Origin of the sequence: Blautia sp. An81 (genome assembly GCF_002161285.1) — a bacterium.
Classification (GTDB): domain Bacteria; phylum Bacillota; class Clostridia; order Lachnospirales; family Lachnospiraceae; genus Blautia; species Blautia ornithocaccae.
Genome location: NZ_NFHH01000010.1, coordinates 57672 through 115099, shown reverse-complemented (window position 1 = coordinate 115099; position 57428 = coordinate 57672). Strand labels below are relative to the sequence as shown.

57 protein-coding genes, 1 pseudogene and 1 riboswitch (2 of these 59 cut by a window edge) are annotated in these 57428 nt (G+C 45.6%); of the genes and pseudogenes, 51 read left to right on the top strand and 7 right to left on the bottom strand.

The features are described 5' to 3' along the window. From B5G33_RS10645 to B5G33_RS10600, 10 genes are all read left to right on the top strand, one after another. Positions 1 to 695, top strand: the 3' portion of a protein-coding gene (locus tag B5G33_RS10645; RefSeq protein WP_087268368.1) for an energy-coupling factor ABC transporter ATP-binding protein. 154 nt of this gene lie to the left of the window's left edge; the window shows 695 of its 849 coding nt (coding positions 155-849); the start codon falls outside the window, past its left edge; the stop codon is at positions 693 to 695. Continuing rightward, entirely contained in the window at positions 695 to 1489 is a 795-nt protein-coding gene (locus B5G33_RS10640; protein ID WP_087417639.1) for an energy-coupling factor ABC transporter ATP-binding protein, read from the top strand. The genes B5G33_RS10645 and B5G33_RS10640 overlap by 1 nt, the downstream gene beginning before the upstream one ends. After that, positions 1486 to 2424 carry a nucleoside hydrolase gene (locus tag B5G33_RS10635; protein ID WP_087417638.1) on the top strand — a complete coding sequence of 313 codons (939 nt, stop codon included), beginning with the start codon at positions 1486 to 1488 and terminating at the stop codon, positions 2422 to 2424. The genes B5G33_RS10640 and B5G33_RS10635 overlap by 4 nt, the downstream gene beginning before the upstream one ends. Before the next feature lie 152 nt (positions 2425 to 2576). Further along, complete coding sequence (locus B5G33_RS10630; RefSeq protein ID WP_087417637.1) at positions 2577 to 2999, top strand: MFS transporter; 423 nt, start codon at positions 2577 to 2579, stop codon at positions 2997 to 2999. Continuing rightward, a complete protein-coding gene (locus B5G33_RS10625) occupies positions 2977 to 3645 on the top strand; it encodes an MFS transporter (RefSeq protein WP_087417636.1) in 669 nt (222 codons plus the stop codon). The genes B5G33_RS10630 and B5G33_RS10625 overlap by 23 nt, the downstream gene beginning before the upstream one ends. Positions 3646 to 3760: 115 nt before the next feature. Continuing rightward, a riboswitch (FMN riboswitch) is annotated at positions 3761 to 3875 on the top strand. Positions 3876 to 4097: 222 nt separating this feature from the next. After that, entirely contained in the window at positions 4098 to 5219 is a 1122-nt protein-coding gene (gene ribD, locus B5G33_RS10620) for a bifunctional diaminohydroxyphosphoribosylaminopyrimidine deaminase/5-amino-6-(5-phosphoribosylamino)uracil reductase RibD (RefSeq protein WP_087417657.1), read from the top strand. After that, complete coding sequence (locus B5G33_RS10615) at positions 5200 to 5862, top strand: riboflavin synthase (RefSeq protein WP_087417635.1); 663 nt, start codon at positions 5200 to 5202, stop codon at positions 5860 to 5862. Before ribD ends, B5G33_RS10615 begins: the two co-directional genes overlap by 20 nt. 14 nt (positions 5863 to 5876) lie before the next feature. Further along, on the top strand, positions 5877 to 7076 hold the full coding sequence (locus B5G33_RS10610) for a bifunctional 3,4-dihydroxy-2-butanone-4-phosphate synthase/GTP cyclohydrolase II (RefSeq protein ID WP_087417634.1): 1200 nt from the start codon (positions 5877 to 5879) through the stop codon (positions 7074 to 7076). A 40-nt stretch (positions 7077 to 7116) separates the two neighbouring features. Beyond that, positions 7117 to 7587, top strand: a complete 471-nt coding sequence (gene ribH / locus B5G33_RS10605) for a 6,7-dimethyl-8-ribityllumazine synthase (protein ID WP_087417633.1) — start codon at positions 7117 to 7119, stop codon at positions 7585 to 7587. 143 nt (positions 7588 to 7730) lie between these two features. Then, entirely contained in the window at positions 7731 to 7991 is a 261-nt protein-coding gene (locus B5G33_RS10600; RefSeq protein ID WP_087417632.1) for a hypothetical protein, read from the top strand. Here B5G33_RS10600 and B5G33_RS10595 read toward each other — a convergent pair. Beyond that, complete coding sequence (locus B5G33_RS10595) at positions 7981 to 8868, bottom strand: LysR family transcriptional regulator (RefSeq protein ID WP_158229602.1); 888 nt, start codon at positions 8866 to 8868, stop codon at positions 7981 to 7983. The two genes, B5G33_RS10600 and B5G33_RS10595, sit on opposite strands and share 11 nt — an antisense overlap. Before the next feature lie 169 nt (positions 8869 to 9037). Between B5G33_RS10595 and B5G33_RS10590 the strand changes: the two genes are divergently transcribed. The 10 genes and pseudogenes from B5G33_RS10590 to iolE all read left to right on the top strand — a co-directional run bounded on the left by B5G33_RS10590 (position 9038) and on the right by iolE (position 21997). After that, entirely contained in the window at positions 9038 to 10486 is a 1449-nt protein-coding gene (locus tag B5G33_RS10590) for an alanine/glycine:cation symporter family protein (RefSeq protein WP_087268346.1), read from the top strand. Positions 10487 to 10629: 143 nt separating this feature from the next. Beyond that, a pseudogene (locus B5G33_RS10585) lies at positions 10630 to 12024 on the top strand (ABC transporter ATP-binding protein); the annotation flags it as partial. 251 nt (positions 12025 to 12275) lie between these two features. After that, positions 12276 to 13301, top strand: coding sequence for a LacI family DNA-binding transcriptional regulator (locus B5G33_RS10580; RefSeq protein ID WP_087268338.1), 1026 nt, complete (start codon positions 12276 to 12278; stop codon positions 13299 to 13301). A 236-nt stretch (positions 13302 to 13537) separates the two neighbouring features. Further along, complete coding sequence (locus B5G33_RS10575; protein WP_087268335.1) at positions 13538 to 15049, top strand: CoA-acylating methylmalonate-semialdehyde dehydrogenase; 1512 nt, start codon at positions 13538 to 13540, stop codon at positions 15047 to 15049. Positions 15050 to 15093: 44 nt separating this feature from the next. After that, positions 15094 to 16128, top strand: a complete 1035-nt coding sequence (gene iolC, locus B5G33_RS10570; RefSeq protein WP_087268332.1) for a 5-dehydro-2-deoxygluconokinase — start codon at positions 15094 to 15096, stop codon at positions 16126 to 16128. 25 nt (positions 16129 to 16153) lie between these two features. Then, the gene (gene iolD / locus B5G33_RS10565) at positions 16154 to 18085 is read left to right on the top strand and encodes a 3D-(3,5/4)-trihydroxycyclohexane-1,2-dione acylhydrolase (decyclizing) (protein ID WP_087417630.1); all 1932 of its coding nucleotides are present in this window, start codon (positions 16154 to 16156) and stop codon (positions 18083 to 18085) included. A gap of 13 nt (positions 18086 to 18098) precedes the next feature. Then, positions 18099 to 18884, top strand: a complete 786-nt coding sequence (locus B5G33_RS10560; RefSeq protein WP_087417629.1) for a 5-deoxy-glucuronate isomerase — start codon at positions 18099 to 18101, stop codon at positions 18882 to 18884. 18 nt (positions 18885 to 18902) lie between these two features. Then, complete coding sequence (locus B5G33_RS10555) at positions 18903 to 20054, top strand: iron-containing alcohol dehydrogenase (RefSeq protein ID WP_087417628.1); 1152 nt, start codon at positions 18903 to 18905, stop codon at positions 20052 to 20054. Between the two features lie 14 nt (positions 20055 to 20068). Then, complete coding sequence (gene iolG, locus B5G33_RS10550; protein ID WP_087417627.1) at positions 20069 to 21085, top strand: inositol 2-dehydrogenase; 1017 nt, start codon at positions 20069 to 20071, stop codon at positions 21083 to 21085. A 12-nt stretch (positions 21086 to 21097) separates the two neighbouring features. Further along, positions 21098 to 21997, top strand: coding sequence for a myo-inosose-2 dehydratase (gene iolE / locus B5G33_RS10545; RefSeq protein WP_087417626.1), 900 nt, complete (start codon positions 21098 to 21100; stop codon positions 21995 to 21997). Positions 21998 to 22110: 113 nt separating this feature from the next. Here the strand turns inward: iolE and B5G33_RS22605 are convergent, their stop codons facing one another. Beyond that, a complete protein-coding gene (locus B5G33_RS22605; RefSeq protein ID WP_242974666.1) occupies positions 22111 to 22326 on the bottom strand; it encodes a helix-turn-helix domain-containing protein in 216 nt (71 codons plus the stop codon). Here B5G33_RS22605 and B5G33_RS22600 point away from each other — a divergent pair. Beyond that, the gene (locus tag B5G33_RS22600; protein WP_242974664.1) at positions 22279 to 22428 is read left to right on the top strand and encodes a GH32 C-terminal domain-containing protein; all 150 of its coding nucleotides are present in this window, start codon (positions 22279 to 22281) and stop codon (positions 22426 to 22428) included. The two genes, B5G33_RS22605 and B5G33_RS22600, sit on opposite strands and share 48 nt — an antisense overlap. Positions 22429 to 22513: 85 nt before the next feature. Here B5G33_RS22600 and B5G33_RS10535 read toward each other — a convergent pair whose 3' ends face one another. From B5G33_RS10535 to B5G33_RS10525, 3 genes are read right to left on the bottom strand one after another with little or no spacing between them, the layout of a single operon-like run. After that, the gene (locus tag B5G33_RS10535) at positions 22514 to 23152 is read right to left on the bottom strand and encodes an ABC-2 transporter permease (protein WP_087417625.1); all 639 of its coding nucleotides are present in this window, start codon (positions 23150 to 23152) and stop codon (positions 22514 to 22516) included. After that, positions 23133 to 24011, bottom strand: coding sequence for an ABC transporter ATP-binding protein (locus B5G33_RS10530; protein ID WP_087417624.1), 879 nt, complete (start codon positions 24009 to 24011; stop codon positions 23133 to 23135). The genes B5G33_RS10535 and B5G33_RS10530 overlap by 20 nt, the downstream gene beginning before the upstream one ends. Positions 24012 to 24015: 4 nt before the next feature. Beyond that, entirely contained in the window at positions 24016 to 24390 is a 375-nt protein-coding gene (locus B5G33_RS10525) for a GntR family transcriptional regulator (RefSeq protein WP_087417623.1), read from the bottom strand. Positions 24391 to 24543: 153 nt separating this feature from the next. Here B5G33_RS10525 and B5G33_RS10520 point away from each other — a divergent pair, with 153 nt between their 5' ends. From B5G33_RS10520 to B5G33_RS10510, 3 genes are all read left to right on the top strand, one after another. Further along, entirely contained in the window at positions 24544 to 25581 is a 1038-nt protein-coding gene (locus tag B5G33_RS10520) for an NUDIX domain-containing protein (RefSeq protein WP_242974648.1), read from the top strand. Continuing rightward, on the top strand, positions 25572 to 26600 hold the full coding sequence (locus tag B5G33_RS10515) for a LacI family DNA-binding transcriptional regulator (RefSeq protein ID WP_087417622.1): 1029 nt from the start codon (positions 25572 to 25574) through the stop codon (positions 26598 to 26600). The genes B5G33_RS10520 and B5G33_RS10515 overlap by 10 nt, the downstream gene beginning before the upstream one ends. A gap of 154 nt (positions 26601 to 26754) precedes the next feature. After that, a complete protein-coding gene (locus tag B5G33_RS10510) occupies positions 26755 to 27588 on the top strand; it encodes a sugar phosphate isomerase/epimerase family protein (protein ID WP_087417621.1) in 834 nt (277 codons plus the stop codon). 2 nt (positions 27589 to 27590) lie between these two features. Here B5G33_RS10510 and B5G33_RS10505 read toward each other — a convergent pair whose 3' ends face one another. Next, the gene (locus B5G33_RS10505; protein ID WP_087417620.1) at positions 27591 to 28544 is read right to left on the bottom strand and encodes a J domain-containing protein; all 954 of its coding nucleotides are present in this window, start codon (positions 28542 to 28544) and stop codon (positions 27591 to 27593) included. Positions 28545 to 28725: 181 nt separating this feature from the next. On the opposite strand from B5G33_RS10505, the gene B5G33_RS10500 reads away from it, so the two are divergent. From B5G33_RS10500 to B5G33_RS10395, 22 genes are all read left to right on the top strand, one after another. Further along, entirely contained in the window at positions 28726 to 30249 is a 1524-nt protein-coding gene (locus B5G33_RS10500; RefSeq protein WP_087417619.1) for a Y-family DNA polymerase, read from the top strand. Beyond that, on the top strand, positions 30246 to 30671 hold the full coding sequence (locus B5G33_RS10495; RefSeq protein ID WP_087417618.1) for a hypothetical protein: 426 nt from the start codon (positions 30246 to 30248) through the stop codon (positions 30669 to 30671). Before B5G33_RS10500 ends, B5G33_RS10495 begins: the two co-directional genes overlap by 4 nt. 138 nt (positions 30672 to 30809) lie before the next feature. Beyond that, on the top strand, positions 30810 to 31574 hold the full coding sequence (locus B5G33_RS22355; protein ID WP_330396679.1) for an ATP-binding cassette domain-containing protein: 765 nt from the start codon (positions 30810 to 30812) through the stop codon (positions 31572 to 31574). A gap of 9 nt (positions 31575 to 31583) precedes the next feature. Continuing rightward, positions 31584 to 31913, top strand: coding sequence for a winged helix-turn-helix domain-containing protein (locus tag B5G33_RS10485; protein ID WP_087417617.1), 330 nt, complete (start codon positions 31584 to 31586; stop codon positions 31911 to 31913). 104 nt (positions 31914 to 32017) lie between these two features. Continuing rightward, on the top strand, positions 32018 to 33496 hold the full coding sequence (xylB, locus tag B5G33_RS10480; protein WP_087417616.1) for a xylulokinase: 1479 nt from the start codon (positions 32018 to 32020) through the stop codon (positions 33494 to 33496). Between the two features lie 353 nt (positions 33497 to 33849). Continuing rightward, on the top strand, positions 33850 to 35352 hold the full coding sequence (locus tag B5G33_RS10475; RefSeq protein ID WP_087417615.1) for a HAMP domain-containing sensor histidine kinase: 1503 nt from the start codon (positions 33850 to 33852) through the stop codon (positions 35350 to 35352). 90 nt (positions 35353 to 35442) lie between these two features. Next, the gene (locus B5G33_RS10470) at positions 35443 to 35601 is read left to right on the top strand and encodes a hypothetical protein (RefSeq protein WP_330396678.1); all 159 of its coding nucleotides are present in this window, start codon (positions 35443 to 35445) and stop codon (positions 35599 to 35601) included. A 285-nt stretch (positions 35602 to 35886) separates the two neighbouring features. Then, entirely contained in the window at positions 35887 to 37038 is a 1152-nt protein-coding gene (locus B5G33_RS10465; protein ID WP_087417614.1) for an aldo/keto reductase, read from the top strand. Positions 37039 to 37137: 99 nt separating this feature from the next. After that, on the top strand, positions 37138 to 37791 hold the full coding sequence (locus B5G33_RS10460) for a response regulator transcription factor (RefSeq protein ID WP_087417613.1): 654 nt from the start codon (positions 37138 to 37140) through the stop codon (positions 37789 to 37791). After that, positions 37784 to 39337 carry a sensor histidine kinase gene (locus tag B5G33_RS10455; protein WP_087417612.1) on the top strand — a complete coding sequence of 518 codons (1554 nt, stop codon included), beginning with the start codon at positions 37784 to 37786 and terminating at the stop codon, positions 39335 to 39337. The genes B5G33_RS10460 and B5G33_RS10455 overlap by 8 nt, the downstream gene beginning before the upstream one ends. Next, on the top strand, positions 39316 to 39480 hold the full coding sequence (locus tag B5G33_RS21350) for a hypothetical protein (protein ID WP_158229601.1): 165 nt from the start codon (positions 39316 to 39318) through the stop codon (positions 39478 to 39480). The genes B5G33_RS10455 and B5G33_RS21350 overlap by 22 nt, the downstream gene beginning before the upstream one ends. Positions 39481 to 39625: 145 nt before the next feature. Continuing rightward, the gene (locus tag B5G33_RS10445) at positions 39626 to 40834 is read left to right on the top strand and encodes a hypothetical protein (protein WP_087417610.1); all 1209 of its coding nucleotides are present in this window, start codon (positions 39626 to 39628) and stop codon (positions 40832 to 40834) included. 32 nt (positions 40835 to 40866) lie between these two features. Continuing rightward, complete coding sequence (locus B5G33_RS10440; protein ID WP_087417609.1) at positions 40867 to 41550, top strand: ABC transporter ATP-binding protein; 684 nt, start codon at positions 40867 to 40869, stop codon at positions 41548 to 41550. Beyond that, positions 41547 to 43415, top strand: coding sequence for an ABC transporter permease (locus B5G33_RS10435; RefSeq protein ID WP_087417608.1), 1869 nt, complete (start codon positions 41547 to 41549; stop codon positions 43413 to 43415). Before B5G33_RS10440 ends, B5G33_RS10435 begins: the two co-directional genes overlap by 4 nt. 286 nt (positions 43416 to 43701) lie before the next feature. After that, positions 43702 to 45636: a beta-glucoside-specific PTS transporter subunit IIABC gene (locus B5G33_RS10430; RefSeq protein WP_087417653.1), complete on the top strand. Its 1935-nt coding sequence runs from the start codon at positions 43702 to 43704 to the stop codon at positions 45634 to 45636. A 4-nt stretch (positions 45637 to 45640) separates the two neighbouring features. Next, on the top strand, positions 45641 to 47080 hold the full coding sequence (locus B5G33_RS10425; protein WP_087417607.1) for a 6-phospho-beta-glucosidase: 1440 nt from the start codon (positions 45641 to 45643) through the stop codon (positions 47078 to 47080). Between the two features lie 82 nt (positions 47081 to 47162). Beyond that, entirely contained in the window at positions 47163 to 47516 is a 354-nt protein-coding gene (locus B5G33_RS10420; RefSeq protein ID WP_087417606.1) for a MerR family transcriptional regulator, read from the top strand. 331 nt (positions 47517 to 47847) lie between these two features. Beyond that, positions 47848 to 49809: an electron transport complex subunit RsxC gene (gene rsxC / locus B5G33_RS10415; RefSeq protein ID WP_087417605.1), complete on the top strand. Its 1962-nt coding sequence runs from the start codon at positions 47848 to 47850 to the stop codon at positions 49807 to 49809. A gap of 1 nt (position 49810) precedes the next feature. Then, positions 49811 to 50428, top strand: coding sequence for a methylenetetrahydrofolate reductase C-terminal domain-containing protein (locus B5G33_RS10410; protein WP_087417604.1), 618 nt, complete (start codon positions 49811 to 49813; stop codon positions 50426 to 50428). 41 nt (positions 50429 to 50469) lie between these two features. Further along, positions 50470 to 51348 carry a methylenetetrahydrofolate reductase gene (locus tag B5G33_RS10405; protein WP_087268274.1) on the top strand — a complete coding sequence of 293 codons (879 nt, stop codon included), beginning with the start codon at positions 50470 to 50472 and terminating at the stop codon, positions 51346 to 51348. 354 nt (positions 51349 to 51702) lie between these two features. Next, complete coding sequence (locus B5G33_RS10400; protein WP_087417603.1) at positions 51703 to 52125, top strand: hypothetical protein; 423 nt, start codon at positions 51703 to 51705, stop codon at positions 52123 to 52125. A 13-nt stretch (positions 52126 to 52138) separates the two neighbouring features. Further along, positions 52139 to 52498 carry a YccF domain-containing protein gene (locus tag B5G33_RS10395; RefSeq protein WP_087417602.1) on the top strand — a complete coding sequence of 120 codons (360 nt, stop codon included), beginning with the start codon at positions 52139 to 52141 and terminating at the stop codon, positions 52496 to 52498. A 78-nt stretch (positions 52499 to 52576) separates the two neighbouring features. Here B5G33_RS10395 and B5G33_RS10390 read toward each other — a convergent pair whose 3' ends face one another. Continuing rightward, the gene (locus tag B5G33_RS10390) at positions 52577 to 53512 is read right to left on the bottom strand and encodes a D-2-hydroxyacid dehydrogenase (RefSeq protein ID WP_087417601.1); all 936 of its coding nucleotides are present in this window, start codon (positions 53510 to 53512) and stop codon (positions 52577 to 52579) included. A gap of 226 nt (positions 53513 to 53738) precedes the next feature. Between B5G33_RS10390 and B5G33_RS10385 the strand changes: the two genes are divergently transcribed. The 5 genes from B5G33_RS10385 to B5G33_RS10370 all read left to right on the top strand — a co-directional run. Further along, the gene (locus B5G33_RS10385; protein ID WP_330396677.1) at positions 53739 to 54398 is read left to right on the top strand and encodes a histidinol-phosphatase HisJ family protein; all 660 of its coding nucleotides are present in this window, start codon (positions 53739 to 53741) and stop codon (positions 54396 to 54398) included. Continuing rightward, a complete protein-coding gene (locus B5G33_RS22350) occupies positions 54377 to 54565 on the top strand; it encodes a hypothetical protein (RefSeq protein WP_330396676.1) in 189 nt (62 codons plus the stop codon). Before B5G33_RS10385 ends, B5G33_RS22350 begins: the two co-directional genes overlap by 22 nt. A 183-nt stretch (positions 54566 to 54748) precedes the next feature. Next, complete coding sequence (locus B5G33_RS10380) at positions 54749 to 55432, top strand: response regulator transcription factor (protein WP_087417600.1); 684 nt, start codon at positions 54749 to 54751, stop codon at positions 55430 to 55432. Continuing rightward, positions 55420 to 56553: a HAMP domain-containing sensor histidine kinase gene (locus tag B5G33_RS10375; protein WP_087417599.1), complete on the top strand. Its 1134-nt coding sequence runs from the start codon at positions 55420 to 55422 to the stop codon at positions 56551 to 56553. The genes B5G33_RS10380 and B5G33_RS10375 overlap by 13 nt, the downstream gene beginning before the upstream one ends. A gap of 156 nt (positions 56554 to 56709) precedes the next feature. Beyond that, positions 56710 to 57428, top strand: the 5' portion of a protein-coding gene (locus B5G33_RS10370) for an ABC transporter ATP-binding protein (RefSeq protein WP_087417598.1). It continues 169 nt past the right edge of the window; only the first 719 of its 888 coding nucleotides appear in the window; the start codon lies at positions 56710 to 56712; its stop codon lies off the right edge, out of view.

The following is a 57428-nucleotide window of genomic DNA, read 5'->3' as shown; positions in this document are numbered from 1 at the left end:
GGGGCTTTATTCCTGAAATATACAGAGGAGAACTGGAAGGCGAAGTAGAAATAAAGGGGAAAAAGATCGAATCCTATGGTGACGGCGAACTGGCTTCTGTTGTGGGGTATTCTTTTCAGAATCCCTTTACACAGATATCGGGAGTAAAGGAAACCGTTTATGAAGAACTGGCCTATGGAATGGAGAACATAGGCGTTCCAAGGGATGAGATGATCGATAGAGTGGAGAAACTCATCCAAATCTTTCACCTGGAGAAGCTGAAAGATAAGAATCCTTTTCAGCTTTCAGGAGGACAGAAGCAAAGAGTGGCTCTGGCCTCAATGATCGCCCTGGATCCGGAGATCGTGATCTTAGATGAGCCTACCTCTCAGCTGGATCCTCAAAGTACAGAAGAGATTTTTGAAATTATACAGCTTTTGAAAGAGCAGGGCAAGACAATTATCCTGGTAGAACATAAGATTGATCTGATCGCAGAATACTGCGACCATATACTCTTGATAAGCGGCGGTGAGATCGGAATGATAGGAGAGACAGAAGAGGTCCTTACCGACCCTAAAGTCCTGACCTATGGAGGCCAGCTTCCTCAGGTAGTGCTGTATTTCCTGGAAAGAAGAAAGAAAACAGGAGAAAAAGGGAAGATTCCTCTCACTGTAGAACAGGCTTATAAGATATTGAAGAAGGGAGGCCGGAACTGATGGCATATCTGGAACTGAAGAATGTAAGCTATGTATATCCCAACGGATATACAGCGGTAGAAGACGTAAGCATGGCATTTAAGGAAGGGGAAGCGGTAGCGATCATTGGTCAGAACGGAGCTGGAAAAACTACAACTGTGAAGCTGATGAACGGCCTTCTGCGTCCGTCAAAGGGAGAAATCCTGTTGGAAGGAGAGTCAACAGAAAACAAGACCACTGCTTCCATTGCAAGAAAAGTAGGATATGTGTTTCAGAATCCTGATGACCAGATCTTCCAGGAATCCATTTACAAAGAAATCGCATATGGACTGGTAAAACAAAAAATGAGCCATGAAGAAGTAAAGAGAAGGGCTCTGGAGGCTGCCAGACTGTGCGGCCTTGAGGAAGACTTGGAGGAACATCCTTATAACCTTCCTTATTCCAAAAGAAAATTTATCACAATCGCAGCTATCGTGGCTATGGATCCCAAGGTGGTGATCCTGGACGAACCTACTGCAGGACAGGACCGGGCTTCTATACAGCTTCTGGGAGATATCGTCCATAAGCTGGCAGAAAAGAATAAAATTGTTATTACCATTACTCATGATATGGAGTTTGTAGTGAAGTATTTTAAGAGAGTCATCGTTATGGCAGAGAAAAAGGTAAGGAGAGACGGAGGCCCCAGAGAAATTTTCTGGGACGAGGAACTGCTCAGATTCAGCAGCTTAAAACAGCCATACCTGTGTCAGCTTGCAAATCTTCTGGGATACAGGGATATCCTGACCATCGACGAATTGCTGGAGGTGGATCTATGAAATATCTTTTGATCGACTGTGATCCTGGCCATGACGATGCTCTTGCCATCTTAACAGCCTGTGCCCATAAAGAAGAATTGAAAATTTTGGGAATTACTACCGTGGGAGGAAACCAGACCCTTGAGAAAGTGACGAAAAACGCAGGAAATATCCTGAATTTTATCCATGAGGAAATTCCTCTGGCCCCAGGCCAGGAAGGGCCTTTGGTGAAAACCCTGTCACCGGCCCCTGAGGCTCATGGGGATAGTGGTATGGACGGTCCATATTTTAAAAAGAAAGAATATCCTCTTGCCTCTGACAATGGGGTGACATTTCTGTATGAGAAGATCATGGAAAGCCCGGAAAAAGTGACGATTGCAGCTTTGGCTCCTCTTACGAATATTGCCCTGCTGCTGAAAACCTTTCCTCAGGTAAAGGAAAAGATTTCCTGTATCAGTATGATGGGAGGAGGAATCCACCACGGAAATCGTACAGCCCTGGCAGAGTTTAATATTTACGCAGACCCGGAAGCCGCACAGATCGTATTTGCCTCTGGACTGCCTGTTGTTATGGCAGGTCTGGATGTGACAGAAAAGGCTACTGTGTCTGTAGAACAGATAGAAAGTCTGAAGGAGAAAGGAAGAGTCAGCCGGCTTGCCTATGAATTGCTCAGTTTTTACCATGAAACAGGAAAACAATTTGGATTTACGGAAAGTCCCATTCATGATCTTTGTGCTGTTGCCTATCTTCTGGAACCGGACATGTTTTCCGGCACATATGAACATATCAATGTAATAACAGAAGAAGGCAGAGCCAGAGGACTGACCTATGCAGACAGACGTCTGACCTGCAGGGAAAAGAAAAACGTGCTGGTCCTTGATCAGGTTGACCGGCAGAGATTTGCAGAACTGCTGTTTGCAGCTCTGGAACAGCTGGACCATAAAGAGAGCTGTTAGGGGTGAAGAGGATGTAGAAAAAGGCTTTTAAGGTATTTGATTTACCCTAAAAGCCTTTTCTGATACAAACCTATTCCATACGCAGTACAGCCTTCATAGCTGTCCCGTTGTGAGAATCCTCGAAAGTCTTTGAGGAATGATATTCTGCAAACCTGATCTACTCCTCTATTTCCTCCTTCCTGCTGGTTTATTACGTAAGCGTTATCGGGGTAAACTCTCTGGCCGCCGGTTCCGTCATGGCAATAAGTAAGATTTTCGACGGAGTTTCAGACCTGATCATGGGAAGGATCGTGGACCGGACCCACAGCCGCTGGGGAAAGGCAAGACCCTGGATGCTGCGGATGTGTGTGCCTTTGGCTATATCTACAGTGCTGATGTTTTCTGTTCCCACCTCTTTAGAAGGCCGGGTGCAGATTGCTTATATCTTTCTTACTTATAACCTGGTTTCCACCATTTTCTATACAGCTTTAAATGTTCCCTATGCTTCCCTTCAGGGGCTTATGACTACAAACCAGTATGAACGGGGACTGTTTTGGGTAATTTCCGTATGCTATTGGCTACGGCAGGTACCATGACAGTAAATACCTTTGTTATGAAGATCTGTACCTTTTTCGGGAAGGGAGACCAGTACAGTCCCAGAGGCTGAACCCTTACTTATATCCTTATCGCAGCAGTCTTTGTGATCCTGAACCTGATTACTTTTTCTGCTGTAAAGAACGTGTGACAGAAGTGAAAAATGAATCAGGAGAGAAGGAAAAACAGCCTTCCGTCCTGGCTTGTCTCAAAAGCCTGGTAGTCAACCGGTACTGGATGATTATGGTGGTCTTCCTGTTCTGCCTTTACTTTATGATGTCTACATTTTTTGGCAGCAACTACTATTTTGCTCAGTATGTCCTGGGAGATGAGGCAGCCTTTGCTTCTATATCCAATGCTCTGTCTATAGCACAGATTGCCATTATGTTTGTTACGCCTTTCATCATGAAGAAAATCGGAAAGCGGTATACCGCCCTTATCGGTATGGCCTTAGGGGCTGTGGACTTCCTGATCACCAGCCTGGCTGGAAACAATGTTATGCTGGTGATCGCCAGCAATGCTTTAAAAGGAGCGGCTTTCGGATGTTCCGGCGCAGTGATGTACGGCCTGCTTCAAGATTCCATTACCTACAGTTCCTGGCTTACAGGGGTTCAGGCTATCGGCATGGGAAATGCAGCCTCTTCCTAAATATTACGGAAATGCAGTGGCGGACCTGGAAAAAGGTCTGTATAAAAACAGTTCCAGAAAGGAAAAAGAGCAAAGATAAAAATTGACAAGGGCCATCTATAGGTATATAATATAAAAAATTCTTCAGGGCAGGGTGCAAGTCCCTACCGGTGGTAAAGCCCACGAGCCGCAAGGCATGATTCGGTGAAACTCCGAAGCCGACAGTATAGTCTGGATGAAAGAAGATTTGGCGTTTGAGATTGTATATTTATATACCATAAAAGGTCAGGCTCTGAAATGGATTTCCATTTCAGAGCTTTTTGTATTTTACAATACATTGAGAAGAAGCAAATTCTTCTTCATATGCCTTTTGTCAAGTGTTTAAAAGTCCTGAAAATTTTTATCAGGGCTTTTTCTTTTGCGAAAATTTCCTGTGGAAAAGCCCGATACAGAGAAATGAGGTGATAAGAAACATGTACACGGCACAGGAAGACGAAAAATTTATGAGAAGAGCGCTGGAACTGGCCAAAAAAGGAGAAGGCTGGGTCTCGCCCAATCCTATGGTGGGAGCTGTCATTGTAAAAGACGGCCGGATCATCGGGGAAGGGTGGCATGAAAAATACGGCGGACTTCATGCAGAGCGGAATGCTCTGGCCCGCTGCAGCCAGCCGCCAAAGGATGGGGTCATGTATGTGACCCTGGAGCCCTGCTGTCATTATGGGAAGCAGCCTCCCTGCACAGAGGCCATCCTGGAGGCAGGTATCCGGAAAGTAGTGGTGGGAGCAGGAGACCCCAATCCTCTGGTAGCAGGCAAGGGACTGGAAATCCTCCGGCAGCATGGTGTAGAGGTACAGGAACATGTATTGGAAGAAGAATGCAGGGAGATCAATCAGGTGTTTTTCCACTACATCTGTACAGGTACCCCTTATGTAGTGATGAAGTATGCCATGACCATGGACGGCAAGATCGCCGCCTATACCGGAGCCTCCAAATGGATCACAGGAGAGGCTGCCAGAACCCATGTCCAGAGTCTCCGGCACAAATATCGGGGGATCATGGCCGGAGTGGGAACTGTGCTGGCTGACGATCCTCTTCTCACCTGCCGTATGGATGGGGGAAGAGATCCTGTGCGGATCATCTGTGACACTCATCTTTCCACACCTCTGGATTCCCGGATCCTGGAGACTGCCAGAGAGGTGCCCACGATCCTGGCCATAGGACAGAAGGTAGAAAGGGAAAGACAGATCCCTTATGAGGAGAGGGGATGTACTCTGCTGGAAATCCCGGAGAAAGAGGGAAAGATTGACCTGTCTGTTCTTATGAAAGAGCTGGGGAAAAGGCAGATTGACAGTATCCTCCTGGAAGGAGGAGGGGAGCTGAACTGGTCTGCTATTCAGGCAGGAATCGTCCGGAAAGTCATGACCTATATTGCTCCTAAGCTCATAGGGGGAAAAGAGGCAAAAGGGCCTGTAGGAGGACAGGGATATCCGGATCCTCAGGAAAGCCTGTTCCTGAAACCTGGGAAAATAAGCCGCCTGGGGGATGATTATCTGATCGAAAGCGAGGTGGATGGGAATGTTCACAGGAATTGTTGAAGAAACGGGAGTTATCCGGGGAATCCGGAAAAACCGGGAGTCTGCAGTGGTGTCTGTAAAAGCCGGTAAAGTTCTGGAGGATCTGAAGATCGGGGACAGCGTGGCGGTAAACGGGGTGTGTCTAACAGTGGTGGAATTTTTCCCCGGAGGCTTTGGAGCGGATGTGATGCATGAGACTCTGGACCGGTCCACTCTGGGCAGTCTGAAACCGGGCAACCGGGTAAACCTGGAGAGAGCCATGGCTGCAGATGGCCGCTTTGGCGGACATATTGTAGCGGGGCATGTGGACGGACGAGGCACTGTCCGGAAGATTGAGAGAGATGATAATGCCCTTTGGTATACTATCGGTGCAGGGAGAGAAATTCTTCGCTATGTGGTGGAGAAAGGTTCCATTGCCATAGACGGGATCAGTCTGACTGTAGCGAAAGTCTCAGAGGAGAGTTTTCAGGTTTCTGTGATACCCCACACAGCCCGGGAAACGGTCTTGCAGGACCGGAAGCCGGGAGATGAAGTGAACCTGGAAACGGATGTGATCGGAAAATATGTGGAAAGATTCCTGGCATTTCCCGCCGAGACTGATAAGAAGAAAAATATGGCCGGAGAAGGCATTACTATGGAAATACTGAGAAAATACGGATTTTAAGGAGAGTGAGAACAATGCCGTCATTTCAGACTATAGAAGAAGGGCTGGAGGCCCTGAAAAAAGGTGGATTGGTGCTGGTCACAGATGATCCGGACAGAGAGAATGAAGGAGATCTGATTTGCGCCGCTCAGTATGCCACTACAGAGAATGTGAATTTTATGGCTACCTACGGCAAAGGGCTGATCTGTATGCCTATGACCGAGGAATATGTGAAAAAGCTTCAGATTCCTCAAATGGTGTCTCAGAATACAGACAATCACGAGACGGCCTTTACTGTATCCATTGATCATGTGAGCACCACCACAGGGATTTCTGCTGCAGAACGGTCTGTAACTGCCATGAAGTGTGTGGAAGAGGGCACAAAGCCGGAAGATTTTCGACGTCCCGGCCACATGTTTCCCCTGCTGGCTAAGAAAAATGGAGTCCTGGAGAGGAACGGCCATACAGAGGCTACAGTAGACCTTCTCCGCCTGGCGGGACTGAAAACCTGCGGGCTGTGCTGTGAGATCATGAGAGAAGACGGAACCATGATGCGGACTTCAGAGCTGGCCCAGATGGCAGAAAAGTGGAGGATCCCATTTCTTACCATAAAGGATCTTCAGGATTACCGGAAGCGTCATGAAACACTGGTAGAACAGGTGACTAAGACAGATATGCCTACCAGATACGGGCATTTTACTGCTTACGGTTATATTAACAAGCTGAATGGAGAACACCATGTGGCTCTTGTGAAAGGAGAGGTGGGAGAAGGAGGAAACCTTCTCTGCAGGGTTCATTCCGAGTGCCTTACAGGCGATACTTTCGGTTCTCTCCGCTGCGACTGCGGCCAGCAGCTTCATGCAGCTATGAGGCAGATCGAAGAGGAGGGAAGAGGGATTCTTCTCTATATGCGCCAGGAAGGAAGAGGGATCGGACTGATCAATAAGCTCCGGGCATATGAGCTTCAGGAACAGGGGATGGATACCCTGGAGGCAAACCTTGCCCTTGGCTTTAAGGGAGATGAAAGGGAGTATTATATCGGAGCCCAGATCCTTCGGGATCTGGGAGCAAAAACTCTGCGGCTCCTTACGAATAATCCAGATAAAGTATACCAGCTCCAGGACTTCGGCATGGAGATTGTGGAAAGGGTACCCATCCAGGCACCGGCAAATCCCCATGACATACGGTACCTGAGGACAAAACAGAGAAGAATGGGACATCTTCTGGAGTATTAGACAGGAATAAAATATAAGTGCAAAAAAGGAGAATAAAAGTATGAAAACATTTGAAGGAAAATTAGTGTCTGAGAATATTAAAGTGGGAATTGTCGTAGCCAGATTTAATGAATTTATCACATCTAAATTGTTAAGCGGAGCCATGGATACCCTTATCCGCCATGAGGTAAAAGAGGAAAATATTCAGGTGGCCTGGGTGCCGGGAGCATTTGAAATCCCTCTCATTGCTTCCAAGATGGCAGAAAACGGCAAATACGATGCAGTGATCTGCCTGGGAGCTGTGATCAGAGGAAGCACCAGCCATTATGATTATGTGTGCAATGAGGTTTCCAAAGGGATCGCCTCTGTATCTTTAAAAAGCGGTATTCCCGTGATGTTCGGAGTGCTTACCACAGAAAACATTGAGCAGGCCATTGAGCGGGCCGGTTCCAAGGCAGGAAATAAAGGCTCTGAGTGCGCCGAGGGAGCTATCGAGATGGTAAACCTGATCCGGGAGATCCAGAAAGGCTGACAGAGATTTTGTTCAGTGAGCTGTCGCATTTGTCATATTTGATTAATGCGATAGCTCCCTATTTTGTTGTTTTATCTGTTGCAAATATCTAAATATCGTGTCAATAAAAAGATTTGTATACAAAATATTGTAGAGGTGTAAAAATGACAGAACAAGAATGGCTGGGGGAAGGATACTGTCTAATAGAGGCTTGTATAAAGATGGCCAGGACTTACAGTTATGGAGGGGGCTGCGGCATTGACATTTTTGGACTTGCTCCCAAAGACGCCAGGATCAACAATGCGGCCAAAGAAACTACCGGCTCTGTATCTTTTATGGAACTGTATTCCATGGTCACTTTAAAATGCCATTGCGTAAAAGTGCGAGCAGGAAAAGGGCAGATGTATATCCTTTTTAAGGGATAAACTCCCTGCTCACGCAATATTTTAACACCGTTTCCATCTGAGGAGACACCCACTTATTCCGATGATACAAAAGCTGTTTCCATACCTGAATTTCCAGGCCGGACACTGGCAGGCAGACCAGGGTTCCGGCCTTTACTCTATCTTTTATGACGTAATCGGGGAGAAAGGAGATGCCGGCGCCCTGTTCTACCAGGGAGCAGATCAGTTCTGTGCTCCCGATTTCCAGAACAGGCTGAACTTCCAGGGACAGCTCCGCCAGTTTTTCTTCCAGCAGACGGCGGTAGCTCATGCCTTTTTCTGTCAGGATGAAAGGCTGACGGATCAGTTCCTGGACAGAAAGGGAGGAAGCAGAGGCAAGGCTGGTGCCGGCTCCGGCTACGAAATAAGTATGTACTCTTTCCTCACGGACAATCCGGTATTCTGCATTGTAAATGTGATTATCCAGAGTCAGGATAGCATCTACCTCATTGTGGTTCATAAGCCGGAACATTTCTTCTGTTCCGGCTGCAATGATTTTCAGCGTAATGTCCGGATAAAGACTGCGAAAATGTTGAAAACCTCTGGACAGAAGAGAGGTACACAGAGAGTCAGCGGTAGCCAGACGGATGTGTCCCGCTGCTGTTTTTGTTTTCATGCTGTCTTCCAGCTCCCTGGTCATGCGGTTGACCTGATGAGCATATTCCAGAACTTCCCGTCCCTTTTCTGTGAGATGTACGGTGTGATTGATCCGTTCAAAAAGCTGGGAGCCCAGTTCCTTTTCTAATTGTTTGATCTGAAAAGAGACCGTAGACTGGGAAAAGCCCAGTCTGTCTGCAGCTTTTGTAAAGCTGCGCAGTTCTGCTACATAGATAAATGTTGTCAAATTTTTGGTATCCATAAAGCTCCTCTCCCCGAAAATATTCTCTTTACCATCTGCTTCCATATGCTTCTGAATAGAATCGAATATTTCGATTTATACTATTATAACTATCAATTTTACAGATGATTATTTCTACTATATACTAAAAAGGCGTAATGTACAAGAGACAAAAGAAAGAGGATAGGATATGGAGACAGTTTTTCAAACAGTAAGTAATAAATTTTTGGACATCTTTTACGGGATATTCCATATTTTGTGGGGAGATTTTATTACAGTCCCTCTTCCGGGAGGAAGTTCTCTGGGAATTTCCCTGCTGGTGCTGATTTTGATTCCATCGGGAATCTATTTTACAGTCAGGACCAGATTTCTTCCTTTCCGTCTTTTTTCAGATATGATCCAAGTGGTTACAGAGAAAAAGGGAAATGGACAGAAGGACGGGATTTCCGGCGTACAGGCTCTGATCGTGTCTACGGCAACAAGAGTCGGTATGGGAAACCTGGTGGGCGTAGTGGCAGCCATCTCTGCCGGAGGGGCGGGGGCTGTGTTCTGGATGTGGCTCATTGCCCTTCTGGGGTCTTCCACAGCTTTTGCAGAAGCCACTCTGGCCCAGCTTTATAAGGAAAAAGATCCCCTTTACGGCGGTTATCGGGGAGGCCCTGCCTATTACATACATTACTTTTTCAGAAAGACCAGAGACAGGAGCAAGAAATCCATTATGGCCTGCCTTTTTGCCCTGTCTGGTCTTATCTGCTGGTGCGGCATCAGTCAGGTAATAGGAAATTCTGTTTCCTCTGCCTTTGAAAATGCATTTCAGATACCGCCCCTTTATACCACCATTTTTCTTGTGGCTCTGGCAGCGGTAATTGTGCTCAGAAAAAACGCTTCAGTCCGGGTACTGGATATCATGGTGCCAGTGATGGCAGTGTGCTATCTGCTGGTTACGGTTTTTATCATTGTCACAAATCTGGGGGCCCTTCCGGGAGTCTTCCAGCGGATCTTTGCAGAAGCTTTCGGTTTCCGCCAGGCAGTAGCAGGAGGAATCGGAGCCGTTATCATGAATGGAGCAAAGAGAGGACTTTTCTCCAATGAGGCAGGTTCAGGCTCTGCTCCCTGCGCAGCAGCTGCCGCAGATATCAGTCATCCTGCTAAAGAAGGGCTGCTCCAGGCTTTAGGCGTATTTATTGATACTCTGGTCATCTGCAGCTGTACCGCTATGATCATGCTGCTGACTCCTGAGAGCATGACTGCAGGACTGGAGGGCATGGACCTTCTCCAGACAGCTATGAACTATCATCTGGGGGGTCTGGGAGGCGCCTTTATTGCCATAATCCTCTGGCTTTTCAGCTTTTCAACCTTTATCGGCATCTTGTTTTATGCAAGGTCTAATATCGCTTATCTTTTTGGAGATAACTGGATTTCTCAGAATCTGTATAAGATCCTGGCGCTGGTCATGCTTTTTGTGGGAGGCCTGGCGGCCTATACTTTTGTCTGGGATCTGGGGGATTTCGGCGTGGGGCTTATGACCATTTTTAATATGACGGCTCTGATCCCCATGGCTCCTCAGGCTCTGAACGCTCTGAAGGATTACGAAAAGCAGAAAGAGAACAAAAAAAGTAAGAGGAGAGGAAAGGATTGACCATTGTATTTTCCTTTTAATTGTAGTAGCATTTTACTGTACTTTTCTTTTGGACGAGATCAAGGGGAAGGGATCTGAAGTGGGATGCCCACTTCGTTTTCCAAAAGCGAGACTTGAATAAGTAAGGAGAGGACGTAGAGGAAATGCTTCAGATTCAACACATTTGTAAGGAATACCGAACAGGAAAGCTGGTGCAGAAGGCTCTTGATGATGTAAGCCTGAATTTAAGAGATAATGAGTTTGTAGCAATCCTGGGACCCAGTGGTTCGGGAAAAACCACCCTGTTGAATATTATCGGAGGACTGGACCGGTATGACAGCGGAGATCTGATCATTAATGGTATTTCTACAAAGAAGTACAAAGACCGGGATTGGGATTCTTACAGGAACCATACCATTGGATTTGTTTTTCAAAGCTACAACCTGATTCCCCACCAGACAGTTCTGGCCAATGTAGAGCTGGCCTTGACTATTTCTGGTATCGGGAAGACAGAGCGACGGCAGAGAGCCATAAAAGCTCTGGAGGAGGTAGGTCTTGGAGAACAGCTTCATAAAAAACCAAACCAGATGTCTGGAGGCCAGATGCAGAGGGTTGCTATTGCCAGAGCTCTGGTAAATGATCCGGATATTCTTTTGGCAGATGAGCCTACAGGAGCCCTGGATAGTGATACCAGTGTCCAGGTCATGGACCTTCTAAGGGAGGTGGCAAAGGACCGGTTGGTGGTCATGGTTACCCACAATCCGGAACTGGCTCAGGAATATGCGACCAGGATCGTAAATTTAAGAGACGGAAAGATCCGTTCAGATACGGACCCCTATCTTCCCAATCCGGAAGAACAGGAGAAACCTCAGCATAAAAACATGGGAAAATCCTCCATGTCTTTGTTCACAGCTTTATCCCTGAGCTTTAACAACCTGCGTACCAAGAAGGCAAGGACACTTCTGACTTCTTTTGCCGGATCTATCGGTATTATTGGTATATCACTGATTCTGTCCCTTTCTACAGGGGTAAATAATTATATTCAGAATGTTGAAGAGGACACATTATCAGAATATCCTCTTCAGATACAGAGTACAGGAATGGACTTTACTTCCATGCTTTCTGCCGACAGTGGCGGAAGCGAAGATGAGGAAGAGGCTGGAGAGATAAATGTAATCCAGATGGTGACAGATATGTTCTCTACAATGGATTCCAATGATCTGGAATCTCTCAAGGAATATCTGGACAGCGGAGACAGCGGAATTGAAGAATATACCAATGCCATTGAGTACTCCTACGATGTTGTGCCTCAGATTTATCTTCAGAAAGATGAAGATGTCCGACAGGTCAATCCGGACACCTCATTTGAGGCCCTGGGTATTGGATCCTCCAGCAGCTCCAGCAGCATGATGTCTTCTATGATGAGCACAGATGTGTTTTATGAAATGCCGGAAGATACAGACCTGTATATGGACCAGTATGATGTGAAGGCAGGCCGGTGGCCGGAGAGATACAATGAGTGTGTTTTGGTGCTTACCTCTCTTTCCAGTCTACTGCTGTAGATTAAAACTTCGGATAAATTCTTTTCTTACGGTTTCTGTATCTGTAAATTTGTTCTTCAGTCCCAAAAGTCTTTTCAGAAAATCCTTCTGCCCTTCGGAGAGAGGCAGTTCCTCATACCAGGCCCCTCTTTTTTCTCCCCTGTAGCTGGAATACAGGAGATACAGATGAAAGCACGCTTTTTCTTGCGTGCTTTTGCTGTTTGTGGTAATATAACAGATAAGAAAAGAAGAAAAGGTGAAAAGAGATTATGGCAGTAACAATACAGCAGATTGCTGAGAAGGCAGGAGTTTCCAGAGGAACTGTGGACCGGGCCCTCCACAACAGAGGAAGGATTAATCCACAGGTAGCAGAACGGATCTGGGAACTTGCAGATGAGATGGGCTATGTGCCCAAAGAGAGAAAGAAAAGAGAAAACGGCAAAAAGAAAATAAAAATAGGTGTGGTGACTCAGCTTGCCAAAGCATCTTTTATGCTGGAGGTAAACAGGGGAATCCGGACGGCTGCTTTAGAACTGGCTGACCGGGGTATTGAACTGATTTTAAAAGAGGGTATTTACGTAGATGAAGAGGAACAATTAACGGCTGTCCGGGAATTGCTTGAGGAAGGAATACAGGGACTGGCAATTATGCCAGTGGATTGTGAAGGCGTCAGGGCAGAGCTGAATCGTCTGACAGATGAAGAACATATTCCGGTGGTGACTTTTAACTCAGATATTGTGGGGACCAGAAGGCGCTGTTTTGTGGGAATGGATAACCGGCAGAGCGGGAGAACTGCCGCAGGGCTCATGGGGCTTCTCACAGGCGGCAGGGGAAAGGTTTTGCTTATCACAGGATATTTCAGCAATGATGTAGATAACCAGAGGGTAGATGGATTTATTGAAGAGGCAAAGAAAAGTTATCCAGATCTGGAGATTGCAGGTGTTCAGGGCAGTTTCGATGATACTGATGAGGTAGAGCGGATTGTGGAGAACGCTATGACAGGTATTGCCGGGATCAGAGGGATCCTGGTAGTCTCCGGAGGCCAGGCAGGAGTGGGAAGAGCCTTTGAAAAGCTGAATATCCAGGACCGGCCTTATGTGATCATTTATGACCAGACGCCTAAGAATGAACGGGCTTTAAAGAGCAATGTAGTGGATTTTCTTATTGACCAGAATGGATATGTGCAGGGCTATCGTCCGCCTCATATTCTGGCAGATCTTCTTCTAAAAGGAAGGGAGCCGGAAAGGGAATTCTGGTTCACAGATATAAATATAAAAACAAAATATAATTTGTAAGGACACAGAGACTGCTGTATTGAACAGAAAGGGAAAATATTCCCCGATATGTTTTATGAGGCAGTCTCTTTTTATGTATGCGTGCCAAGAAAAATGCGTGCATAATATAAAATAACGCAAAATATAAAAATGTACGCAAATAGCACTTGTGCATTTTGACGTAAAGTGTTATTATGAGCATATAAAGAAACTGTACACTATCAGTAACGAGAACTGAAAGAAAAGGAGAAAGTAAAATGGGAGAAATCAAAAAACTGGGTTACTATGTAAACGGTTCTTTTAAGGAATCTAAGACGGAGAAGTACACAGATGCTTACGATCCAAGTACGGGAGAAGTGATCGCGAAGGTTCCCTGCTGTACCCCTGACGAAGTAGAGGAGGCTATCCAGGCAGCGAAAGCGGCATTCCCAGGCTGGTCTGGCACACCTGTAAAGAAAAGGGTCCAGATCCTTTACAAGGTACGGGAACTCCTTTATGCGCATATGGATGAGCTGACTATGTCTGTGGCAAAAGAGAACGGCAAGGCCTGGGCAGAAGCAGAGGGAGATGTGCTGAAAGCTATCGAAGGCACAGAGCAGGCGATTTCCGCACCTTCCCTTATGATGGGTGAGAGCCTGATGAACGCATCTAAAGGATATGACACAGTTTCCTACAGAGAGCCTCTGGGAGTTTTTGCAGGAATTATTCCTTTTAACTTCCCTGCTATGATACCTATGGGCTGGATGACTCCTATCTGCATCGCCTGCGGTAATACTATTGTACTGAAAGCAGCTACTTTTACACCTCAGACCTGCATGCGCATTGCAGAGCTGTACAAAGAAGCCGGACTTCCTGACGGCGTAATCAATATTGTTACCTGCTCACGCCATGAGGCAGAGATTTTCCTGAGCCATCCAGATGTAAAGGGTATTACTTTTGTAGGCTCCACTTCTGTTGGAAAACATATTTATGCTACGGCAGCTTCCAATGGCAAGAGAGTACAGGCTCTCTGCGAAGCTAAGAACCATGCTCTGGTACTGGAAGATGCGCCTATTGAGAGAACAGCAGCAGGAATCATCAACGCTTCTTTTGGATGTGCAGGAGAAAGATGTATGGCCCTTCCTGTAGTGGTAGTACAGGAAAGTATTGCTGACCAGCTGGTAAATGCCATTGTAGAAAAAGCAAAGGCACTGAAAGTAGGACCGGCTTATGACAAGGCTTCTGGCATGGGTCCGGTAATCAATGCTAAGCATAAAGAATCTGTGGTTAACTGGATCAATAAAGGTATCGAAGAAGGTGCAGAACTGGTACTGGACGGAAGAGACATTGTGGTTGAAGGCTATGAGAACGGCTTCTACGTAGGACCAACAATCCTGGATCATGTAAAACCGGGAATGACTGTAGGGGACAGAGAAATTTTCGGACCAGTGCTCTGCATTAAGAGAGTAAAAGATTTCGAGGAAGGTCTGGCTGTAATGAATGCAAATCCATTTGCAAATGGATCTGTGATCTTTACACAGAATGGTCATTATGCAAGAGAATTTGTCAGCCGCACAGACGGAGGTATGGTAGGAGTAAATGTAGGTATTCCTGTACCTATCGGCATGTTCCCATTTAATGGACACAAACAGTCCTTCTTTGGAGACCTCCATACTCTGGGCAAAGACGGCTACCGTTTCTATACAGAGCGGAAAGTAGTTACCACCCGGTGGTTTGATGAAGAAGAAAAGAAAGTAAAAACCGTTTCTACATGGGACGGAACCATCTGATGGCCGGATACGCCTTAAGCACGGAGAAAAAACGGAGGTAAGGTATGAAATATATAGAATTTGACCAGTCCAGGCCTATGGATCTGGTACTTCTGGGACGAGTGGCCATTGACTTCAACCCTGCGTACAATGACCAGGTAAAAGAAGAGTTTAAGCCTTTGAAAAAGGTACATATGTTTGAAAAATTTGTAGGAGGCTCCCCTGCAAACATTGCGGTGGGAGTCACCCGCCACGGACTGAAGGCAGGATTTATCGGAAAAGTTTCCGACGACCAGTTTGGAGATTTTGTTACCGAGTATTTCCAGGAACAGGGAATTGATACTTCTCATATTACAAGATGTAAAAATGGAGAAAAACTGGGCCTGACTTTTACGGAAATGCTGTCTCCAAAAGAGAGCAGCATCCTGATGTATCGGAACTGTATCGCAGATCTTCAACTCCATGTAGATGATATTGATGAAGATTATATCCGTCAGACCAAGGCCCTTTTGATTTCAGGAACCTCTCTGGCAGAAAGCCCTTCCAGAGAAGCGGCTATTAAGGCTGTTATGCTGGCAAAGAAGAACCAGACCAAGGTAATCTTTGACATTGACTACCGGGCATACAACTGGAAAAACAGCGACGAGATCTCTATTTACTATTCTATAGTGGCGAAAGAAGCAGATATTATCATGGGCTCCAGAGAAGAATTTGACCTGACAGAAAAACTGATAAGACCTGGAATGACCGATGAAGAAAGTGCTGCTTACTGGCAGAACTGTAATGCAAAGATCGTGGTGATCAAGCATGGTATGCAAGGCTCTACTGCCTATACCTGCGATGGAGAAAAGTTCAGCATTAAGCCATTCCCTGTAGAAGCCAGAAAAGGCTTCGGCGGAGGAGACGGATACGGCTCAGGATTTCTTTATGGCCTGTACCAGGGCTGGCCCATCATAGACTGTCTGGAGTTTGGCTCTGCAGAGGCTTCTATGATGGTGAGAAGCAATAACTGCTCAGATTCCCTTCCCGGCCCCCAGGAGGTCCATGATTTTATAAAAGAGGAAAAAGAAAAATTTGGCGAGATGATCGCAAGAGTATAGAGACCAGAAAAGGAGAGTAGAGGTCATGGGGAAAACAACCAGAATGACGACGGCCCAGGCCATCGTGAAATTTTTAGATAATCAGTATGTGTCCATGGACGGCGTGGAGACAAAGTTTGTAGAAGGCTTCTTTACAATTTTCGGTCATGGTATTGCAGTAGGTCTGGGAGAAGCTCTTGATACAAACCCTGGACAGCTCCGTGTCTTCCAGGGTAGAAATGAGCAGGGTATGTGCCATGTGGCAACAGCCTTTGCAAAACAGAGCAACCGGAAACGGATCATTCCCTGCGCTTCATCCATAGGCCCAGGTGCGGCAAATATGGTAACAGCCTGTGCTACTGCTACAGTAAACAATATCCCTCTGCTGGTATTTCCTGCGGACAGTTTTGCTTCCAGGCAGCCAGACCCAGTGCTTCAGCAGCTGGAGCAGAGCAGCAGTCTGGCAACAACTACCAATGATGCATTTAAGCCCGTATGTAAATACTGGGACAGAGTTACCAGGCCGGAAATGATCATGACAGCTCTGATAAATGCCATGCGTGTGCTGACAGATCCGGCGGAGACCGGTGCATGCTGCATCGCCCTGTGCCAGGATGTAGAGGGAGAATCCTTTGATTTTCCAGATTATTTCTTCAAAAAAAGAGTGCACAGGATTACCAGACCTGTGGCTGTAGAGGAAGAACTGGAGGACCTGGCTCAGGTTATTTCAGAGGCCAAAAAGCCTCTGGTCATTGTAGGTGGCGGCGTACGCTATTCAGAAGCTGGAGAGACCGTGGAGAACTTCTGTGAAGAATTCGGGATTCCTTTTGGCGAGACCCAGGGAGGAAAAAGTGCCTGCAGATCCAGCCATCCCTATTGTCTTGGCGGCATTGGAGTAACAGGAACTTATGCTTCTAATATTATTGCAAAGGACGCAGATGTAGTCATTGCTGTAGGCTCCAGACTGTCAGACTTCACTACCAGTTCCAAGCATTTGTTCCGGAACGAGAATGTGCAGTTCGTGACCATCAACAACAGCCGTTTCCATGCTTATAAGATGGATGCCGTTAAGGCAGTGGGAGATGCAAAGGTGACAGTTGAAGCCCTGGCCGGGAAACTGCGGGCCAAGGGTTATCATTCAGCCTATACAGATGAAATCAAAAAGGCAAAGGAAGCCTGGGATAAAGAAATGGAGCGTCTGGGAGCTATTGCCTATACAGGCGAGGATTTTGAACCTCTTATCAAAGCAAGAGATCCCAGAACTATACCGGAGTTTGTGAAGCTGACCAAAGGCGTGATCACACAGACTGCCGCCCTGGCTGCAATTAACAGGACGATTGATAAAGATGCCACAATTATTACAGCAGGAGGCTCTCTGCCAAGCTGTATGCAGAGAATGTGGAGAACAGATAAACGGGGCGGCTATCATGCAGAATATGGTTATTCCTGTATGGGATATGAAGTGGCTGCTACTCTGGGTGTAAAATTCGCAGAACCGGAAAATGAGGTCTACTGTGTAGTAGGAGATTCCAGTTTCCAGATGCTTCACAGCGAGATTATGACTATTATGCAGGAGAGACAGAAAGTCAATATTTTGATCTTCGATAACTGTGGCTTTGGATGTATCAACAATCTGGAGATGAATCACGGAATCGGCAGTCTTGCCACAGAGTTCCGCTATACAGACGGCAAGAAGCCTACAGGAGATCTGATCCCGGTAGACTACGCTAAAATCGGAGAGGGATACGGACTGAAGACCTATACCTGCCATACTATAGAAGAGCTGGTAAATGCCCTGGAAGACGCAAAGAAACAGGATAAGGCCTGCCTTTTTGACCTGAAGGTGCTTCCAAAGACCATGACTGACGGTTATGAGTCCTGGTGGGATGTGGGAATTGCCACTATCTCAGCAAAAGAAAGCGTGCGGAAAGCCTGTGAAGGCGTTCTGAAAGGAAGAGAAGAGGCCAGAGTATATTAAGGAGAGAAGCAAAATGGGAAAAGTATTTGGTTACCCGGAATTCGATGAAAAGGGAGAAAAAATCCTGACTACCTATGATAATGACTACAAAGATATGATGATGGACATCCGTGTTTATCGTATGAAAGCAGGTGAGACCAGGACATTTGGTTTTGAAGGAGAAGAGACAGCAGTGCTGCTTCTGGAAGGAAAAATAACCTTTTCCTGGGATGACCAGAAGGCCCAGGTGAGCCGGGAAAGTGTATTTACAGAAGGACCCTGGTGCGTTCATGTGTGTACCGGAGCAAAAGTTTCTGTTGCCGCAGATACAGAGGCAGAGATTCTGGTGCAGAGGACAAAAAATGAGAAAGAATTTCCAGGAAAACTCTATAAGCCGGAGGATGCTCCCTGGGGTTATTCCTGTGTGGGCAAATTTGGGAATGTAGCAAAGAGAAGAGTTAATACCATCTTTGATCACGACATTGCTCCCTGGTCTAATATGGTCCTGGGAGAGGTGCTCAATGACAGAGGAAATTGGTCAGGATATCTGCCTCACAGACATCCCCAGCCAGAGACTTATTATTTTAAGTTTGACCGTCCGGAAGGCTTTGGCGCCAGCTTTGTAGGAGATCAGGTGTTTAAGAGTGTGGAAGGAAGTTTCTCTGCCATTCCGGGAGGAGAGCTTCATCCACAGGCAGTGGCTCCGGGATTCCAGATGTATACCTGCTGGATGATCCGCCACATTGACGGAAATCCCTGGCTGCAGACAGACCGCTGCGAAGACGAAAAATATACATGGCTCCATGAGGCGGAGTTTTAGACAGAGGGAGAGAAAAAAATGGCCAGAGAGTTTATTATGCCGGGACATATTATTTCAGGACCGGGAGCATTGGAACAGGCAGGAACATGGTTTGCCTCTTTTTGGAAAAAAGCATTTATCGTTACAGATCAGATGATGATCCAGCTGGGAAACTGTCAAAAACTGGAAGAAGTGTTAAAAGCTCATGGGGTAGATTACTACATCTTCAGTGAGATAACAGGAGAGCCTACAGACCTTATGGTAAAAAAAGGGCTGGCTGCATACAAGGAACAGAGCTGTGATTTCCTCATCGCTCTGGGTGGAGGAAGCGCTATTGATGCTATGAAAGCAGTGGCCTCCCTGGCAGAGTCTGGAGGAGAGATTTCTGACTACATGGGAAAAGAGATTCAGGTAAAAACTCCTCCTATGGCTGCCATTCCTACAACTGCAGGAACCGGGTCAGAGGCTACCCAGTTTACGATTATCACAGATACAGAGAAGGACATTAAAATGCTCCTGAAAGGGCGGGTGCTTATGCCGGATATGGCAGTGATCGATGCCAGATTTACCATGACTGCGCCGCCTAAAATTACGGCGGCCACAGGTCTGGATGCACTTTGCCATGGAATAGAAGCATATACTTCCAGAAAGGCCCAGCCTATGTCCGATACCTTTGCCCTTTCGGCAGTAAAACGTATTTTCAGATATCTGCCAAAGGCTTACAGAGACGGAAAGGACCAGGAGGCAAGAGAGCAAATGGCTCTGGCAGCCCTGGAAGCAGGGATTGCTTTTAATAATTCCTCTGTGACGGTTATCCACGGTATGAGCCGTCCTATCGGAGCCCTGTTCCATGTAGCTCATGGACTGTCTAATGCCATGCTCATGAAAGAATGTCTTACTTTTGCTCTTTCTGGGGCAAAGGAAAGATTCGGGGACCTTGGAAGAGCTGTGGGAGTCGCATCTGAAAATGATACAGATGCAGAGGCTGGCAGAAAATTTCTGGCCGGAGTAGAAGCCCTTGTAAAAGAACTGGATATCCCTGATCTGGAGGGCGCAGGGATCCAGCGGGAGAAATTTTTTGAATTGATCGACAAAATGGCTCATGACGCCATGGAAAGCGGAAGCCCTCAGAATACTATGAGAGATATAACCGAAGAAGAAGTAAAAGAAATTTATAAAAAACTTTGGTAAAAGGAGAAGGAAGAATGGTTAAGGTAGGTATTATCGGAGCAGGAAGAATTGGGAGAGTACATATTACCAGTATCACAACAAGAGTCCCTAACGCAAAGATCAAGACAGTGGCAGATCCTTTTCTGTCAGAAGAGACAGCAGACTGGGCAAAAAGCATGGGAGTAGAAAAAACTACAAAAGATTATAAGGAAATCATTGAGGACCCAGAGATTGACGCAGTGCTGATCTGCTCTTCCACAGATACGCATTCACCTATTTCTGTAGAAGCGATTAAGGCAGGAAAACATGTATTCTGTGAGAAGCCTATTGATCATGATGTAGAAAAGATCATGGAAGTAATTAAGGCCCTGGAGGGAACAAACCTGAAATATCAGGTAGGATTTAACCGGCGTTTTGACCATAATTTCCAGTCTCTTCAGGAAGCAGTAGCTCAGGGAAAAGTGGGAACTCCTCAGATTATTAAGATTACTTCCAGAGACCCTGAACCGCCCAGCATCGATTACGTAAAAGTATCCGGAGGCATGTTCCTGGATATGACAATCCATGATTTTGACATGGTTCGTTTCCTGGCAGGCTGTGATGCAGAAGAAGTTTATGTTCAGAGCGCAAATCTGGTAGATCCTGCTATTGGAGAGGCTGGAGATGTGGATACAGCAGTGATCACTCTGAAAATGGAAAATGGAGCCATTGCGGTGATCGACAACTGCAGAAAGGCTGTTTATGGTTATGACCAGAGAGCAGAAGTCTTCGGTTCCGAAGGAATGGCTGCAATTTCCAATGACAGCCAGTCTAACATGGTAGTCAGCAATGCTCAGGGAGTTACAGGAGAGAAACCAATGTTCTTCTTCCTGGAGAGATATATGGACGCCTATGGCAAAGAAATCGCTGCCTTTATTGATGCTATTGAAAACGATAAAGAGACGCCCCTTAATGTATATGACGGCTTAAAGCCTGTGCTTATGGGACTTGCAGCTAAGAAATCCAGCCAGGAACACCGTCCTGTTAAAATTTCTGAGGTTATGGGAGAATAGGAGGAAGGATCAATGCTGGATAAAAATAAAGTAAAATTGGGAATCGCTCCTATTGCATGGACCAATGACGACCTTCCGGATCTGGGAGGAGAAAATACTTTTGAACAGTGTGTCAGTGAGATGGCTCTGGCAGGATTTACTGGTTCAGAGGTGGGAAATAAATACCCCAAAGATACAGAAGTGCTGAAAAAAGCTTTGGAACTTCGGAACCTGGAAATCTGTAACCAGTGGTTTTCCAGCTTTCTCCTTACAAAACCCTTTGAAGAAGTAGAGAAAGAATTTCGTGCACAGCTGGAATTTCTGAGAACTATGGGCGCCAAGATTATCGGTGCCTCTGAGCAGAGCTACAGCGTCCAGGGCCAGGAGGACACGCCGGTTTTCGGAAAGAAATATGTTATGAATGATCAGGAGTGGGAAACCCTCTGTGACGGTCTGAACAGACTGGGAAAAATCGCTAAAGAAGAATATGGCATCTCCCTTACTTTCCATCATCATATGGGCACAGTTGTCCAGGATCCAGATGAGGTAGAAAGGCTTATGAAAGGCACAGATCCGGAGTATGTAAGCCTTCTCTATGATACCGGCCACTTTGCGTACTGCGGTGCAGACCCTCTGGAAATGGTGAAAAAGTATGCAGACAGGATCAAACATGTGCATCTGAAAGATATCCGTCCGGAAGTGGTTCAGAGAGTAAAAGAAGAAGGACTCAGTTTCCTGGATGGGGTGCGGGCAGGAGCCTTTACTGTTCCAGGAGACGGCTCTATTGAATTTGTCCCTATCTTCAAAGTGCTGGAAGAGATTGGGTATGAAGGATACTTGCTGGTAGAGGCGGAGCAGGACCCTGCCAAAGCAAATCCTCTGGAATACGCCATCAAGGCCAGAAAATATATTGCTGAAAATACAGGACTGTAAAACTTTATAGCTGCCTTATGAAACAAAATTCTAGAATATTTATCGATAAATATTCCTGGTATATGTTTCATAGGGCAGCTTTTTGGTTCTATAGGAAAGTCCTACAGACTGCCCTATTCAAGTGCTTTTTCCTTTCTGTATTGGGTAGGTGTCCTGCCTTTCTTTTGCCGGAACAGCCTGGAAAAATACAAGGCATCGTCATATCCTACGGATCTGGAAATATCGCTTACGGGCAGTTCAGTTTCCTTCAGCAGACTGCAGGCCCTGCGTATACGGAAATCTTGCTGATCCTGATCGACAGTTCTATTGTAGAAATTTTTGTAAACCAGGGAGAAATAGTGTTTACCACCAGGATTTATCTGGAAAAAAATGAAAGAGAAATCTCCTTTCAGCAGTGGGAAAATATTTCACTGGAAACAGTAAAAGAATAAAGAAGAATTAAAATTACCCCCAGGATACAGAGGACGCTGGTACTGTTGTATCCTGGGGGTTTTTGCTGCATTGACAGGCAGCAGGTTAGGCTAGATCTGTATGCTCATAGAAATAGACAGATAAGCAGGCGGATACTATAAGCATCAGGAAGCTGACAGATAAGAGCATGCCGTAAAAAAGGGACGGGGGCAAAGGCTGGATAAGTCTTTTGAACATATCAGCTTTGCTCAGAACAAAAGGAGCCAGAAAGGGACAGGCCATGATGAGGATCATAGTAATAAACTTCGTCTTTTCAAATCCCAGGCGGTATTGGAGGGGAAGGTAAATGCCGTAGAAAACCGTGATAATAGAAAAGACCAGAACAGCCATTCCCCCATGAAATCTTCCCAGTCCGGGCAGGAGCAGAGATTCCAGCAGGTAGAGCAAAGTGCAGACAGTATAGATTACCAGGCAGAAGGCATACTTTCCAAGTACCATCAGCCGCCGTGGATAAGGCGATGAACAGAGGAGAAGGGATGCTTTGGGAGACTGATATTCTTTCAGAAAAACATACTGTAGAAGCAGAAATATGGAGTAGACTACAGAGATAAAATAAGTCAGAGGTCCTGCAAATTCCGGCAGCCGGGAGAGCAGAAAAAGAGGCAATAGTAAACAGAGTGCAGCCATAAAAAGCACGTATTTTTTTACCAGAATAAAATCTTTTCTAATTAAATTCAGCAGCATTTTCTTTTCCCCCTTCTATATAACTCAGCATGATATCCTCCACTGTAGGGCGTTCTAAAAGGATATTAGGAAGGAGCTCCTGTATTTGGGAAACATGGCTGGTCATGCCGGTGAAACCGAAATCCGTTTCATGAATACTAAGAAACAGACTACGGATATTTTCATTTAAATCCCCTTTACTGCCTTTAATAATACGATATCTGTCCATAAGCTGGTCTTTTTCTTCTTGGAATACAATACGCCCTTCATTTATCATAATCAGCATATCTGCGATTTTGTCTAAATCCGAGGTGATATGAGTAGAAAACAATACGCCTTTTCCGCCCTGTTCCATATAATCTCTCAAAACATTCAGAAGCTGGATGCGGGATAAAGGGTCCAGACCGCTGGTAGGTTCATCCATGATCAGCAGCTCTGCCTTATGAGAGAGTGCCAGAGCCAGGGCATACTTCACCTTCATTCCCCTGGAGAGATTTTTGATCTTTTCCTTTGGATTCAAGGAAAATCTTTCCAGATAAGACCGGTAATCCTGCTCACACCAGGAGGAATAAGCCGGTGCAAGGATTTTCTTCATCTCATCCAGGGACAGGTCTTCATAGAAACCGCCGCTGTCCAGGACTACACCGATGCGGTCTTTGATCTGCCTTTCATTTTCTCTTATATCCGTACCAAAAAAACGGACATTTCCAGTACCCCCGCTGGCCAGGCCAAGAATGGACCGAAGAGTGGTGGTCTTTCCGGCGCCGTTTATCCCGATAAATCCGGTAATGCAGCCCACAGGCAGGGAAAAGCTCACATCTTTCAGAGAAAAACTGTCATAAGATTTATTCAACCCAGTCACCTCTAAAACCATATCCATTTCTTCACTCCTCCTCGTATAGAATTTCCATCATGGCATTTAATTCTTCTCTAGTGATGCCCAGAGACCGGGCAGTATCGATCATATCCTGCATTTTTTCCTCCACAAGCCGACGTCTGGAGTCCCGGAGAAGTTCTGCGTTGCCGGCAGATACAAAGGTTCCAATTCCCACCTGACTTGTGACAAAGCCTTCTTTCTCCAACTCCTCATAAACCCTCCGTATAGTCAGCACACTGACCTTCAGATCATTTGCAAAAGAGCGGATAGAAGGAAGGGGATCTCCTTCCTTCAGTTCCTCCCGTAAAATGGAATCCTTGATCTGTTCTTTAATCTGCTGATAGAGGGGACTGTCGGAAGTGTTTGATATAAGTATGTTCAAAGAGAGCTGTACCTCCAGTCTGTAGTGTGATGTTTATATATACACACTATATACTATGAGCACATAAGTGTCAATAGATGTTAGGAAAAGAAAAATTGAAATTTTTTGAAAATCAGGTAAACTAAGAGATAGAATAAATAGCCAATGGGGTGTATGGAAATGACAGAAAAGCTGAGTATCCTCTGTGTTTTAAATCAGAGGGGAAAGTACCGGATCATAAAAGAAGCCGTGAAAGAAGGAGAAAGTCCGGAGGAATGTCTGCTAAGAACGGATAAAATACGAGAAAACAATCCAGCTCTATCCTGGAAGGCCAGAGGAATCCTTACTTTGGTCAGAGAGGGAAAATTCACGGAATACGTGTTTTTATTCAGCGCTCACGGCTCTGATTCCATGGAAAAAGAAAAATCCGCGAATATTGTTTCCTGGGAAAACGCAGGCGAAGTCTTGAATAAGGTTGCAGGAGAGGAGGAAAAGATCTGTTTTCGGCTTCTGATGGATGACGGTCCTTTCTTTTCTTTGAAAGTGATCCTGGACAGGAGAAATATCCTTCAACTGGCCTCTTTGAACGGAAAATCTCTGGAGCTTTTCGATATTCTCAGGGAAGACGGAAGTGTATCGGGCATCGTCCGGGAACGTGGCGTGGCTCATCTGGATGGCAGCCTTCATCCCACTTCTCATATCTGGATCGTCCGAAGAAATCAGAAAAGCGGCTGGGACCTTCTGCTCCAGAAGAGAAGTCTGATGAAAGATTCTAATCCCGGGTGCTATGATATTTCTTCTGCAGGCCATGTAGCCGCAGGAGACGCCTATCTTCCTGCCGCCTTGAGAGAGCTTGAGGAAGAGCTGGGAATCCGGGCAGAGGAGAAAGACCTTCATTTGGCAGGCATGCGTAAAGCATACTTTGAAGATGTATTTTATGGAAAGCCTTTCCAGGATTATGAGATAAGTGCAGTCTATATATATGCCAGACCGGTAGATGAGGAAAAACTGATTCTTCAGGAATCTGAAGTAGAGGCGGTAAAGTGGATGGATTTTAAAGAGTGCTGCCGGGAAGTAAAGGAAGGCAGTATGAAGAACTGCATTTATATGGACGAGTTGGAGATTGTTGGAAAATATTTAGATATATGGAATACAGAGGAAGATGAAGGATATGATCCAAAAAGAGGGAATGGAGGAAAAATATGCCGGTAACTTTAGAAGAAATAGCCAAAGCAGCAGGGGTCTCCAGAGGTACTGTAGACAGAGCTCTTCATGACAGAGGCAGGATTCGCCCGGAAGTTGCGGCTGAAATTAAAAAGCTTGCCCTGGAAATGGGGTATCAGCCCAGTAGAGCAGGTAAGGCTCTTGCTATGTCCGGAAAAAAGATAAAGATTGGTGTGATTCTTCAATATATGGAAACTCCCTTCATGATGCAGACTCTAAAAGGAGTCCAGGAGGGAAAACAAGAAGTGGAGAGTCTGGGCGGCATTGTACAAATATGCGAAATCGAAAAAGTAAGACCTGACAAGGTTATAAAACTTATGGAGGATATGCGCCGGCAGCGATTTCAGGGAATTGCCCTTACGCCATCAGAGAATCCTGAATTGAAAAAGGTAATCAGTAAATACTGCAAAGAGTATGGGATTCCTATAGTCATGATGAATGCAGATTTAGAAGACACGGGGAGACTATGCTTTGTAGGGCAGGATAATTATCAGAGTGGCCGGACTGCTGCAGGACTTATGAGAGAAATTACAGGAGGAAAAGGGCAGGTGGGAGTGATTACCGGAGAAGTTTCCAACCCTGGACTAAAGGCCAGGCGGAACGGCTTTACAGAGGAGCTTCAGAAATGCTATCCTCATATACAGGTGGCAGCTGTCTGTTATTCTCATGATGAGGAAGAAGAAGCTGCCAGAGCAACAGAACAGCTTCTGGTCCAGTATCCGCAACTGACAGGAATCTATGTAACGGGTCATGGGGTCAGCGGCGTATGCAGAGTTTTAAAGAAAGCAGGAAAAGATGGAAAGATACGTATGATTGCCAATGATTTTCTGGAAGAGAATAAGAAATGGCTGAAAGAGGGAACCATAAATTTCCTTATAGGACAGGATGCCAGGACTCAGGGATATGAACCGGTAATGATTTTGTTCCGGCTGCTTTTTGATCAGATCAAACCGGAAAAGGAGCTTCTGCATACAGAGATCGCTATAAAGACAAGGTATAATATATAATAAAGCAGACGAGAGTTCTGTACGGATCAGGTTTGTAAAAATCAATAAACAGAGAGAATTAAATTTGGTAAAAAGCACAGATTGCGTTCACGTGCACACAATGATATTATATACGATATATAAAGGAAATATGAATGACCGGGAGGAAATGCATATGAAGATTGGGTTTAATGAAGCCACTGCCTTGGAATGTAAGGGACAATCACTGATGGCAGACTTGGAAATGTGCGAAAAGTATGGATTTGATTATATTGAAATCCGCTTTGACTGCCTGAAAGAATATTTAAAGGAGCATACACTGGAAGAGTTAGCAGAATGGTTTGGCAGCCACCGATTAAAGCCCTGGGCTTACAATACCCTTTTGTATTTTAATCAAAGGGATGAGGCAGGAAAACAGGAAGTAGATGAAGAAGTAGAGTTCATTCTGAAGGTTTCTAAGGCCATTGGACTGAAAATGCTGATTACAGTGCCGACTTGCGGGGTAAAGGATAAAACAGTATCTGAGATTCGTGAAGAAGCAGTAGAACGTCTTCGGTATCTTTCCCATAAGGTGGGAAAAGATATGAGGATTTCGCTGGAATTCTGTGGCGCTCCGGATTGCTCTATTAATCAGTTTGGCACAGCCTATGACATTGTGAAAGAAGTGGACAGAGATAATGTAGGGATTACTTTGGACACCTTCCATTTTCATGAGATGTGCTCTAGGCTGGAAGATCTGAAGGCCGCCGACGGAAAGAAAATCTTTGCCTATCATTTAAATGACTGTGAAGACCTGCCTCTGGGGGCCTGTGGAGACGATAAGAGACTGTGGCCGGGAGAAGGCGTAGTAGATCACGAGGGCATTGCTGAGGCATTAAAAGAAATCGGATTTGACGGCGTATGTACCATTGAAGAATTTCGCCCGGAGTATTATGCCATGTCCCATGAAGAGAATATAAAAAAAGCCGCCCAGGTGACAAAAGATTTTGTGAACCACTATTTCGGATAGAATCACTGCCTGTAAATTTCCAGCAGCTGCCGGATCTGAAGATTCAGACTTTCCGGCAGCTGTTTTTCTGCTTTTCCGGAAAACCTCAGCCACAAATGAAGGCGCTGATATCTGGAAGTTTTCCTCTTCCCTGATGTGACAGGTTTTTGAACTGCCTTTATTTTTACAAGAACTTTTCGCTGTTCAAAAAGAGGAATGACAATGTAATAGAACCGGTCATCAGGAAAAGACAGATATCCCAGTTCCTGTCCGGCACAGTTTTTCAGATACAGTCTGTGGCCTTTCAGTCTGGAGGGGAAAAGAGATTCTCCATTCTTAAGATTTGCAAAACTCCGGGTGATTTCCAGCATTGCAGGCAGGTAGTAGACTCCACCCTCTTCTTTTTTATGGGAGACTTTCTTTGACAGTTCTTTAAGGAGAGCAGTTCCATCCATAAACTGTTGAGCCAGAAGATAGGTAAGCTGGGGCTGGATTCTTTGGCGGAGAGAAGGAGGTTCCTCCCTTTGAAGGGATGCGTCGATTTCGTCCAGCACTTCCTGACTGCAGCGGTAAAGACTCAGGAGGAATAAAGAAAAATCTTCTTCTGCTGTCCACAGATATTTTCCCCGGGCAATGGTAAAATTCCCCAGAATATTTCCTTCACAATCCTCTGCATAGTGGAGGATATCCCGCTCTTTCCATGCATGGGAATTCGTGGGGGCGTTCCAGTGAAGAAGATTGTCCTGAAAACTCATTTCTTTTTCTGAAAAAGAAATGCTTTCCAATTCTGCGAACCCTTTTTTTAAAACAGCATAGGCCAGGTTGATCTCCTGGACACTGTATTCATAGCCGACTTCAGAAGAGCCGGAAACATCCGGGTGAAACTGGAGCATAAGCTTTCGATATTGCTTTTTAATCTGTTCCATATCTGCTTTTGGAGAAATATCCAGGATTCTGCAGGCTTCTGCCAGTGTCATGGTCTGTGGCCCTCCTTTCTCGGATTTCCTGTTTTTATGCTTGTTTTATGATAACACAGATAGAAAATGAACTCAAATTGTTTGAAAAAGTGAAAAAGAACACTTGTTCGATTTTGGCTTTTGTGTTATGATTATTAAAAGAACAGCGAAAGCTGAAAAGAAGAACATAGGAGGCCCTGATATGACTGAGAAAACCTATATTGCTATTGATCTGAAATCTTTCTATGCCTCTGTGGAATGTATAGAGCGGGAACTGGACCCCATGACGACCAATCTGGTAGTGGCGGACAGAACCAGGACAGAGAAAACCATCTGCCTTGCAGTGTCTCCTTCTCTTAAAGCCTATGGGATTCCGGGCAGAGCAAGACTTTTTGAAGTGATTCAGAAAGTCAGAGAGATCAATGGGATACGAAGGCAGTCAGCACCTGGGCAAAAATTCATCGGATCTTCCTGTCAAGAGCCAGAACTTCGAGAGAACCCGGCTCTTGAGACAGATTATATAACAGCCCCGCCTCAGATGGCTAAATACATGGAGATCAGCAGCAGGATTTATCAGATCTATCTGAAGTATATAGCGCCGGAAGACATTCATGTTTATTCCATTGATGAAGTTTTTATTGATGCTACATCCTACCTGAAGACCTATGGAATAACTGCCCGGGAACTGGCTATGAAGATGATCCTGGATGTGCTTGAGAATATCGGTATTACGGCAGCAGCAGGAATCGGCACCAACCTGTATCTTGCCAAAGCAGCTATGGATATTGTGGCAAAACACATTCCGGCAGATGAAAATGGTGTGCGTATTGCACAGTTAGATGAAATGTCCTACCGCAGACAGCTGTGGTCTCACAGGCCTCTTACGGATTTCTGGCGGGTGGGGAGAGGCTATGCCAGAAAGCTGGAAGCCCATGGGCTGTACACCATGGGAGACATTGCCCGCTGTTCTCTGGGAAAACCTGGGGACTATTATCAGGAGGAGCTTCTATATGAGCTTTTTGGCGTTAATGCAGAGCTGCTCATCGACCATGCCTGGGGCTGGGAACCCTGCACCATGGCAGATATCAAAGCCTATAGACCACAGAACAGCAGTGTGGGGTCCGGACAGGTGCTGCAGTGTCCCTATCCTTTTGACAAGGCAAGGCTGGTAGTCCGGGAAATGGCGGATATGCTGGCTCTGGACCTGGTAGATAAGGGGCTTGTTACCGACCAGCTTGTCCTGACAGTGGGGTATGATATCGACAATTTGAAAGACTCTGATCTGCGAAAGCAATATAAGGGAGAGGTTACTACAGATATGTATGGAAGACAAATTCCCAAGCACGCCCATGGTACCATAAATTTAAATGGGCATACCTCTTCTTCCCGGCAGATTCTCCAGGGAGTTACAGAGCTTTTTGACAAGATTGTGGACCAAAAGTTACTGGTACGCCGCATCAATATGGCAGCGGAGCATGTAATACAGGAATGCCAGGCAGAGAATAAAACACAGTTTCAGCAGATGGACCTTTTTACCGACTATGAGGCCCTTAGCAGAAAGCAGGAGAAAGAGGATGCGGAAAGAGAACGGGAACAGAAAATGCAGAAGGCTGTACTGGAGATCAAGAAAAAATTCGGAAAGAATGCTGTTTTAAGAGGTATGAGTCTGGAAAAAGGAGCAACAGCCAGAGACAGGAACTGTCAGATAGGAGGACACAGGGCGTGAGCAGAGAGAGCCAGGAGAAAAATTATGAGGATATTATAAATCTTCCTCATCATATATCCAGGGCGCATCCGCCTATGCCGCTCTCCGGGAGAGCGGCTCAGTTTGCACCCTTTGCCGCATTGACCGGTTATGGGGAAGTAATAAAAGAGACAGCCCGACAGACGGAAAGAAAGCCAGAGCTGTCTGAAGATGAAAAACAGGCACTGAATTATAAGCTTCAGAGGGCAGTAAATGCTCCTGGGGAAAAGCCCATAGTTACCGTTATCTATTTTCTGCCGGATCAGAAGAAAACAGGAGGAGCATATTTCGAAGCTTTTGGAAGAATCAGAAAAGCAGACGGGGACAGTGGGATGCTTATTATGGAGGAGGGAAGAAAGATAGAACTGGACCAGATAGTGGACATTATTATCCACAGCATATAACAAAGGAAAAGGCGTTGTCAGACAGCCAAAAAAGCTGTCAGGCAGCGCTTTTTTTCTTTGCCCTGACAAGAGAAGTTTATAAAATTTTCATAAAAGAAACACAAAAGCTCCAATGAAAGAACACAGAGAAGGGCTAACATGGATACAGTACAAATTGCGCAGAAAGGAAAGAAACAGATGATCGAAGTAAAAAATCTGACCAAGTATTACGGAAATCATAAGGCTGTAGACCATATTTCTTTTTCTATCAAAGAAGGCACAGTCTGCGGTTTCCTGGGGCCCAATGGGGCGGGTAAATCCACTACCATGAATATTATGACGGGCTGTCTGTCTGCCACTTCCGGCAATGTTTCCATAGGGGAATATGACATTTTTGAACAACCTATAGAGGCCAAAAAGATGATCGGATATCTTCCGGAGCAGCCGCCTCTGTATCTGGAAGAGACTCCCAGAGAATATCTGAGATTTGTGGCTCAGGCGAAAAAAATCCCACGGGAATCTATAAGAGAAGAGATTGAAAATGTTATGAAGGAGACTCAGATTATACGAGGAGTAGTTATGGAGATACTTTCTATTATGAACGGAGCCGCAGATCTTGAAATACAGGAGATGATCAAGAAGTTTGCCCTGCTGAAAGGTTTTCTTACCTGGACCCCTGAAAGTGGACCAGGTAAGAAAGGAATTTCCCACCGGACCGTTCTGGCTGTAACAGATCAAAAAGGTGTTGAACTCTACGGAGGGATACTGCAAAGCCTTTGCAGAGAAAACTGCCCTGTAATTTTGCTTTTGTCCAGAGAAAAGGAAATCCGCCAGCTGGATAAAAATTCAGAATATACTTCTGTTTTTATTTCCAGGGCCTTTTCATTCCAGGAATTCCAGAGAATCCTTCACAGATATGTCTAGGAAGATGCAATGAAGGACAGGAGACGCTGCTTTGGAAAAATGCAGATGGAAGAAAAACAGCATCTGTTAATTCGAAAAGGAAGAGAGGTTCGGATAGGGCCTTATGAGTTTGAGGTTCTCTTCTATATGCTGGAGCATATAGGGGCAGTAGTGAGCAGAGAAGAAATCAATGAGGCTCTTCCTTCAAGAAAAAGAGACGGTGGCAGAAATGTAGACTCACACATAAAAAATCTGCGGAGGAGACTGGACATGCATGATGTGATCTTAAGTGTCCGATCTGTGGGATACCGGATTGATGAGGAAAAGTTCTACAGGAAAGTGACAGGAAAGGATTTCTAAAATAAATGTATCAATCCTGGCATAGTTGTAAATAAGCAAAGACCAATGGGAATTTCCCGGAAATATTGCTATAATAAGAACATAAAAAATTGGAGGATAAACAGGTGGCAGTAGTTTTGGGAATCGATGTAGGAACTTCCAGTATCAAGGCAATGCTTCTGGATACGGAAAAAGGTGTCAGGGGAATCTGCTCAAAGACCTATGAGGTAGATATTCCCCGCCAGGGATACGCGGAGCAGGATCCCCGGATGTGGTGGACTTCCCTTCTGGAAGTCCTGGGACAGCTCAGAGAAAACTTCAGGGAAGATTATAAAAGAATCGCTGCAGTGGGATATTCCGGGCAGATGCATGGTGTGGTTCTTATAGAAGAAAGCGGAGAGCCTTTAAGACCTGGGATAATTTGGCTGGACCAGAGAGCCGAGAAGCAGTTGGATGAGATCTATAGTGCATATACAAAGGAAGAAATGGGGAGATTGTTGTGCAACCGTGTCAGCAGCGGCTTTGCCTTCCCCTCTCTTCTATGGGTAAAGGAAGAGGAACCAGAGATATTTTCCAGAGTGAGAAAGATCCTCTCTCCAAAGGATTACCTGCGGTTTAAGATGACAGGAAATATAGGAGCAGAGGTCAGTGATGCTTCTGCCACAGGAATGTTTTCTACGGCTAGTAGAGACTGGGCCTGGGAGCTTTTAGACAGGTTCGGACTGCCAAAGGAGATTTTCCCTTCTGTGGCTGAATCCTGTGCCATTGCAGGGACAGTCAGCCGCCGCTGTGCCGAAGAGACAGGCCTTTCTCAGGGAATTCCGGTGATCTATGGTGCCGGAGATCAGCAGGCGCAAAGTGTGGGAAACGGAATGATTCGTTCGGGAAGGGTAATCTCCAATATCGGTACAGGAGGGCAGGTTTCCGCCTTCCTCCCGGAACCTGTCTATGACAAAAAGCTGCGGACAAATACCTTCTGTCATGCTATAGAAGGCGCATATACCATATTTGGGGCTACTCTGTGCAGCGGAATGTCTATGAGCTGGATAAAAAACAAGATCCTGAACATTGATGACTACTATAAAGTCAATGAACTGGCTGCTCTGGCCGGACCAGGAGCAGAAGGACTTCTTTATCTTCCTTATCTTTCTGGTGAAAGGACTCCTCATATGGATCCAAAAGCCAGAGGAGTATTTTTCGGTATGACACTGGGACATGGACCAGGACATTTTCTCCGGGCAGTCATGGAAGGAGTTACCTATAGTCTGAAAGAGTGTATGGAGATTCTGGAAGGATTAGGTGTAGAGGCTTCCGCTGTGATTGCCTCAGGAGGAGGCGCTGCCTCCCGGCAATGGCTTCAGATCCAGGCGGACATCTTTGAAAAGCCAGTTTATGTAAGCAAAGTAAAAGAGCAGGCCTGTCTGGGTGCCTGTATACTGGCAGCGGCGGGGACATCTATTCTTCCTTCTGTGGAGGAGGGATGTAAGAAATTTTCTCTTTTAGAGAAGGAAATATTTCTTCCTCAAAAAGAAAATCAGGAGATATATCGGAGGGGATTAAAAAAATACCAAGAGTTATATAAAAGAGTGAAAGACCTGATGTAGATGGAAATGCAAAGGAAGGGTCTGCCCTGGCGACGGGGCAGACCCTTCCTTTAGGTATAGCGTCCAGCATTACAAAATGAAAATATCTGATAAAAAGTTTTTTTTATTTAAAAAATTTCCCCGCTTATTTTAGATTTACTGCTTACTCTATATTCAAGAATTAAATCTCCGGAAATTATAATGACAGAGGAGCAGGGCAAGGATATGGAAAACCGACTTAAGAAGCTGACAAAAAATCAGCAAATGCAAAAATACATTCTGGCAGCTGCCTTAAACAAACAGATGAAGCAATACAGACAGAAAAAAGTGAAAAGGGAATTCGGATGAAATAAATTAAAAACGAAGGTGTGGAAATGTCAATACGAAAAAAGATTATTATTTCTAATTTGCTGGTGCTTTTTGTACCCCTTGTCCTGCTGCTTTCTATGGGATTTCTGTGGCTGCAGACAGCAGGACAGAAATACTGGCAGCCTATAGAAGAAATGTATGAGGATAAAAATGGGGTAATCTCGGCCCAGAATCTGATCTATGCCTATCAGGAGGAACTCTGGAATACAAATTGGAGGGAATTAGAAAATATAGACGAAGAAGTCATGAGCGGGGGAGAACTCAGACAATCTCCTGAGATGATAAGACTTCGTAAAGAATTGACGGATCTGGGATACCATTTTATGATCACCCTGAATGATGAAACCTTGTATGCAAATGTTTCAGAAGCAGAGTGGAGCCAGGTAGAAAAGCTGATCGGCCCCATTCCAGAACAGGCGAATTCAGTTACCGTGGGAAATGAAGAGGTTTCTGTGATCAGATGCAGTTTTTATGAGGATAATGAAGAGTGCTCGATTATTGCGATCAGCAACGGAGAGGGAAATGTTCTGGGAAGTAAAAGTTATCTCCAGAAATATGTGATTCCGTATATCTGGATTTTCGGTATCTGTACAATACTGATCAGTGTTCTTGTCAACGCATGCTGTTCCCGATGGATCAGTTCCCTGATCATTCCTCCTATGAAAGAAATCAGGCGGGGAATGCAGAAAGTGAAAAGCGGAGTGCTGGACAACGAAATCCCTGTGCTGCGCCAGGATGAATTAGGGGAAGTATGCGAAGAATTCAACGAGATGCAGAGACAGCTTAAACGTTCTAAGGAAGAACAGACGAAATATGAAACATACAGGAAAGAACTGATTTCTGGAATTTCTCACGATTTGCGCACACCGTTGACAACTATCAAAGGTTATGTGGGAGGAATTTTGGATGGAATTGCCGATACGGAGGAAAAACAGAAGAAATATTTGCTGGCTGTACAGACGCGAACCGGGGATCTGGAAAATCTGGTGAATCAGCTCTCTTCCTATAACAAAATGGAAAACCACATGTTTCGATATGAGATGGAACAGACAGATTTAAAAGAGTTTGTCAGGGAATATCTGGAGGAAAATGAGGAGTTTATCAGAGAAAACAAGCTGGACTTCCTGCTGTCTGCAGAAGAGGGAGTAAAACTTGCAATAGACAGAAGTGCTTTTAAAAGGATCCTGGATAATCTGCTGACAAACAGTGTCCGTTATCGGGAAAAAGATAGGAGCCATATTGAGATTACTATACAGAAGAGGACTGACCGGATTTTCTGGAGTGTAGCAGATGATGGGCCTGGAGTAGCAGAAAACTGTCTGGAAAAAATTTTTGAGAGCTTTTGCAGGCTGGATGAAGCAAGAACACATTGCAGTGAGGGCAGCGGCCTGGGACTTGCCATTGTAAAGCGGATTGTGGCAGATCATGGGGGAACCATCTATGCCAGGGACAGAATGGGCCTGGAAATCTGCATGGAATTTCCAGGTAATAAAGAAAATCAGGATTAATATTTCGGAAACAAAACAGAAACGCTTTCCCAATATTCGAGAGCTATTCTTATATCGTCAAAGGCAGACAAATCAAAGGAGGAAACAATTATGGCAAAGTCAAAACTTGTAAAAGCAAATGAGAAAATTGCTGAAAAAGTAGTCAACGGATACAAGAAAATCGAGGAGACTGTGGTCGGCGGCTACAAAAAAAATCGAAGAAGGCGCAGTAAACGGCTTTACCAAAATATCAGATTCTTTTGTAGATGAATTCCTGACAAAAGAAGGGGAAACTGTTGAAGAAGCCAAGGCAAGACTGGCAGCAGAGCAGCGGGAAAGAGAGGCGGGACGATGAAAACAATTTTGAAGGCAGCGGCAGGCATATCTGCCCTGGGAATGACAGTCCTGGGAATTAAGGCACTGTGGAACAAGCGCCGGAGAAGGAATATCAGAATTTAGAGGGAAAATGCAGCAAAATTTGATTGTACAGGAAGGGAAAATCGTCTATACTTTCATTAAGTATAGGCGATTTTTGCAGAAAGCGGGGATTATAAGATGAGATACAGAGAACTGGGAAAAACAGGATTAAAGGTAAGCGAAATCGGACTTGGAGCCGAATGGCTGGAACGTCACAATACAGAAGAGGTTAAAGAGGTCATTGCCTGCTGTGAAAGCTACGGGATCAATATTCTGGACTGCTGGATGTCTGAGCCAAATGTCCGCTCTAATATTGGCAAAGCTTTGGAAGGAAAACGAGAGAAATGGATCATCCAGGGCCATTTCGGCTCTACCTGGCAGAATGGACAGTATGTTCGTACCAGAGAGATGGACAAGGTAAAGGAGGCATTTGAAGACCTGCTTGTGCGCCTGCAGACAGATTATATAGACCTTGGCATGATTCACTTTGTAGATGAAGAAGCAGAATTTGATCGCATCATGAATGGAGAGTTCTTGACTTATGTGAAGGAGCAGAAGGAGAAAGGAGTCATCCGCCATATTGGCATGAGCACCCATAATCCCAGGGTTGCAAAGCTGGCAGCTTTAAGCGGTGAGATTGAAATGATATTGTTCAGCATCAATCCGGCTTTTGATCTTCTTCCGGCCAGTGAGGATCTGAATACTTATTTTGCGGAAACTTATGAGGAGAGCCTGGGAGGTATTGACCCAGAGCGGGCAGAGCTTTACCGGATCTGTGAACAGCAGGGAGTGGGAATTACGGTTATGAAAGGATATGCCGGAGGAAGGCTGTTTTCACCTCAGACTTCTCCCTTTGGGGTAGCACTGACCCCGGTCCAGTGCATTCATTATGCACTGACGAGACCAGCCGTAGCCAGCATACTGACTGGCTGTGATACTCCGGAGCATGTAAAAGAGGCTGCTGCATATGAGACAGCCAAAGAGGAGGAGAAGGACTATGCCAGCGTATTGGCAAAAGCCCCTCATCACGCCTATTCCGGCCAGTGTACTTATTGTGGGCACTGTGCTCCATGTCCAGTCCAGATCGATATTGCCATGGTGAATAAACTCTATGACCTGGCTGTTATGCAGGAGGAAATCCCGGACAGCCTTCGGGCTCATTATGAGGAGCTGTCCGCTAATGCAGAGGACTGTATTGGCTGCGGCGGCTGTGAAGAGAGATGCCCCTTTGGGGTTCCTGTAATGGAAAGAATGGAGAAGGCGAGAGAATTGTTCCTCCGAAAAAACTAAAAGCAAGCAGAGCAGAATAGATAAAGCACTTGGGTTATTAAAGAAATTGGCTATACCCGATACAGAACAGCTTAATAGTTGTTAAAGGAAAAGTGAACGATGAAGACAATACTGATCGTAGAAGATGAAAAAGATATTGCAGAGATGCTGTCGGTGTTTCTGGAAAATGAAGGGTATCGGACAGTGTCGGCCTATGATGGTCTGGAAGGACTGCGTCTCTTCGGAAAGGAAAGAACAGATTTGGTAATTTTGGACATTCTGCTGCCTAAGCTGGACGGTTTTTCTTTGTGCAAAGAGATCCGGAAAAAATCCGATGTGCCGGTGATCATGCTGACGGCACTGTCTGACGAGGACAGCCAGATAAGGGGCTATGATTTGATGATCGACGAGTATGTGACGAAGCCATTTTCTATAGGGGTTTTTCTGAAAAAAGTAGCGGCTGTGCTGCGCAGAAGAGAGAATCCCAGAACAGAGCTTTTATCCTGGGGAGATATCTTTATGGACAGAGAAAGCCATACGGTAAAAGTAAAGGAGCAGGAGGTTTATCTCACAGGAAGGGAATTTGAACTCCTGGCTCTTTTTCTGGCAGATCCCCACCGTATCATGACAAAAGATTACATCATGGAAAAGCTGTGGAAATATGAATATGGCTGTGAAGACGGGATTATCTACACCCATATTAAAAATCTCCGGAAAAAAATAGGAGAAGATGTGATCAAAACCATACGAGGGGTGGGATATAAACTTGATTAAGCGGATACAGGAAAGTTTTTCCCTGAAAATATTTTTTATCACTGCAGCTCTCCTGGTCTTTTCCAACCTTCTGGTGCTGATGGGCCTGTATGCTTTCATGCCCCAGATCTATACCTTAAGCTATAATGACCATGTAAATACCTGTGTAGAAGAACTGGAAGAAACTCTTCCCAAAATACGCCGGGAGGAATCCGGGAAGTTTTTCAATGACCTGTGTGAAAAATATCAGATGAGGATGGATATCTCTGCCCCATATACCAAGGAGAAAGTGGAGATCCCCGGGCTTCAAAGTCAGTATCTCTGTCAGGATCAGCAGAAATACAGCCTTCAGGCAACAGGGGCAGTGGCAGATGGAAGGACTTCTGTCCGCCAGTATAGCTATAGCATAGAGAATAACCGCTCTATAGGCATGGAAGGAGAAAAAATAGAATCCTGTATGGTTACCCTTTCTTTCTCAGATCAGGGACCATATGAATTTACTTTGATTCCGACGGAAGCGAATCGGGTAAATATTTTTCTTTCTGATCTGGAAAGGATTTTGCCTTATCTTCTGTCCATTATTTTTCTGCTGGCTTTTGGAGCGTCGGCAGTCTATACCCGGTACATTACCGGACCTGTTCTGGGAATCAGCCGGGCGGCCAAAGCCATGTCACGCATGGACTGGACAAATTCCCGGCTGTTTTTCAAAAGAAAGGATGAAATCGGTTCTCTGGCCCGGAGTATTGACAGCACTTCCAAAGCCTTGGAACAGGCTCTCTCTGAGAGAGATGATGCCAATAAAAAACTGCAGGCAGAGCTGGAAAAACAGAAGAAACTGGATCAGGAGCAGCAGGAATTTTTTGCTGCAGCCTCCCATGAACTGAAGACTCCGGTAACAGTGCTGAAAGGTCAGCTTACAGGAATGCTTTATCAGGTAGGCGCCTATCAGGACCGGGAACTCTATCTGAAAAAATCGCTGAGGACTGTAGAGGAAATGGAACACCGGATCCTGAAGATCCTGGAGGTGTCCCGTATGGAAAGGCCGGATATGAAAGCAGAGATCCGGGAAATAGATCTCACCAGGATCATCAGGGAAAGCTGCACTCCTTATGAGGATCTGATAGAGGATAAAGGAATGACGCTGCGGGTGTCGCTGCCGGAATCCTTTAAGATCCTGGGGGATCCAAAGTTACTGAAAAGCGCTTTGGAAAATCTCCTGGAAAATGCTGTGAAATATTCTCCCCCGGGAGAAGAAATCCGGATTTCTGCACAGAAGGAATCAGAGGAGTCAAAACTCTGCAGGCTGGCAGTGGAAAATACCGGGGTATGGATCCCGGAAGAAAAGATTCCCCGGCTGTTTCAGGCTTTTTACCGGGTAGATGGATCCAGGAATAAAGAAACAGGAGGCTCGGGTCTGGGACTGTATCTTGTTAAAAAGGCTCTGGAGCTTCAGGAAATTCCTTATAAAGCAGAAAATACAGAAGGCGGATTCTGTATCTGTCTGCGTTTGAAAAGAGATTCTTCAGAAACAGGAGGGATATCAGAATGTACCAATGGATCATATTGATTGTTTTTGCTTTTTGCCTGTGGAAAATACCGGAAATGGTAAAGAACTGGCGAAAAACAGGAAAAACAGCGGATCTGCTGCAAACGCTCGTCGTCATCTGCCTGGGGATCGCAGCCATCTGGGCGCTGTCATACTTCAGATAAACTTCAGACAAAACACAGATAGATTCCAGATAAAAATGCTATTCTTTTCTATAGGAAAGCTATAGAAAAGAATAGCATTTTTACGTTAAGAAATCGGATAAAAAGGAATTTTCATATTTTCAGAGTAACACAGGAGGTAAAAGAAATGTTTTTAGTCAGAGAAATTTTCCGCAGCATCTGCCGCAGGAAAGGATTCAGCCTGCTGACTGCAATGACGGGAGTTTTCCTTTTTCTTTCCTTAGGAATCTATATAGGAAATTTGAATAATATCCGGAATGCCCTGGAGACTCTGGGAGAAAAGCTGCCGGTAACAGTGCAGATCACCAATGCCAATGGCAGCCAGGATATCGGTCTGGAAATCCGGGCGGCACAGTTTGATGCTTTTGCAGGAAGCGGGGTCCGGGATCCGGTATATACAGCTCAGGCTGGAGGAAACAGGGAGGAAAAGGGAGAGAATGGACCTGTACCGGAATGTGACACTTCCATAAAAGCCGCCAATTCTCTGGATGCTTTTGCAAATCTGAAGGAAGAGGACTTTTCTTTTGCCAAAGGTTATGATATCTCCTATCTTAGCAGCCGGGAGCCCTGGTGTACTATTTGTGAACAGTACGGAAGTCTTTACGGGATAGAAACGGGAGACAGCCTGGAGCTTTCTGTTTATCAGATAAAATATAAGGGGGATGATGGCTCCTTTCAGTTCCTGCCTCTGGGAAGGGCCAGCCTGAAAGTGATCGGCGTTTACAGAACTTCCAGTGAACTTTCAGAGGTTTTGCTCTCCGCAGACTGGCTGCGGCAGTATACCGAAGAACAAGGGACAGAATTTTACTATGATTCGGCAAGAGGGGTTCTGGAAGACAGCGGAAATCTTAATAGATTCAAAAAGGAAATGGAAAACAGCGCATTTGGAGAAGTAAATCCGGATGGTCCCGGAGGAAAAAGGGGCTTCTGTCTGACAGTCCAGGATCAGGTGTTTATTGAGACAGCCGGAAGACTTCAGGACAATCTCCGGATTTATGAGAATTTTCAGGTACCTTTTTTCTTCCTGATTTACGGAATCAGTGTTCTTCTTCCTTTCCTCCTTCTCCGCTGCCGGAGAAAAGAAGCGGCAGTTGCTCTGTCTCTGGGACGGCCCCGGAGGCTGACAGGACTGGCCCTGTTTGGAGAAAATCTGTTTCTGGAGCTGGCCGGCTGCGTTGCGATCCTGCCGTTTCTGCTGGCCTGGACAGGGATTTCTCCAAAGGAGACGGCCCGGCTCCTGGGAATTTATATGATCTGTCTCTGCCTGGGAACAGTTACAGCTCTGGCCGGCCTTCTGAAGTTTGATGTAATGAGACTTTTGGCAAAGATTGACTGAGAGTAGAGCAGGTATAAATTGGGAGGAATATTATGCAAAAACTGACAGCGGAAAAGGTTACTTATATTTATCAGGGAAAGTACCAGAAGGTAGAAGCTTTGAAGGAGGTTTCCTGTACCTTTGCAGAAGGAAATCTTTATGCGGTTATCGGACATTCCGGAAGTGGAAAATCCACTTTGCTTTCTATCCTGGCCGGTCTTGGAAAGCCTGCCCGGGGCAGAGTGCTGGCAGACGGGGAGGATATCAGTCATATAGGATATGAGCGGCACAGAAGAGAAAATGTTTCGGTGATCTATCAGGCCTTTTGCCTTTTCCCGGCCCTGACAGTACTGGAAAATGTCATGTATCCTATGGAAATTGCTGGAAAAAAGAGAAAAGAAGCTGCAAAAAAAGCGGGAGAGCTGCTGAATAAGGTAGGGCTGACGGAGATGCTGTACCGGAAATTTCCTGCTATGCTAAGCGGCGGAGAACAGCAGAGAGTGGCTATTGCCAGAGCATTGGCTTCAGAAGCCAGGACCATTCTGGCCGACGAGCCCACCGGAAATCTGGATTCAGAAAATGGTAAAAAGGTGCTGGACATTTTAAAAGAGCTGGTCCGGCAGGAAGATTACTGTGTGGTGATCGTTACCCATGATCTGGATATTGCTGCACAGGCAGATGTGGTATATGCCATGAAGGACGGCAGACTGGAAGAGAGAAGAGGTGAAAAGCTATGAGAAACAGTATCCGGCAGATGCTGCGTACTCCGTTTAAACTTCTGCTGTTCTTTTTATTTATAGGGGCTTCCACTCTGCTTCTTACCCTGGGACTCAGACTTTGGATGGAAACAGGGGAAAAACTGCGGCAGGCAGAGGAAAATTTTACCACCATCGGCATGGTCCGGCAGAGAGAAAACCTTATGGAGGCCGGACCGGTATGGCAGGCAGGGACAAAAAGTTATCTTTACTATGACTATCCCATTTACGAAGAAATCTTTTCGGAGAGCCTGCTGGATTTTGACGGGGCAGATTATCTGAAAGGTCCGGAGAAACGGCCCGTCTACGGCTCCTGGATGCCGGATTATGATCTGGAGCTTGAAGAGACAGTTGCCATGTATGGAATCTTCACAGCGGAGATTTCCCCTGTGGAGGACTGTGTACCGTCCCAGCCTGTCCAGGTGAATATTAAACGGGTATTATACGGAGACGCCAGGGGCAGCACTCAGTGCTGGTTCTGCGACCATAACAATCCGGATCCGCCACCTATGGAGAAAGGAAAGACTTATATCGTTACTCTGGCGCCAAGAGGAAGCAGTCATCTGGACCGGGAAGAGGTGGTCATTGAATGTATTCCTACCGGTTCCTGTTATCCGGGAACAAGCCAATGCAGCAGAAACGGGGCAGAGATAGCAGGAACTTTTGCTGAGAAAGAAAATGATCCCTCCGGGCAAAGCACACTATGGGAAGAGGTGACGGAGGGTTTTTACGAAACAGGAAGAGGCGTTTACTGGCTGAATGCTATTGAAGCTCAGGAGAAATTTAATAAGACGGTTCAGGTACTTCCCACCGACTCCCTGGCACTTCTTCCAAGCTTTCATGAAAAGGAAAGTCAGGTCCTGGAAGGCCGGGAGATTTCCACGGAGGAGTTTGAAAAAGGAAAAGCGGTCTGTATGGTTTCCAAGTCCTTTGCACAGAGAAATGGTCTCAGAGTAGGGGATACTATTCCCCTTTCCCTGTATTACGCCGATTATGGAGATGCACCAGGTTATCTGGAACAGATGGTGGATTTTGGTCTGCTGAATGCCCGGGGAGAAGTATATCCTGCCTTTTGGGAAGCAAAATATGAGATTGTAGGATTCTATCAATATACTCCTTCGGAAGAGAAAGACGTAAACTCTGTGGAGATTGCCGGTGATATGATCCTGATACCCGCAAACTCTGTGAAGGCTTCTGATGAAAACAATATTGTCAAGTACGGGCCTATGCAGATGGGCACCACGTCTTTCCAGATCCCCAATGGTTCTGCCGCTGATTTTCTGGAGAATTTTAAAGAAGTAGAGAACAGCGATTTCCTGGAAATCCGGTTTGATGACAACGGATACGAACAGGTACGAAGAGAACTGGAGTCTGCAGGAAACACCGCAGCACTCCTGGCAGTGACCGGTTTCCTTTCTGCGGCAGCGCTCCTTCTGCTCCTGGCATATTTCTTCATTGTGAAGCAGAAAAGACGAACTGCTATTGAACGTTCCCTGGGTATGACCCGGAGCCAGTGCCGAAAGTCCCTTCTTGGAGGGATTCTGTTGTTCACTTTTTTTGCAGCGCTGACAGGAGGTCTTATAGGTAAGAGCTTGTATTCCAGTGTAAAAGGAGTCCTGGCCCGGGAAACAGAGCAGGAATACAGCATGAAATACAGTACCTGGCAGACCAGAGAACCTTCCCTGGAAGAGCTGGAGGTTCTGGAACAGCAGGATCTGGAACTGGAAGTCCTGGTTTATTTAGGGGTGCCTGGTTCCATTCTGGCTGGTATGCTGGGAATATCCTGGGTGTTTATGGAAAGAAATCTGAAGGTGCCTCCTATGGAAGTGATGAGTATGCGGGAGTAGGGGTATTCGATATATAACAAGTTACACGATAGAACAGAAAAGAGGGACGTATCTGAAAGCAGATGCGTCCCTTTTCTACGTGCTGTGTCCAGCAAAGCCGGACACAGCAGTCTTTCCGGAGCTCCAATAGTTCTGGTATCTTTTTTTGATTAGAAATGCTCAAATAGTATTTCTGAAAAGCAGAAAAAGGTATTAGACATATTGCATAACAAAGCATATGATAAAAATATCAGTACTGAACCGTTATATGAAAAACATATTTCCTAATGGAAAGAGAGGGAGAAAGATGAGTAAAGAATATGAAGGCCTCGCCCGGGACATTGTGCAGTATGTCGGAGGCAAAGAGAATGTAAACGACGTCTATCACTGTCAGACAAGACTGAGATTTAAGCTGGCAGATGAAGGAAAAGCGGACCAGGAGAAACTTGAGGCTCTGGACGGCGTATCAAAAGTGATGATCGCCGGAGGCGTTTATCAGGTGATCATCGGCACCCATGTAAAATATGTGTGCGAAGAGGTCCAGAAAATCGTAGGTCCTAAAAAAGAGACAAAAGGAACCGATGAGAAAAAGGAAAAGAAAAGCATCCCCGGAGTGGTGGTTGATTTTATTGCAGGATCTCTGCAGCCGATTATCCCAGCTCTGTCCGGCGCAGGTATGGTCAAGGCTCTGCTGGCAGTGCTTGTGGCATTTGGACTGGTAGATCCGGACACATCCCAGACATACTATATTTTGAATTTTTTCGCAGATGCAGTGTTCTATTATCTGCCTATTTTGATCGCATTCACTGAGGCGAAAAAACTGGACTGCAATCCGGTTCTGGCGGCTGCTGTAGCAGGAATTATGCTTCATCCAAGCTGGGGCGCGCTGGTGGAGGAAGGTGCTTCCGTCTATTTGTTTGGTTTTTTACCTCTGACACTTGTGACATATACAAATACGGTTATCCCGATCATACTGGTTGTTCTTGCCCAGTCATTTGCAGAGAAATGGCTTGACCGGTGGATACCGAATGCTGTAAAACTTGTCTTTCTGCCCATGTTTACCTTCCTGATCATGGGAACCCTTGGCCTTGCAGTTTTAGGACCCATTGGAAGCGTGCTCGGCGATTATCTGGGTATGTTCTTTACTTTCCTGAGTACAAATGCAAGCTGGGCTCCGGCGGTACTCGTAGGAGGATTGCTTCCTCTTATGGTTATGTTCGGACTGCATAATGGCGTGGCTCCGCTGGGAGTTATGCAGATGGCGGATCTGGGATATGACAGTATCTTCGGTCCGGGCTGTGTCTGCTCTAATATTGCCCAGGGAACCGCATCACTGATCGTGGCGCTGCGCACCAAAGAGGAAAAGATGAAACAGCTGGCAATTTCAGGCGGTATTACAGCCCTTATGGGAATCACGGAGCCTACTCTTTATGGTGTAACCCTTCCCAAGCGTTATCCTCTGATCGGAGCCATGATCGGCGGAGCCTGCGGAGGTCTTTATGCAGGATTGACACAGACTCACAGGTTTGCCACAGGTTCCTCTGGACTTCCGGCAGTGGTCCTTTACATAGGCGACAATACGATGCGCTGTTTCTACAACATTATCATTGCCTTGATCATTACGGTCATAGTTACGGCTGCTGTTACATATCTGCTCTCACTGAAATTTGAAAAAGCACCTGTTGCTCAAGAGTCTGCAGAACAGGAAAACGGCCCAGCAGGCATTGAAGAAACTGCCCTTGGAGGAGAACAGAAGGCAGCATTGGCAGAAAAAATATCTGTGGAACCAGGAGCAGTGATGTCTCCGATGAAAGGAAAAGTAATAGAACTGAAAGAAGTCGGCGACGGCGTATTCTCCGAAGGAATCTTAGGAGAAGGCTGCGGGATCCAGCCAGAAGAGGGATATGTGTATGCACCTTTTAACGGAGAGGTAATCCAGGTGGCGGATACGGGACATGCCATCGGACTTTTAAGTGAGGATGGTGTGGAACTTCTGATCCATGTGGGACTTGACACCGTATCTTTAAACGGAGAAGGCTTTGAGCCTGTAGTAAAAGAAGGGGACCGCGTAACAGTAGGACAAAAGCTTCTTTATTTTGAGCTTGAGAAGATTGCAGAGCAGTATCCAACGGTTACATCCGTAATTGTAACGAACACGCCAGATTATAAAGAAATCCGGCTTGCAAAGACAGGACAAACAGAAGCAGGAGAAAAGATCCTGCAGACAGAGAAGGAGGAATGAGAAGATGGCGAAAGGACTACTGAAAGATTTCCTGTGGGGCGGCGCTACGGCGGCAAACCAGTGTGAAGGAGGATGGCAGGAAGACGGCAAAGGAATCGGACTGATCGATGTGCTTCCTTACGGACCAGACCGTATGCCTGTGGCAAAAGGAGAAAAAATCATGCTGGACTGCGATGATGAACATCTATATCCCAGCCATGAAGCCATTGATTTCTACCATCATTATAAAGAAGATATCGCCCTGTTTGCTGAGATGGGATTTAAATGCTTCCGTATGTCTTTAAGCTGGACACGGATTTATCCCAATGGAACAGAAGATGCTCCGAATGAAGCAGGGCTGGCATTTTACGACGATGTATTTGAGGAATGTCTGAAATACGGTATCCAGCCGATAGTGACACTGTGCCACTTTGACCTCCCTGTTGCGCTGCTCAAAGAATTTGGAGGCTGGAAAAGTCGGAAGATGATCGACTGTTATCTGAAATACTGCGAGACCGTTTTCAGAAGATATAAGGATAAAGTTAAATACTGGATTACTTTTAATGAGATCAATATGCTGAACCATCTTCCATTTTCAAGCTGCGGTCTGATGGTGGAAGAAGGAGAGAATGGACAGAATGTGAAATATAACTGTGCGCACCACGAACTGATCGCCAGCGCAAAAGCTGTGAAGCTGGCACATGAGATCATAGGAGAAGACTGTATGGTGGGCTGTATGCTGGCTGGCGGCAGTTTCTATCCATATTCCTGTGATCCCAGGGACGTCTGGCAGGCGAAACAGACAGAGAGGGGAAATTATTTCTTTATCGATGTGCAGAGCCGCGGCAGATATCCGAATTATGCACTCAAATGGATGGAACGGGACGGTGTAGTCCTTGACTGGCAGGAAGAAGATGAACAGATCCTTGCCGAGGGCACTGTGGATTTTATCGGATTCAGTTACTACTGCAGCAGATGCGACACAGCAGATCCGGAAGTATCAGCAAAACGGACAGCGGCAAATGCTTTCCGAACTGTACGAAATCCTCACCTGCAGGCAAGCGAGTGGGGGTGGCAGATTGATCCCCTTGGACTGCGCATCACTATGAACGACCTGTATGACAGATACCAGAAGCCCCTTTTTATCGTCGAGAACGGACTGGGCGCAAAAGATACGGTAAAAGATGACGGCACCATTGATGATGACTATCGGATTGCTTATTTAAGAGAACATATACGTACCATGATCGAAGCTGTGACAGAAGATGGCATACCTCTTATGGGATACACCATGTGGAGCCCGGTGGATCTGGTCAGCGCATCCACAGGAGAGATGAGCAAGCGATACGGTTTTATCTATGTGGACAAAGACGATCAGGGGAAGGGGACCCTGGAGCGAAAGCGGAAAAAAAGCTTTTACTGGTATAAGAAAGTGATCGAAAGCAACGGAACAGAACTGGATTAAAAAAGATTCCGACAAAAAGTATTCCGAGTAAGGAAAGGTGGAGAGATCTTTCTGGAAAAGTAGACAGACAGGAGGAAGCAAAATGACAATTCAGGAAGTAAGCCAGCGTTATCAAATACCGGAAAAAATACTGAAAGAATATGAGAACTGGGGATTTGGGGACACAGTGGAACCAATGCCGGAAGCAAGAGAGTATGATGATCAGGATATTGAATATCTGAGCTTGATCATGACGCTTTATGAGATTGGTTTTCAAAGCAGTGAAGTAGAAGAATATATGCGTCTGCTGCTGATGGGAAAAGAGACAGAACAAAGACGCATAGAAATGCTGAACCGTCACAGAAAGGATACTCTTGATGAAATCCATTTCAGGGAAAAAAGGCTTGACCGTATTGACTATCTGCGGTTTAAGCTGCAGAAAAATAGAAACAGATAGTTTTCCTTTGGCTGTTCATCTGCCCATAGGAGAAGTATAAGAAAAAATTGTGCGTTTTTTACGACAAAAACAAGGTTTGTACTGGAAAATTTAGCGAAAATATGTTATCTTAGAGACATATCCTTAGCAGGCTATTTTATTTCTGTGAGCGATGAACAGGAGATGTCTCAACTTATCCCCTGGGCAGCGCCCACAGACCAGAAACCCCGCAGCTTGCAGCGGGGTTTTTGACTGCTGATTATTATTTTCTTCAATACACACAGAGGGGGAAATAAGAAAACAGATAAGGATAAAAATTCCGAATATAATATAAGGAAGGTGAGTAAGGCAATTGGAAAATTATACCAAGTACAAGTTAAAAAGTAATGATGAACTGGCGTCTGTACTGGCCGATAAAGACAACTTGTTCATTATTGCCTGCAACAAGTGCTTCAAGGAATTTGAAACACTTGAGGAACCAGAATGTGGTGAGTTTGAAAAAATTGCTGCCGAAAATGGAAAGACAGTGACCGGCAGTGCCAGAGTCGACTTTTTGTGCAACAAGATTCAGACAGAAAAGAAACTTCAGGATCTGATCCCGGAAGGCACAGAGAATGTTTTCGTGATTTCCTGTGGTCTGGGTATCCAGACAGTTGCAGATCTGGCAGGAAAACCTGTGTATGCGGCCAGCAATTCACTGAATTACACAGGCTATCATGGTATGGCTCTCACAGAGCGGAAATGTGATGCATGTGCCCAGTGTTACCTGAACATAACCGGCGGAGTCTGTCCTATCGTCGACTGCTCCAAGAGCTTAGTCAACGGACAGTGCGGCGGTGCGAAGAACGGGAAATGCGAAGTGGACAGCAATAAAGACTGTGCATGGGAAAAAATATATAGAAGACTGGAAAAACAGGGACGTCTTGAAGAGTTCCTGAATCAGCCTATCCAGCTGAGAGATTATTCAAAGATTAACTTCAAATTTGTCAATGATTATGTAAAAGCCATTCGTGCAGACCGTCTGGAAGGTTATTACGGCGGCGTTCATCCTTCAGAGAGGAAGGAATTTACAGAACATCTGGCTCTTAAGAGATTCCCGGATCCGGAAGAAGTAGTGATTCCTCTGTCCATGCATGCAGGGGCTCCGGCCAATCCTGTAGTGCAGGTGGGAGATACTGTTAAAGTAGGACAGAAGATCGGTGAGGCGGCAGCCTTTATCAGCAGTCCTGTACATTCCAGTGTCAGCGGAACCGTAGTTGCCATCGAAAATCATGGACATGCCACAAGGGGAGAATGCCTTTCTGTAGTTATCCGTTCTGATGGAAAAAATACTCTTCACGAATCTGTTCAGCCTCGTAAAGGTCTGGAAGAGCTGACTCCCGATGAGATCGTGGAGATCGTAAAAGAGGCCGGAATCGTTGGTATGGGCGGTGCAGGCTTCCCAACTTCCGTGAAGTTAAAACCTGCAAAACCGGTAGACACCATCCTTTTGAACGGCTGTGAGTGCGAGCCTCTTCTGACAGCAGACCACAGAGTGCTTCTGGAGTTTGCAGACGATGTGATCTATGGTCTCCAGGCAATCCTTAAAGCCGTAGGCGCAGAAAAAGGCGTGATCGTCATTGAAGACAATAAGCCGGACGCTATCCAGCTTATGAATGAGAAAACAGCGGGCTTAGATAATATTGAAGTTGTAACAGCTAAGACAAAATATCCTCAGGGCGCTGAGAAAATGCTGATCAAGCGTGTGACAGGAAGAAAAGTTCCAAGCGGCGGCCTGCCTGCAGATGTAGGCTGTGTTGTCAGCAACATCAGTACCACAAAGGCTATTGCAGATGCGATCTTGAAGGGTATGCCTTTAGTAGAGCGTGTAGTTACTGTGACCGGCGAGAGAATTAAAAACCCTGGCAACTACATTGTAAAGATCGGTACCAATACAAAAGATCTTATTGACTACTGCGGCGGCGTGACAGGAGATGACATTACCATTAAGGCCGGCGGCCCTATGATGGGATTTGTCCTTTCTGATGTGAACGTTCCGATCATGAAAGGTTCCAATGGAATCATTGCCGTGGATACAGATCATACTGTTGAGCAGCCTTGTATCAAGTGCGGACGTTGTATGGATGTATGTCCTATGGAACTTTCTCCTCTGTATTTTGCAAAATTTGCAGATGAACAGAACTGGCAGGGCATGAAGGATAAAAATGTTATGGATTGTATCGAGTGCAGGTGCTGTGAGTATATCTGCGCCTCCAAGATTCCTTTAGTCACCAAGATCAAAGCCGGAAAAAATGCAGTAAGGGGGATGAAGTGATATGTTGATTACCGAATTAAAAGCCAGAGAGACGATTAATGGGCTGGTAGAAGGAAAAAAGGTTTTTATCATTAACTGCCATGGCTGCAAGGAAGTTCATTTTCCGGAAAAAGAAGCAGGGGAGCTTCAGAAAGAGTTAGCTGCTGAGGGAAAGGTAACTGGAATTCTCACCACGGACTACATATGCAATCAGGAAAATATGGAGCTCCGTCTCCAGAAACATATGAGTGAGATCGAAGCTGCCGATGTAGTCCTTGTATTTTCCTGCGGCGTAGGCGTACAGACTGTTGCTGCTTATCTGGAAGAGAAAAAGGTATGCGCAGCCTGCGATACCTGCCCGCTGCCGGGATTCCAGGGCGTAACTCCATTGGAATACAAGTGCGATCAGTGCGGAGAGTGCTATCTGAATCTGACTGGAGGAATCTGCCCCATCACTGCATGTTCAAAGAGTCTGGTCAACGGCCAGTGCGGCGGTGCGAAAAACGGCAGATGCGAAGTGGACAGCGACATGGAATGCGGCTGGGAGCGTATTTACAGACGGCTTGAACAGATCGGACGTCTGGATGTTTTAAAATGCCCTACCCAGGTGCGGAACTTTGCAACAGATGAAGAAGTTTAAAACAGGAATGTAAAAATTTTAAGGATTAGGAGTAATGTATCATGAAAATTACGGAGTTATTTGAGCGTGGTGAATTTGTTGTATCTGCGGAAGTCGGACCGCCAAAAGGATTTCATGTAGAGCATCTGCTGGAAGAAGCAAAAACATATTTAAGCGGCATTACCGCAGTAAATGTAACTGATAATCAGTCCTCTGTTATGCGTCTGGGCTCTCTGGCTATGTGCAAGGCCCTGAAAGACGAAGGTCTGACCCCCATCTATCAGCTGACCTGCCGTGACAGGAATCGTATTGCCCTTCAGTCTGACCTTTTAAGCGCAGCAATGTTTGGAATCGAGAACCTTCTTCTTCTCACAGGAGACCATACAAAACTGGGCGATCATCCACAGGCAAAACCAGTTTTCGACCTGGATTCTGTTTCTCTGATCCATGCAGTGAAAAAACTGGAAGAAGGCGTGGACCTGGGAGGAAACGAACTCATCGGTGAGGCGCCGAAATTTGCAAAAGGCGCAGTCGTATCTCCCTGCAGCGATTCCGTTGACGCACAGCTGGCAAAAATGGAAAGAAAAGTAATGGCAGGCGCTGATTATTTCCAGACACAGGCAGTTTTTGAGCCGGAAAAATTCATTAAATTCATGGAAAAGGCAAAACAGTTCGGAAAACCTGTACAGGTGGGAATCATCATTCCAAAATCAGCAGGAATGGCTAAATTCATGAATAATAATGTTGCCGGTATTCACGTTCCAGATGAGATGATCGAGGAGCTGAAAAAAGATAAAGAGAAGACAAAAGCCGGAATCACCGGTGTAGAGATCGCAGCCCGCATTATCAAAGAATGTAAGCCTTACTGCCAGGGCGTACATATCATGGCTCTGGGCTGGGAATCCAAAGTACCTGAACTTCTTAAGGCAGCAGGAATTTAAAACCAGAAAATCTGCTGTAAGAACAGCAGCAGGATGAGAGAATATAATTACAAGATGATGGCACCGGATTCATATCTTATACATTTCATGAATCCGGTGTCATTTTTAAGTTTCTCTTGACAACAGGAAGCTAATGTGTTAAATTTTATACAAGCAATGGAAAGGGAGTAGCTGAACATCCCAAAAGGATGGTTTTGTAATCGTCAATCGGTGCCGAGAGGCACCCGTAGCAAATGAGATAGCAAGACTTTTATTGTGACAGACGTCATGATAAGAGTCTTTTTCTTTTATCATAAAAACCAAATACTCCTGACGTCTGTTACAGAAGCTTGCAGATGAGAAGGAGCGAGAAAAATGACAGAAAGATTAATGAAACAAGAATTACAGCAGGCGGAAGCTGCAGGAGAGAAGGCTTTGGAAAGTCTTTATATCCTAAGAGATACGCTGAACAGCGCAAAGAACTGGGGCCTTCTGGATCTTTTCGGAGGGGGTGCTTTTACTGGATTTATCAAGCACTCGAAAATGGAAACTGCCTCAGGGCTTATTACCCGGGCAAAAAAAGATCTGGAAATTTTTCAAAGAGAATTGAAAGATGTTCCTGTATCCCTGGATCTGAGAATGGAGATTGGAAGTTTCCTTTCCTTTGCGGACTTTTTCTTTGATGATCCGGTCTCAGACTATCTTGTCTATTCCAGGATCCAGAATACCCGGGAAGACGTGGAGGATGGAATCCAGCTGGTAGAAGAACTCTTAGAAAAACTCAGGAAGCAATGGTAGAGGAGGAATAAAAATGGGTTGTCTTGGAAATTTATTATGGTTTGTATTTGGCGGCGCGTTAAGCGGCCTGAGCTGGTGCCTGGCAGGGTGTCTTTGGTGCATCACCATTGTGGGAATACCTATAGGGATTCAGTGCTTTAAGTTTGCAGGGCTCAGTTTCTTTCCTTTTGGGAAAGAAGTACAGTACGGAGGAGGAGCAGGGTCTTTTCTGCTGAACATTCTGTGGCTGATCCTTTCCGGCCTGCCTCTGGCCCTGGAGCATTGTGTTCTGGGTGCAATTCTGTGTATCACTATTATCGGTATTCCCTTTGGCCTTCAGCATTTCAAGCTGGCCAAATTGGCGCTGATGCCTTTCGGTGCTGAAGTGTATTAAAAGAATCCCGTCTTTTCATTACAGAATTTTGTATGAAAAGGCGGGATTCTTTGCAGTCCTGGAGCAGGAATCTGTTCCCTATAAGTTAAAGAAATCCTTGATCTGCCCAGCGATGATCTTCATCAGTCTCTGTCTGGCTTCCACTGCAGCCCAGGCTATGTGAGGGGTGATCAGCAGCCGATTTTTATCTTTTACGGACAGGAAAGGACTGTCAGGTGCCATAGGTTCACTGGACAGTACATCCAGGCCTGCAGCTTTGATCTTACCTTCATTCAGAGCCTGAGCCAGATCAGCCTCCCGGATAATGGGCCCCCTTCCCAGATTCAGGAGGATAGCTGAAGTTTTCATTTTTTCAAAGGCTTCCCGGTCCATGAGACCTTCCGTATATTGATTCAGAGGGGCATGGATGGAGAGAATATCCGATTCTTTCAGCATTGTATTAAAATCTACTTGATGATACCCCTCCTGGGCAGGAGCTCCGGAAGCAGAATAATAGATTACCCTGGCGCCGAACATACTGGCAATATCCGCCACTCTCCGGCCTATAGCCCCAAGTCCCAGGATTCCCCAGGTCATCCCGTTAAGTTCATGGAAAGTCTGGCCGAAATGGGTAAAAATACGGTCATTCACATAATGGCCTTCTTTCACATAGTCATCATAGTAACGAAGCCCTTCCAAAAGATAGAACAGCAGGGCAAAAGTGTGCTGGGCCACAGATTCTGTGGAGTATCCGGCTACATTCCTCCACTGGATACCCCTAAGAGCCAGGTAATCTTTATCTAGATTATTGGTGCCTGTGGCGGTGACGCAGACCAGTTTCAGATTTTGGGCAGCGGAGATGGCGCTTTCATTGACCAAAACCTTATTAACTACAATTACGTCTGCGTCCTGGACACGCTGGGGAACTTCTTCAGAAGAGCTGAAAGGATATTTTACCACCTCTCCAAGCTCCTGAAAGGGGGTATAGTCAATATCTTCTCCCAGAGTATTCGCGTCTAAAAATACGATTTTCATATCAACAGAGTTCTCCTTTTTCTTTACAGTTTATACTTACTGTATTCCATTATAGCAAAACTTTGGCGGCATAACAAATAGAGGAAACTGTATATTTACAGGATATTTATATATCCGGCCAGAAATCTGATAGAAAAGCAGGGAAGGTCAGGTTAAAATTTGTATATAAAATCATGCTGGAAAAAGCAGCCAGGGATTGCTGTATTCCGGCCAGGGAGGTTTATAAATGTTTGCAGATTATCATGTACATACAGAATTCAGTGACGATTCTGTTTATCCAATGGAAGATGTGATCCGAGATGCTGTACAGATGGGAATGGAAGAAATCTGTATCACAGATCATGTAGATTACGGAGTAAAAAAAGACTGGGACCAGGGGGAGATCAGCTACCGGATGGGTGAACCCATAGCCAATGTAGATTATCCCAGATATATGGCAAAAATCCGGCAGATGAAAGAAACCTGGGGAGATAAGATCCGGATACGCACCGGCATGGAATTTGGAGTACAGAGGCATACGGTTCCAGAATTTGAAAGTCTTTTTCAAAGATATCCCTTTGACTTTATTATCCTGTCCATTCATCAGGTAGAAGATAAAGAATTCTGGACCCAGGATTTTCAGAGAGGAAAGCCTCAGGAGGAATATAACCTGGGATATTATGAGGAAATTCTGGCTGTAATAAAGAAGTACAAAAATTACAGCGTACTGGGCCATATGGACCTGATCGCAAGGTACGACGAGGCGGGAATCTACCCTTTTGAAAAAATAAAACCCATAGTAGAAAAAATTCTGAGGATGGTCATTGCTGAGGGAAAGGGGATTGAGATTAATACTTCTTCTCACAGATACGGGCGCAGGATACCATGCCTTCCACAGACATCCTGAAGCTTTATCGTGACCTGGGAGGAAAAATCCTGACCATCGGCAGTGACAGCCACAGACCGGAACAGCTTGGCGCATATATCAAAGAGACAAAAGAACTGCTGAGAAATCTGGGATTTCGGTATTTCTGCACTTATGAAGGCATGAGTCCCATTTACCACAGTCTGTAATGCCGATTTCTTTTAAAGAAACCAGTGCTTGAAGATATTCTGTTAGAAATAAAATTAAGCTTAGATATAGAGATTTTGTAGAGAATTTTGCGTTATAATAAAACAGAGAATTTTTCAGGCAGCCGCCAAATGGTCTCAGAAATGTTATCCCATTGACGGCTGTCTGCGTTTGAGAGGTGGAAAATGGAACAAAAGCTTTTGATCATAGACGATGAAGAAGGAATTCTCTGGCTGTTGAGAGATTATTTTGAGATCCAGGGATATCAGGTTTTGACTGCAGGGACAGGGGAAGAAGCTGTGAAGCTGGCTCTTTCCCAGGCGCCTGACCTGATATTGCTGGACATCAGTCTTCCGGATATTGATGGACTGGAGGTATGCAGGAGAATCCGTGAAAAGGTAAACTGCCCGATTCTGTTTCTCACTGCAAAAGTAGAGGAGCAGGACCGGATCAACGGCTTTCTTATGGGAGGAGACGATTATATCCTGAAGCCTTTCAGCATCGAGGAACTGGGGGCCAGGGTTATGGCTCATCTGCGCAGAGAGAGGCGGAGCACAGGGCACAGAGAACTGGAAGAAGAAAAGGAAGAACAGCTTTTTATTTCCTACAGCCAGCGGCAGATACAATATCATAACAAGCCGGTCAGGCTGACCAAGACAGAATTTGACATTGTGGAGCTGCTGTCCATGAATCCGGGACAGGTCTTCAGCAGAGAACAAATTTATGAGAGGGTCCGGGGAATCGACGGAGAAGGGGACAACAGTATTATTATGGAGCACATCCGCAGGATACGGAATAAGCTCAGTGCAGTGTCTGAAAAGGAGTATATTGAAACTATGTGGGGAGTTGGCTATAAATGGATTGGATAGATGAACAGTTTATAAAGATACGAAACAAGGTGAAAAATCTGCCCCTGCTAAAAGCAGCCATGGCCTACCTGATATTTTTTGCAGGAGCGGCTATGGTTCTTACCATACTTACAGTCCGAATCTGTGACCGGCATATTTTTATGTGGATTTCCGGCAGCCTGAATATGACTGACTGGGAGGCGGGAATCTGGACTTTCCTAGGTCATTGGGCAGGCTATTTTTATATGGGAGTCTCCATGTGCCTTATGCTGGCGCTGTTTTACCATCGAAGGCTGAAAAAGCCTATTCAGGTAATAAGGGAAGGGGTAGAAGAGTTCCGGAACCAAAATCTGAGCTTTGTCCTGGAATATGACAGCAGGGACGAACTGGGAGAGCTCTGTCGACTTCTGGACAGTATGCGGGAAAATTTAGAAGAAGGATACGAAGAAATGTGGAAGATCATTGAAAATCAGAAGAAGCTTAATGCCGCCTTTGCCCATGATCTGAGGACTCCACTGACAGTACTGAAAGGATATTCAGAATTTTTAGCCAGATATCTGCCCGAAGGCAGAGTAAATATGGACAAAATGGTCCAGGTACTGGGACTGATGTCGGGGCAGCTTGAGAGGCTGACCAGTTTTTCCAGGACAATGAAGACGGTTCGGAGCCTGGAAGATTATCCGGTGGAAAGGGAAACAAGAGACCTTGAGAGCCTTTACCAGAAAATACGGGGGATCCTGGAATCACTGTCTTTGGGAGGAGAGATACAACTGTCCCTGACTCCAGCCTCTTTGGCAGGAAGAGGTCGTTTTGATGAAAATCTTATCCTGGAAGTATTGGATAATCTTCTTTCCAATGCCATACGCTACGCTAAAAGATCCATAGAGGTAGAACTGGAAGCAGAACAAAGAACAGGAAAACAATATCTCTACCTTTACGTGAAAGACGATGGGGACGGTTTTTCCCAGGACGGTTTGAGCAAAGCCCTGGAGCCTTATTACGGAGACGTACAGGAGGAAGAACATTTTGGCCTGGGGCTTCACATCTGCAAAACTCTTTGCCAGGTCCACGGCGGAGACTTCAGCGTTGCCAATCAGAGCCAGAAACCAGGAGCAATTGTTTCTGCTTCTTTTGAGATATAAAGATTTTCCGGATGTCTTTCGAAATTCTTATAAAAAAATAGGGAGAAAATAGAGAAGTTCTCTTTATGATAGGAGCAGGGTGAAAGGTTTGAAACCATTACATCCTGAAAACATAGAATCTGAAATCCTACAGAAAGACAGAAGGGAGACAGAAGTATGGAAATGCAGATACGGATTGAAAATTTAGACAAATACTATGGGAAAAAACACGCTCTGGACCATGTGAATCTTACAATCTCTCAGGGAATGTTCGGCCTGCTGGGCAGAAACGGAGCGGGGAAAACTACTTTGATGAAAATTCTGGCCGCACTCCAGAAGAAACAGGGAGGCAGAGTGGAGATATGCGGCGTCCCTGTGGAAGACCGGGCAAAAATCCGGCAGATGACAGGCTATCTCCCTCAGGACTTTTCCATGTATCCCAATATGACAGTGTATGAAGCCATGGATTACCTGGGGGTTCTTTCCGGTCTGAAAAAAGACTTCCGGAAAAAGAGGATTCCGATACTTTTGGAGAAAGTAAATCTTCAGGAAGACAGAAACAAAAAAATCAAAGCCCTGTCCGGGGGAATGAAAAGGAGACTGGGCATCGCTCAGGCTATTCTCCACGAGCCGAAAGTCCTTATTGTAGACGAACCTACAGCAGGGCTGGACCCGGAGGAGCGGGTGCGGTTCCGGAACCTTTTATGTGAAATTGCCCAGGACAGGATCGTACTGCTGTCTACCCATATTGTGGGGGACATTGAAGCCACCTGTGATGAGATTGGGATCATGGATAAGGGAAAAATCCTTTACCGGGGAACTGTGAGAGAGCTGAATAAAATGGCAGAGGGGAAAGTCTATACTGCACAGATCAGCCGCAGGGAACTTCCCGAGTT

Bases quoted from the DNA above. Each gene is read 5' to 3' on its own strand.
- B5G33_RS10580 (WP_087268338.1), top strand. From the start codon at position 12,276: ATGGCAGTAACAATACAGCAGATTGCTGAGAAGGCAGGAGTTTCCAGA.
- B5G33_RS10375 (WP_087417599.1), top strand. From the start codon at position 55,420: ATGGATTGGATAGATGAACAGTTTATAAAGATACGAAACAAGGTGAAA.
- B5G33_RS22350 (WP_330396676.1), top strand. From the start codon at position 54,377: ATGCCTTCCACAGACATCCTGAAGCTTTATCGTGACCTGGGAGGAAAA.
- B5G33_RS10435 (WP_087417608.1), top strand. From the start codon at position 41,547: ATGAGAAACAGTATCCGGCAGATGCTGCGTACTCCGTTTAAACTTCTG.
- B5G33_RS10430 (WP_087417653.1), top strand. From the start codon at position 43,702: ATGAGTAAAGAATATGAAGGCCTCGCCCGGGACATTGTGCAGTATGTC.
- B5G33_RS10575 (WP_087268335.1), top strand. From the start codon at position 13,538: ATGGGAGAAATCAAAAAACTGGGTTACTATGTAAACGGTTCTTTTAAG.
- iolE (WP_087417626.1), top strand. From the start codon at position 21,098: ATGCTGGATAAAAATAAAGTAAAATTGGGAATCGCTCCTATTGCATGG.
- B5G33_RS22355 (WP_330396679.1), top strand. From the start codon at position 30,810: ATGGATACAGTACAAATTGCGCAGAAAGGAAAGAAACAGATGATCGAA.
- ribD (WP_087417657.1), top strand. From the start codon at position 4,098: ATGTACACGGCACAGGAAGACGAAAAATTTATGAGAAGAGCGCTGGAA.
- B5G33_RS10460 (WP_087417613.1), top strand. From the start codon at position 37,138: ATGAAGACAATACTGATCGTAGAAGATGAAAAAGATATTGCAGAGATG.
- B5G33_RS10535 (WP_087417625.1), bottom strand. From the start codon at position 23,152: ATGCTGCTGAATTTAATTAGAAAAGATTTTATTCTGGTAAAAAAATAC.
- B5G33_RS10515 (WP_087417622.1), top strand. From the start codon at position 25,572: ATGCCGGTAACTTTAGAAGAAATAGCCAAAGCAGCAGGGGTCTCCAGA.
- B5G33_RS10485 (WP_087417617.1), top strand. From the start codon at position 31,584: ATGAAGGACAGGAGACGCTGCTTTGGAAAAATGCAGATGGAAGAAAAA.
- B5G33_RS10385 (WP_330396677.1), top strand. From the start codon at position 53,739: ATGTTTGCAGATTATCATGTACATACAGAATTCAGTGACGATTCTGTT.
- B5G33_RS10500 (WP_087417619.1), top strand. From the start codon at position 28,726: ATGACTGAGAAAACCTATATTGCTATTGATCTGAAATCTTTCTATGCC.
- iolC (WP_087268332.1), top strand. From the start codon at position 15,094: ATGAAATATATAGAATTTGACCAGTCCAGGCCTATGGATCTGGTACTT.
- iolG (WP_087417627.1), top strand. From the start codon at position 20,069: ATGGTTAAGGTAGGTATTATCGGAGCAGGAAGAATTGGGAGAGTACAT.
- B5G33_RS10470 (WP_330396678.1), top strand. From the start codon at position 35,443: ATGGCAAAGTCAAAACTTGTAAAAGCAAATGAGAAAATTGCTGAAAAA.
- B5G33_RS10590 (WP_087268346.1), top strand. From the start codon at position 9,038: ATGGAGACAGTTTTTCAAACAGTAAGTAATAAATTTTTGGACATCTTT.
- B5G33_RS10395 (WP_087417602.1), top strand. From the start codon at position 52,139: ATGGGTTGTCTTGGAAATTTATTATGGTTTGTATTTGGCGGCGCGTTA.
- B5G33_RS10380 (WP_087417600.1), top strand. From the start codon at position 54,749: ATGGAACAAAAGCTTTTGATCATAGACGATGAAGAAGGAATTCTCTGG.
- B5G33_RS10530 (WP_087417624.1), bottom strand. From the start codon at position 24,011: ATGGATATGGTTTTAGAGGTGACTGGGTTGAATAAATCTTATGACAGT.
- B5G33_RS10420 (WP_087417606.1), top strand. From the start codon at position 47,163: ATGACAATTCAGGAAGTAAGCCAGCGTTATCAAATACCGGAAAAAATA.
- iolD (WP_087417630.1), top strand. From the start codon at position 16,154: ATGGGGAAAACAACCAGAATGACGACGGCCCAGGCCATCGTGAAATTT.
- B5G33_RS10635 (WP_087417638.1), top strand. From the start codon at position 1,486: ATGAAATATCTTTTGATCGACTGTGATCCTGGCCATGACGATGCTCTT.
- B5G33_RS10520 (WP_242974648.1), top strand. From the start codon at position 24,544: ATGGAAATGACAGAAAAGCTGAGTATCCTCTGTGTTTTAAATCAGAGG.
- B5G33_RS10560 (WP_087417629.1), top strand. From the start codon at position 18,099: ATGGGAAAAGTATTTGGTTACCCGGAATTCGATGAAAAGGGAGAAAAA.
- B5G33_RS10445 (WP_087417610.1), top strand. From the start codon at position 39,626: ATGTTTTTAGTCAGAGAAATTTTCCGCAGCATCTGCCGCAGGAAAGGA.
- B5G33_RS10640 (WP_087417639.1), top strand. From the start codon at position 695: ATGGCATATCTGGAACTGAAGAATGTAAGCTATGTATATCCCAACGGA.
- B5G33_RS10615 (WP_087417635.1), top strand. From the start codon at position 5,200: ATGTTCACAGGAATTGTTGAAGAAACGGGAGTTATCCGGGGAATCCGG.
- B5G33_RS10610 (WP_087417634.1), top strand. From the start codon at position 5,877: ATGCCGTCATTTCAGACTATAGAAGAAGGGCTGGAGGCCCTGAAAAAA.
- B5G33_RS10510 (WP_087417621.1), top strand. From the start codon at position 26,755: ATGAAGATTGGGTTTAATGAAGCCACTGCCTTGGAATGTAAGGGACAA.
- B5G33_RS10425 (WP_087417607.1), top strand. From the start codon at position 45,641: ATGGCGAAAGGACTACTGAAAGATTTCCTGTGGGGCGGCGCTACGGCG.
- B5G33_RS10555 (WP_087417628.1), top strand. From the start codon at position 18,903: ATGGCCAGAGAGTTTATTATGCCGGGACATATTATTTCAGGACCGGGA.
- B5G33_RS10405 (WP_087268274.1), top strand. From the start codon at position 50,470: ATGAAAATTACGGAGTTATTTGAGCGTGGTGAATTTGTTGTATCTGCG.
- B5G33_RS10440 (WP_087417609.1), top strand. From the start codon at position 40,867: ATGCAAAAACTGACAGCGGAAAAGGTTACTTATATTTATCAGGGAAAG.
- B5G33_RS10600 (WP_087417632.1), top strand. From the start codon at position 7,731: ATGACAGAACAAGAATGGCTGGGGGAAGGATACTGTCTAATAGAGGCT.
- B5G33_RS10410 (WP_087417604.1), top strand. From the start codon at position 49,811: ATGTTGATTACCGAATTAAAAGCCAGAGAGACGATTAATGGGCTGGTA.
- B5G33_RS21350 (WP_158229601.1), top strand. From the start codon at position 39,316: ATGTACCAATGGATCATATTGATTGTTTTTGCTTTTTGCCTGTGGAAA.
- B5G33_RS10390 (WP_087417601.1), bottom strand. From the start codon at position 53,512: ATGAAAATCGTATTTTTAGACGCGAATACTCTGGGAGAAGATATTGAC.
- ribH (WP_087417633.1), top strand. From the start codon at position 7,117: ATGAAAACATTTGAAGGAAAATTAGTGTCTGAGAATATTAAAGTGGGA.
- B5G33_RS10400 (WP_087417603.1), top strand. From the start codon at position 51,703: ATGACAGAAAGATTAATGAAACAAGAATTACAGCAGGCGGAAGCTGCA.
- B5G33_RS10465 (WP_087417614.1), top strand. From the start codon at position 35,887: ATGAGATACAGAGAACTGGGAAAAACAGGATTAAAGGTAAGCGAAATC.
- B5G33_RS10505 (WP_087417620.1), bottom strand. From the start codon at position 28,544: ATGACACTGGCAGAAGCCTGCAGAATCCTGGATATTTCTCCAAAAGCA.
- B5G33_RS10475 (WP_087417615.1), top strand. From the start codon at position 33,850: ATGTCAATACGAAAAAAGATTATTATTTCTAATTTGCTGGTGCTTTTT.
- B5G33_RS10595 (WP_158229602.1), bottom strand. From the start codon at position 8,868: ATGGATACCAAAAATTTGACAACATTTATCTATGTAGCAGAACTGCGC.